52 protein-coding genes (2 of these 52 running past the window's edge) are annotated in these 57,671 nt (G+C 62.6%); 36 read left to right on the top strand and 16 right to left on the bottom strand.

Annotation, left to right across the window (positions count from 1 at the left end; all coding sequences use genetic code 11):
* The 10 genes in view from C5L10_RS01545 to C5L10_RS01590 are tightly spaced (at most 21 nt apart) and all read left to right on the top strand, a layout consistent with a single transcriptional unit that may run on beyond the window.
* On the top strand, window positions 1-556 hold the 3' portion of the coding sequence (locus C5L10_RS01545; RefSeq protein WP_105428221.1) for a type VI secretion system accessory protein TagJ. The gene continues 275 nt to the left of window position 1, outside the view; the window shows 556 of its 831 coding nt (coding positions 276-831); its start codon lies off the left edge, out of view; its stop codon occupies window positions 554-556.
* Window positions 549-1,058: a type VI secretion system baseplate subunit TssE gene (tssE, locus tag C5L10_RS01550; RefSeq protein WP_046610492.1), complete on the top strand. Its 510-nt coding sequence runs from the start codon at window positions 549-551 to the stop codon at window positions 1,056-1,058. The genes C5L10_RS01545 and tssE overlap by 8 nt, the downstream gene beginning before the upstream one ends.
* Window positions 1,051-2,829 carry a type VI secretion system baseplate subunit TssF gene (tssF, locus tag C5L10_RS01555; RefSeq protein ID WP_105428222.1) on the top strand — a complete coding sequence of 593 codons (1,779 nt, stop codon included), beginning with the start codon at window positions 1,051-1,053 and terminating at the stop codon, window positions 2,827-2,829. Before tssE ends, tssF begins: the two co-directional genes overlap by 8 nt.
* Window positions 2,830-2,850: 21 nt before the next feature.
* Window positions 2,851-3,915: a type VI secretion system baseplate subunit TssG gene (gene tssG, locus C5L10_RS01560; protein ID WP_105428223.1), complete on the top strand. Its 1,065-nt coding sequence runs from the start codon at window positions 2,851-2,853 to the stop codon at window positions 3,913-3,915.
* Window positions 3,905-5,101, top strand: coding sequence for a type VI secretion system-associated FHA domain protein (locus tag C5L10_RS01565; protein ID WP_105428224.1), 1,197 nt, complete (start codon window positions 3,905-3,907; stop codon window positions 5,099-5,101). The genes tssG and C5L10_RS01565 overlap by 11 nt, the downstream gene beginning before the upstream one ends.
* The gene (gene tssK / locus C5L10_RS01570) at window positions 5,091-6,431 is read left to right on the top strand and encodes a type VI secretion system baseplate subunit TssK (protein ID WP_105428225.1); all 1,341 of its coding nucleotides are present in this window, start codon (window positions 5,091-5,093) and stop codon (window positions 6,429-6,431) included. Before C5L10_RS01565 ends, tssK begins: the two co-directional genes overlap by 11 nt.
* Window positions 6,428-7,972, top strand: coding sequence for a type VI secretion system protein TssL, long form (gene tssL, locus C5L10_RS01575; protein WP_105428226.1), 1,545 nt, complete (start codon window positions 6,428-6,430; stop codon window positions 7,970-7,972). The genes tssK and tssL overlap by 4 nt, the downstream gene beginning before the upstream one ends.
* Window positions 7,969-11,466: a type VI secretion system membrane subunit TssM gene (gene tssM / locus C5L10_RS01580; protein ID WP_105428227.1), complete on the top strand. Its 3,498-nt coding sequence runs from the start codon at window positions 7,969-7,971 to the stop codon at window positions 11,464-11,466. The genes tssL and tssM overlap by 4 nt, the downstream gene beginning before the upstream one ends.
* Before the next feature lie 10 nt (window positions 11,467-11,476).
* Window positions 11,477-12,862, top strand: a complete 1,386-nt coding sequence (tagF, locus tag C5L10_RS01585; protein ID WP_105428228.1) for a type VI secretion system-associated protein TagF — start codon at window positions 11,477-11,479, stop codon at window positions 12,860-12,862.
* On the top strand, window positions 12,855-13,784 hold the full coding sequence (locus C5L10_RS01590; RefSeq protein ID WP_245447890.1) for a serine/threonine-protein kinase: 930 nt from the start codon (window positions 12,855-12,857) through the stop codon (window positions 13,782-13,784). The genes tagF and C5L10_RS01590 overlap by 8 nt, the downstream gene beginning before the upstream one ends.
* A 2-nt stretch (window positions 13,785-13,786) precedes the next feature.
* On the opposite strand, the gene C5L10_RS01595 is transcribed toward C5L10_RS01590, so the two are convergent.
* The 6 genes from C5L10_RS01595 to C5L10_RS01620 all read right to left on the bottom strand — a co-directional run bounded on the left by C5L10_RS01595 (window position 13,787) and on the right by C5L10_RS01620 (window position 18,754).
* A complete protein-coding gene (locus C5L10_RS01595) occupies window positions 13,787-14,923 on the bottom strand; it encodes a polysaccharide biosynthesis/export family protein (protein WP_105428230.1) in 1,137 nt (378 codons plus the stop codon).
* A gap of 283 nt (window positions 14,924-15,206) precedes the next feature.
* The gene (locus tag C5L10_RS01600; RefSeq protein ID WP_105428231.1) at window positions 15,207-16,133 is read right to left on the bottom strand and encodes a dihydrodipicolinate synthase family protein; all 927 of its coding nucleotides are present in this window, start codon (window positions 16,131-16,133) and stop codon (window positions 15,207-15,209) included.
* Window positions 16,134-16,143: 10 nt separating this feature from the next.
* Window positions 16,144-17,025, bottom strand: a complete 882-nt coding sequence (locus tag C5L10_RS01605) for an SMP-30/gluconolactonase/LRE family protein (RefSeq protein WP_105428232.1) — start codon at window positions 17,023-17,025, stop codon at window positions 16,144-16,146.
* A complete protein-coding gene (locus C5L10_RS01610; RefSeq protein WP_105428233.1) occupies window positions 17,022-17,852 on the bottom strand; it encodes an NAD(P)-dependent oxidoreductase in 831 nt (276 codons plus the stop codon). The genes C5L10_RS01605 and C5L10_RS01610 overlap by 4 nt, the downstream gene beginning before the upstream one ends.
* Window positions 17,853-17,897: 45 nt before the next feature.
* Window positions 17,898-18,617 carry a FadR/GntR family transcriptional regulator gene (locus C5L10_RS01615; RefSeq protein ID WP_046665536.1) on the bottom strand — a complete coding sequence of 240 codons (720 nt, stop codon included), beginning with the start codon at window positions 18,615-18,617 and terminating at the stop codon, window positions 17,898-17,900.
* Window positions 18,617-18,754 (bottom strand): hypothetical protein, encoded by a 138-nt coding sequence (locus C5L10_RS01620; RefSeq protein WP_245282715.1) that lies wholly within the window; start codon window positions 18,752-18,754, stop codon window positions 18,617-18,619. Before C5L10_RS01620 ends, C5L10_RS01615 begins: the two co-directional genes overlap by 1 nt.
* Before the next feature lie 194 nt (window positions 18,755-18,948).
* On the opposite strand from C5L10_RS01620, the gene C5L10_RS01625 reads away from it, so the two are divergent.
* From C5L10_RS01625 to C5L10_RS01655, 7 genes are all read left to right on the top strand, one after another.
* The gene (locus C5L10_RS01625; protein WP_105428360.1) at window positions 18,949-20,898 is read left to right on the top strand and encodes an ABC transporter substrate-binding protein; all 1,950 of its coding nucleotides are present in this window, start codon (window positions 18,949-18,951) and stop codon (window positions 20,896-20,898) included.
* 155 nt (window positions 20,899-21,053) lie between these two features.
* Window positions 21,054-22,040 (top strand): ABC transporter permease, encoded by a 987-nt coding sequence (locus tag C5L10_RS01630; protein ID WP_037085996.1) that lies wholly within the window; start codon window positions 21,054-21,056, stop codon window positions 22,038-22,040.
* 9 nt (window positions 22,041-22,049) lie between these two features.
* Entirely contained in the window at window positions 22,050-23,171 is a 1,122-nt protein-coding gene (locus C5L10_RS01635; RefSeq protein WP_105428234.1) for an ABC transporter permease, read from the top strand.
* 7 nt (window positions 23,172-23,178) lie between these two features.
* Window positions 23,179-24,939 (top strand): ABC transporter ATP-binding protein, encoded by a 1,761-nt coding sequence (locus tag C5L10_RS01640; protein ID WP_105428235.1) that lies wholly within the window; start codon window positions 23,179-23,181, stop codon window positions 24,937-24,939.
* On the top strand, window positions 24,936-26,168 hold the full coding sequence (locus C5L10_RS01645; protein ID WP_105428236.1) for a mandelate racemase/muconate lactonizing enzyme family protein: 1,233 nt from the start codon (window positions 24,936-24,938) through the stop codon (window positions 26,166-26,168). The genes C5L10_RS01640 and C5L10_RS01645 overlap by 4 nt, the downstream gene beginning before the upstream one ends.
* An 11-nt stretch (window positions 26,169-26,179) precedes the next feature.
* A complete protein-coding gene (locus tag C5L10_RS01650) occupies window positions 26,180-27,367 on the top strand; it encodes a galactarate dehydratase (RefSeq protein WP_105428237.1) in 1,188 nt (395 codons plus the stop codon).
* Window positions 27,354-28,232 (top strand): galactose mutarotase, encoded by an 879-nt coding sequence (locus C5L10_RS01655; protein ID WP_105428238.1) that lies wholly within the window; start codon window positions 27,354-27,356, stop codon window positions 28,230-28,232. Before C5L10_RS01650 ends, C5L10_RS01655 begins: the two co-directional genes overlap by 14 nt.
* A 69-nt stretch (window positions 28,233-28,301) precedes the next feature.
* Here the strand turns inward: C5L10_RS01655 and C5L10_RS01660 are convergent, their stop codons facing one another.
* Window positions 28,302-29,141 carry a GntR family transcriptional regulator gene (locus tag C5L10_RS01660; RefSeq protein WP_172716867.1) on the bottom strand — a complete coding sequence of 280 codons (840 nt, stop codon included), beginning with the start codon at window positions 29,139-29,141 and terminating at the stop codon, window positions 28,302-28,304.
* 140 nt (window positions 29,142-29,281) lie between these two features.
* On the opposite strand from C5L10_RS01660, the gene C5L10_RS01665 reads away from it, so the two are divergent.
* The 9 genes from C5L10_RS01665 (at window position 29,282) to C5L10_RS01705 (ending at window position 40,146) form a co-directional block, all read left to right on the top strand.
* Window positions 29,282-30,442, top strand: coding sequence for a C45 family peptidase (locus C5L10_RS01665; protein ID WP_105428240.1), 1,161 nt, complete (start codon window positions 29,282-29,284; stop codon window positions 30,440-30,442).
* A gap of 36 nt (window positions 30,443-30,478) precedes the next feature.
* Window positions 30,479-32,050 carry an ABC transporter substrate-binding protein gene (locus tag C5L10_RS01670; protein WP_105428241.1) on the top strand — a complete coding sequence of 524 codons (1,572 nt, stop codon included), beginning with the start codon at window positions 30,479-30,481 and terminating at the stop codon, window positions 32,048-32,050.
* Between the two features lie 3 nt (window positions 32,051-32,053).
* Window positions 32,054-33,007: an ABC transporter permease gene (locus C5L10_RS01675; protein ID WP_105428242.1), complete on the top strand. Its 954-nt coding sequence runs from the start codon at window positions 32,054-32,056 to the stop codon at window positions 33,005-33,007.
* Complete coding sequence (locus tag C5L10_RS01680; RefSeq protein WP_105428243.1) at window positions 33,004-33,819, top strand: ABC transporter permease; 816 nt, start codon at window positions 33,004-33,006, stop codon at window positions 33,817-33,819. Before C5L10_RS01675 ends, C5L10_RS01680 begins: the two co-directional genes overlap by 4 nt.
* Window positions 33,819-35,426 (top strand): ABC transporter ATP-binding protein, encoded by a 1,608-nt coding sequence (locus C5L10_RS01685; protein ID WP_105428244.1) that lies wholly within the window; start codon window positions 33,819-33,821, stop codon window positions 35,424-35,426. Before C5L10_RS01680 ends, C5L10_RS01685 begins: the two co-directional genes overlap by 1 nt.
* A gap of 51 nt (window positions 35,427-35,477) precedes the next feature.
* Complete coding sequence (gene rocD, locus C5L10_RS01690) at window positions 35,478-36,683, top strand: ornithine--oxo-acid transaminase (RefSeq protein WP_105428245.1); 1,206 nt, start codon at window positions 35,478-35,480, stop codon at window positions 36,681-36,683.
* Between the two features lie 18 nt (window positions 36,684-36,701).
* Window positions 36,702-38,141, top strand: coding sequence for a M20 family metallopeptidase (locus tag C5L10_RS01695; RefSeq protein WP_105428246.1), 1,440 nt, complete (start codon window positions 36,702-36,704; stop codon window positions 38,139-38,141).
* Between the two features lie 42 nt (window positions 38,142-38,183).
* Window positions 38,184-39,518 carry an aminotransferase class III-fold pyridoxal phosphate-dependent enzyme gene (locus C5L10_RS01700; protein ID WP_371411899.1) on the top strand — a complete coding sequence of 445 codons (1,335 nt, stop codon included), beginning with the start codon at window positions 38,184-38,186 and terminating at the stop codon, window positions 39,516-39,518.
* A 166-nt stretch (window positions 39,519-39,684) separates the two neighbouring features.
* Window positions 39,685-40,146 (top strand): hypothetical protein, encoded by a 462-nt coding sequence (locus C5L10_RS01705; RefSeq protein WP_371411900.1) that lies wholly within the window; start codon window positions 39,685-39,687, stop codon window positions 40,144-40,146.
* 120 nt (window positions 40,147-40,266) lie between these two features.
* Here C5L10_RS01705 and C5L10_RS01710 read toward each other — a convergent pair whose 3' ends face one another.
* Window positions 40,267-41,910 carry an alpha-amylase family protein gene (locus tag C5L10_RS01710; protein WP_105428247.1) on the bottom strand — a complete coding sequence of 548 codons (1,644 nt, stop codon included), beginning with the start codon at window positions 41,908-41,910 and terminating at the stop codon, window positions 40,267-40,269.
* 192 nt (window positions 41,911-42,102) lie between these two features.
* Between C5L10_RS01710 and C5L10_RS01715 the strand changes: the two genes are divergently transcribed.
* Entirely contained in the window at window positions 42,103-42,618 is a 516-nt protein-coding gene (locus C5L10_RS01715; RefSeq protein ID WP_105428248.1) for a ferritin-like domain-containing protein, read from the top strand.
* Window positions 42,619-42,709: 91 nt separating this feature from the next.
* A complete protein-coding gene (locus C5L10_RS01720) occupies window positions 42,710-43,615 on the top strand; it encodes an SIR2 family protein (protein ID WP_105428249.1) in 906 nt (301 codons plus the stop codon).
* A 23-nt stretch (window positions 43,616-43,638) separates the two neighbouring features.
* On the opposite strand, the gene C5L10_RS01725 is transcribed toward C5L10_RS01720, so the two are convergent.
* The 7 genes from C5L10_RS01725 to C5L10_RS01755 all read right to left on the bottom strand — a co-directional run bounded on the left by C5L10_RS01725 (window position 43,639) and on the right by C5L10_RS01755 (window position 50,280).
* On the bottom strand, window positions 43,639-44,634 hold the full coding sequence (locus C5L10_RS01725) for a Gfo/Idh/MocA family protein (protein WP_105428250.1): 996 nt from the start codon (window positions 44,632-44,634) through the stop codon (window positions 43,639-43,641).
* Entirely contained in the window at window positions 44,631-45,512 is an 882-nt protein-coding gene (locus C5L10_RS01730; protein ID WP_105428251.1) for a sugar phosphate isomerase/epimerase, read from the bottom strand. Before C5L10_RS01730 ends, C5L10_RS01725 begins: the two co-directional genes overlap by 4 nt.
* 68 nt (window positions 45,513-45,580) lie before the next feature.
* Window positions 45,581-46,411: a carbohydrate ABC transporter permease gene (locus tag C5L10_RS01735; RefSeq protein WP_105428252.1), complete on the bottom strand. Its 831-nt coding sequence runs from the start codon at window positions 46,409-46,411 to the stop codon at window positions 45,581-45,583.
* Complete coding sequence (locus tag C5L10_RS01740) at window positions 46,408-47,331, bottom strand: carbohydrate ABC transporter permease (protein WP_105428253.1); 924 nt, start codon at window positions 47,329-47,331, stop codon at window positions 46,408-46,410. The genes C5L10_RS01735 and C5L10_RS01740 overlap by 4 nt, the downstream gene beginning before the upstream one ends.
* A gap of 66 nt (window positions 47,332-47,397) precedes the next feature.
* On the bottom strand, window positions 47,398-48,597 hold the full coding sequence (locus C5L10_RS01745) for a sugar ABC transporter substrate-binding protein (RefSeq protein WP_105428254.1): 1,200 nt from the start codon (window positions 48,595-48,597) through the stop codon (window positions 47,398-47,400).
* A gap of 25 nt (window positions 48,598-48,622) precedes the next feature.
* Window positions 48,623-49,606 (bottom strand): alpha/beta hydrolase, encoded by a 984-nt coding sequence (locus C5L10_RS01750; RefSeq protein ID WP_245447891.1) that lies wholly within the window; start codon window positions 49,604-49,606, stop codon window positions 48,623-48,625.
* A complete protein-coding gene (locus C5L10_RS01755) occupies window positions 49,603-50,280 on the bottom strand; it encodes a GntR family transcriptional regulator (RefSeq protein WP_105428255.1) in 678 nt (225 codons plus the stop codon). The genes C5L10_RS01750 and C5L10_RS01755 overlap by 4 nt, the downstream gene beginning before the upstream one ends.
* 97 nt (window positions 50,281-50,377) lie before the next feature.
* Here C5L10_RS01755 and C5L10_RS01760 point away from each other — a divergent pair, with 97 nt between their 5' ends.
* From C5L10_RS01760 to C5L10_RS01770, 3 genes are all read left to right on the top strand, one after another.
* Window positions 50,378-51,451 (top strand): ABC transporter ATP-binding protein, encoded by a 1,074-nt coding sequence (locus C5L10_RS01760; RefSeq protein WP_105428256.1) that lies wholly within the window; start codon window positions 50,378-50,380, stop codon window positions 51,449-51,451.
* Window positions 51,452-51,632: 181 nt separating this feature from the next.
* Window positions 51,633-51,956: a hypothetical protein gene (locus C5L10_RS01765; RefSeq protein ID WP_105428363.1), complete on the top strand. Its 324-nt coding sequence runs from the start codon at window positions 51,633-51,635 to the stop codon at window positions 51,954-51,956.
* 181 nt (window positions 51,957-52,137) lie between these two features.
* A complete protein-coding gene (locus C5L10_RS01770; protein WP_105428257.1) occupies window positions 52,138-52,458 on the top strand; it encodes a hypothetical protein in 321 nt (106 codons plus the stop codon).
* 80 nt (window positions 52,459-52,538) lie between these two features.
* On the opposite strand, the gene C5L10_RS01775 is transcribed toward C5L10_RS01770, so the two are convergent.
* Window positions 52,539-52,832, bottom strand: a complete 294-nt coding sequence (locus C5L10_RS01775) for a DUF982 domain-containing protein (protein ID WP_105428258.1) — start codon at window positions 52,830-52,832, stop codon at window positions 52,539-52,541.
* Window positions 52,833-53,097: 265 nt separating this feature from the next.
* Between C5L10_RS01775 and C5L10_RS01780 the strand changes: the two genes are divergently transcribed.
* The 5 genes in view from C5L10_RS01780 to C5L10_RS01800 are tightly spaced (at most 25 nt apart) and all read left to right on the top strand, a layout consistent with a single transcriptional unit that may run on beyond the window.
* Complete coding sequence (locus C5L10_RS01780) at window positions 53,098-53,928, top strand: metallophosphoesterase (protein WP_105428259.1); 831 nt, start codon at window positions 53,098-53,100, stop codon at window positions 53,926-53,928.
* Entirely contained in the window at window positions 53,925-55,094 is a 1,170-nt protein-coding gene (locus C5L10_RS01785) for an ABC transporter ATP-binding protein (protein ID WP_105428260.1), read from the top strand. The genes C5L10_RS01780 and C5L10_RS01785 overlap by 4 nt, the downstream gene beginning before the upstream one ends.
* Window positions 55,087-56,019 (top strand): carbohydrate ABC transporter permease, encoded by a 933-nt coding sequence (locus tag C5L10_RS01790; RefSeq protein WP_105428261.1) that lies wholly within the window; start codon window positions 55,087-55,089, stop codon window positions 56,017-56,019. Before C5L10_RS01785 ends, C5L10_RS01790 begins: the two co-directional genes overlap by 8 nt.
* Complete coding sequence (locus tag C5L10_RS01795) at window positions 56,016-56,852, top strand: carbohydrate ABC transporter permease (RefSeq protein WP_105428262.1); 837 nt, start codon at window positions 56,016-56,018, stop codon at window positions 56,850-56,852. Before C5L10_RS01790 ends, C5L10_RS01795 begins: the two co-directional genes overlap by 4 nt.
* 25 nt (window positions 56,853-56,877) lie before the next feature.
* Window positions 56,878-57,671 carry the 5' portion of an ABC transporter substrate-binding protein gene (locus tag C5L10_RS01800; RefSeq protein ID WP_105428263.1) on the top strand. It continues 472 nt past the right edge of the window, so 794 of the gene's 1,266 nt are visible here — the first part of the coding sequence; it begins with the start codon at window positions 56,878-56,880; its stop codon lies off the right edge, out of view.

Here is a 57,671-nt window from a genome sequence, read left to right on the forward strand (position 1 = left end):
CGTGCCGGAATTCCCTGGGGGACCAAGCAATCTCGACAAGCTTGCGGTCCGCCTCGGCCTCGCTCACCGGATGCAGGATGCGACCGAGGCAAAGGACATGCTCGCTGCCCTGGAAGATCAGCGCGGCGAATTTCCGATGCTCTGGAACGGCAAAAGGGTTGCCGACTTCCGCGATCTCGATGACCGGAGCGCCCACGCGCTGGAAGTCATCATGACGGGCGGCTCCTATCTGTGGATCGACTATGCCAAGATCGCGACGGTGACGGTCGAACCGATTGCGAGGCCGCGCGACCTCGCCTTCCGGCGGGCGGAACTCTCGCTGATCGACGGCGCCGTGGCGCCCGTGCTGCTGCCTGCCATCTATCACGGCACGGCGTCCGATCCGGCGCTGATCCTCGGCCGCGAGACGGACTGGATCGAAGAACCGACGGGGATCACCACCGGCCGTGGCCAGCGCTGCTTCCTTGCCGGAGACGAACTCGTCTCCTTCCACGATACCGAAAACCTCGAAACCGTCGCGACGGCGGCCCGTCGCAAGCAGGTCGTCCATGGCTGACCCGCTCGAACGCTACCGACCGCGCGACCGCGTTCTTGCCCGCTCGATCCTCGACCGGCTGATCGACGAGGCACCGGATCGAGCCTTTGACGCTCCGGCAAGCCTGGTCGACCAGGTGCGCGACATGCGGGAATCGATCCGTCGCGACCTGGAAGCCTTGCTTAACACGCGCCGCTGCCCGACCGCGCCGCCGATCGTGCTCGGCGAACTTAAGGACGCGCTGGTGAGCTACGGGGTCGACGGCATGGTATCGGCCAACCTCGTGACGGACGAGGCCAAGCTCAAGCTCGCCCAGATGATCGAGCGCCGCATTTCACTTTTCGAAACCCGCCTATCCGATGTTCGCGTCACGATCCTGAAGAGCCGGACGATGACGGAGCGGGCGCTGCGCATGCGCATCCAGGCGAGCTTTCGCCTGCATGAAGGCATGCCGCCGATAAGCTTCGAATCCACGATCGATCCATCCACGCAGCGGTTCCTGGTGGAGGCGGCGAATGGCTGAAGGCTTCCTCAACCGCTACAATGACGAATTGCTGGCGCTGCGCCGGCGGGCGGCGCGGTTTGCGGATGCGTTTCCGAAAATTGCCGGCCGCCTGCGCATGACCGGCGACGTCGCGGACGATCCGCATGTGGAGCGGCTGATCCAGAGCTTTGCCTATTCCGCCGCCCGCGTCCGCCAAAAGATCGACGACGAATTCCCGGAGCTGACGGACGGACTGCTCGAAACGCTCTACCCGCATTATCTCGCACCGCTCCCCTCGATGAGCATCGTGCGCTTCAAGCCCAGCGCCACGCTTGCCTCGGTGCAGACCGTGCCGCGCCATACGGAAATCCTGGCCGAGCCGGTCGGCGGCGAGGCCTGCCGGTTCCGCACCACCCAGGATGTCGATGTGGCGCCGATCGAGATCGCCGGCGCGGCATTGTCGGGCCAGCCGATCAACGCGCCGCTGTCGCCCTATTCCGGCGTTGCCGGCTGCCTGCGGCTATCGGTCCGCACGCTCGACCCGCGCCAGCCCTTCGGAGCTCTCGGCGTCGGTACGCTGCGGCTGCATGTCCCCTCGCCCTGGCAGCAGGCCGTCGCGATCCACGAACTGCTCGCCAACCACACGCTCGGCATCGCGCTTGCAAAACACGCCGATGACCGCAACGCGATCTCCCTGCCGGCCCGAAACCTGAAGCCGGTCGGCTTCGAACCGGAGCAGGCCATGCTGCCCTATCCGGCGCCAAGCTTCATCGGCTATCGGCTGCTGACGGAATTTTTCGCCCTGCCGCAAAAATTCCTGTTCCTCGACCTCGACGGGCTCGACGCCTGGAAGGGCGAAGCGCTGGAGATCTTCATCTATCTGGATGAGACGGACGCGAAGCTCGAACGCACCGTCTCGGCTCGCGATTTCACCCTCAATGCCACGCCGGTCGTCAATCTCTTCCGCCAGACCTGCGAGCCGATTTCGGTCGATGGTACCCGCACCGAATACCGCCTGCTGCCGGACGCCCGCCGTCAGAGGACGCGCGAAATCTATGCGGTCGACCGCGTGCTCCTGACCGGCTCCCGCGGGCAGGAAGAATTCTGCCAGCCGTTCTTCGGCCGCTCGCAGCGGGCGGGCAACAGTCCCTCCTATTGGCAGGCCTATCGCCGCTTCGACGACGACGGGACGAGCGACATGGAGATCGCTTTCGTCGACCGCAATCGCCGCTTTGCCGGGCCGATGGATGCGGTGGCGAGCGTCGATACGCTCTGCCTCAACCGCGACCTGCCGGAACAGCTGCCCTTCGGCGGCGGCCACCCCTTCCTGCAGCTGGCTTCGGGCCATGAGGCGGTCGCCGGCGTCGAAGCGCTGATCCCGCCGACCCCCTCCGTCCGCATGAACGATCAGGACGGTCGCAACTGGCGGCTCGTGTCGCACCTGCTGCTCAATCATCTTTCCTTGTTCGACAAGGACGGCGCGGCGCTGAAGGATATCCTGTCGCTCTATGCCTTCCGCGACAGCCCGGAAACCAAACAGCTCGTCGATGCGCTGATCCGCATCAAGGCCGGCAATTCGACGGCGCGGCTTGGCAGCGGCGGCATGGTGCCCGGCACCGAGATTGCGCTGGAATTCGATCCCGCCGCCATCGACCGGCCATCCGCCTTTCTGTTCGGTGCGGTGCTCGACCGTTTCTTCAGCCTCTACACCTCGGTCAACAGCTTCACCCGGCTGACCGTGTCGATGAAGGGGCAATCAAAACCCATCGCCAGCTGGCCGGCACGCGCCGCCGAGCGGCCATTGCTCTGACGAAAGGATTGCGAACCGACCATGGACCTTGCTACCCGCAAGCCTGACGCACCATCCGGTGTCCTATCAGGTGCCCCAGCGAACGCTCTCGCCGATCTGCTCGAACGCGACCCGGGCCGCTTCGAACCGGTGACGGCATTCCGCGTGGCGCAAGCGGTGGTGGCCGAATATCCGGGGCTGGAACTGGATGTCTCATCCCATGTCGGCGTCTCTCCCGCGCCGCTCGCGGTCAACGGCTTCAAGCGGAGCGGCATGCGCGCTTCGGTCAAGAGCGCGCTTGCCGGCCTGATCGGCCCGCTCGGCTCCATGCCATCCGCTTATAACGAAATCGTCCTTCGCGAAGAGCGCAACAGGTCGAAGGCTCTTGCAAGCTTCTTCGATCTTTTCAGCGCCCGCATGACCGAGCTGTTCGTCGAGGCCTGCGAGAAATATCGCCTCGCACGGCGGCTGCGCTGGAGCGGCAACCGCAAGGACAATGCTTTCATCACGACGCTGCTTGCCCTGACCGGTTTCGGTACCAAAGGCCTGAGCGAACGAAGCCGAGTCGATGAGGATCTCGTCTTGCGCTTCTCGGGCTTTTTTGCCGCTCGCAATCGCAATGCGGCGAACCTGCGCGCGATGCTTGAGGAATTCAGCGGCCTGCCGATCGACATCAAGCTCTTTCGCGGCCGCTGGCTTACCATTCCGGAGGAGGAGCGCAGCCGTATGGACCAGCCGCACGGCGTCCAGCTCGGTATCAATGCCACCGCCGGCGCCGCCATCCGCGATTTCAGCGGCGGTTTCCGCATCGTCATCGGTCCGCTCGGGTATGCCGACTACCTGTCGCTCGCGCCCGGCGGTCGCAACGTCACCGAACTCTTCGCACTCACTCGGCTTTATGTCGGTTCCGCTCTCGACTTCGATATCCAGGTCATCCTCAGGAAGGAGGACGTCCCCTTCTGCCAGCTCGGCGGCGAAAGGGCCGGCGACCCGCCGCGCCTCGGCTGGAACAGCTGGGCGCGTGTCGCCCCGGCCGCGAAAGACAGCGGCGATGCGGTGATCGTCGAACGCCCGCGACACTTGGAAGGAGGCGGACATGCGGCTTGAACTGCGTCAGATCGACGGTGACGGTACGTCGCCGGCGGCAAGGAAATGGTTCTTCGAACGCGGCCGACGCACGCTCGGGCGAGCGCCGGACTGCGATTGGCGGCTGCCGGAGGACCAGCGCTCGGTTTCCAAATTCCATTGCACGATCGAACGGGACCGCGACGGTTTCCTGCTGCATGATCAGAGCGCCAACGGATCGAAAGTCGATGGCCATATCGTCCTTGAAGGAGAATCGGCAAGGCTCGCCGACCAGTCGATGGTCGAGGTGGGAAATCTGGCTTTCAAGGTCCGCATCTCCGGCGAGCGGGATGAAGATCTGGAGGATCCCGATGCCGGGCTCCTGCTCAGCGACGAACCTCTGACGATCTCCGCCATCCTGGCGGATATCGCACCCGGGGGCCGCGCTGCCGGAGGCATTCTCGGCGAGCGCGTCGCGGAGGACTGGTCGATACCGGTCGCGACCGAGAAGCAGGGTTCCGGCCCATCCCGCAACGTCGAAATCGGCTGGAACGGCCCGCCCGAAATCCGGTCCGCCACCAACTTCCTCCCGGACGACTGGAATGCGGACGAAGGGTCTGACTACGGGAGCCGCCTGGAACATGGATCGGCCACCCATGTGTCCGCACCGGCACTGCGTGTCCGCCCCGTGGAGACATTGGAAACCGTCAACGACAATACACCTCCGCCCGAGCCGTTGATCGATGATTTCCCGCGCCTCTCGATCGGCCGGACCGGCGAGCTTGCGGAAAGGCTGGGGCCGTTGCTCGGCCAGCTCGATGAAGCCTTGGAAAACGCCTTTGCCATCTTCGATATGGAGCCTCCGCAACCATCTTCGGAGCCGGATTTCTTTGGCCGCAGCCGCGAGGAGGCGCTCGTCATCCGCGCCGTTGCCCTGCTTGACCAGCAGACGAGGCTCAACGCGGCACTGGAAGGGCTCGTGCGGGAAGCCGGGCGTCAGATGGAACCGCGCGTCCTGGAAGCACGGATCGACGCCGGGTCTCGCGGCCTGCGCTTCGGTTCCCGCGGTCGGGACTATTGGCAGGCTTACAAGGCGCAATTCCAAAAGAACGGCAGGACGCAATCGATCCGCGAGGTCTTCCGCGACGCGATGATGCGGGCGGCGGACGGCGGGCAGCGCGAGGCCATGCCGAAAGGACGAAAGGGAAACAGCAGATATGAGGAATGAAAACCGGGTCGCCTGGAGCGAAGGCATGTTCCTGCGCGTGCAGCATTTCCAGCAGGCGGACCGCTGGACGGAAAGGCTGGTCCGCACCACCACGCGCGGGCTCGCCCCCTATCCCTGGGGCGTGTCCGAAATCGGCATCGACCGCAGCGCGTTGGCGATCGGCCAGTTCGCTCTTTCCAACCTGCGCGGCATGATGCCGGACGGCACACCTTTCGAGGCCCCGATCGATGCCGATCTGCCGCCGCCGCTCGACCTCGACGAGAACACCAAGAACGCCATCGTCTATCTTGCCCTTCCTGCCCGCCAGCCCGGCAAGGCCGATGTGGCGCTGAACGGCGGCGCAAAGCTGAACAGCGTCCGCCTCGTCGCCTCGCTTTACGAAGCACCCGATGCCAATGTCGAGACGGATTTCATGGCGCCGATCGATGTCGGCCGGCTCAGCATGCGCTATCTCAAAACCGGCGACGAACTCAGCGGATACGAGCTGGTCGGCCTCGCCCGGATTATCGAGGTGCGTTCCGACCGCGCCGTCATCCTCGACCCGGAATTCATCGCGCCGAGTCTCAACTGCGCGGCCGAGGCGCGCCTCACCGAGCTGATGACCGAACTGCTTGGCATCGTCCGCCACCGTGCGGAGGCGATCGCCGAAAGGATCGGCGATCCCACCATCCGCGGCACGGCGGAGGTCGGCGACTATTTCCTGCTGCAAATCCTCAATCGCGCCGACCCGATGCTGAAGCATATCCTTTCCAATGCGACGCGCATCCATCCGATCGAATTCTACCAGACCTGCATCCAGCTTGCCGGCGAACTCGCGACCTTCACCACCGAGCGGAAGCGGGCGACCGATTTTCCGCCCTACCGGCATGACGACCTGAAGGCGACCTTCGCAGCCGTCTTCGACGACCTGCGCGCATCGCTTTCCGCGGTTCTCGAACAGGCGGCCGTCGCAATCGAACTTGCCGAGCGCCGCCATGGCGTGCGCGTTGGCACGATCAACGATCGCTCGCTGCTCAAGGATGCCGGTTTCGTGCTGGCGGTCAGGGCAGAAATGTCGGCCGAGGATGTTCGCCGGAAACTGCCGGCCCAGATCAAGGTCGGCCCGGTGGAACGCATCGCCGATCTCGTCAACGTGGCACTGCCCGGTATTCCCGTCCGGCCGCTGCCGGTCCTGCCGCGCCAGTTGCCGTACCGGTCCGGCACGATCTACTTCGAACTCGACACCAAAAATCCGCTCTGGAAGCAACTCGACACCTCGGGCGCCATCGCCATGCATCTTGCCGGCGATTTCCCGGGCCTCGAAATGGAACTGTGGGCCCTTAGAGAATGAAGAACGAACCCGCATCCGCCTGGCAGAACCTGCCGACCATCGTCGAACTCACCGAGGACGGCGTCAAAAAAAAGCAATCCGCCCGAAAGATGGCAGAAATGCTGGACGACGTCCTCGAGTTCTCGGAAAGCCCCTCGGACAAGGACCTGCAGCAGGCACCTCCCCGCAAGGGAGGCTGGTCGGTCGAGACGCTGGTCAGGGATTTTCGTTTCGGAGGGGAGGAAGTGCCGACCCTGGTGCGTTCGGCGGCTCCGCTGCTCAACCTGGCCCATGCGCTGCGCCACGCCGAGGAGCAACCGGACATCGATCAGCTCCGCAAGATCGCGGTCGAGGCCATCGGGCGTTACGAACGCGATCTGGCCAGCGCTCGCATCAGTCCGGACCGGGCCCGCGCCGCCCACTATGTCGTCTGCGCCACCGTGGACGACGTGGTCCTGAGCAAGCCCTGGGGCGTGCGCGCCGGCTGGGCGCGCTCCGGCCTCGTCTCCACCTTCCATATGGACGTGACCGGCGGCGACCGGGTGTTCGACCTGCTCGACCATTTCCATCAAAGCCCCGGCGCCAACAAGGACCTGTTGCTTCTCATCTATCTCAGCCTGTCGCTTGCCTTCGAAGGCCGCACCCGTGTCTCGCCGCGCGGCAGCCTCGAACTCGGTCGCATCCGCGACAGCCTCTACAAAACGCTGCTTGGCCAGTATGGTGTCTTCGAGCGGGAGCTGTCGCCCCATTGGAAAGGTGTTTCGGCCCGCCACAAGCCGTTGCGCACCGCCGTGGCGCTCTGGACACTGCTCTCCATCCTCGCGCTCGCCTTCGCGCTCGGTTATCTCTTCTTCACCCTGTCGCTCAACAGCGCCTCCGACGGAACGTTCGAGCGCCTGGCCAGCCTGCCGCCGCGCGAGACGCCGAGCGTGCTGATCAAGGTGCCAACGCAGCCGCCCGGACCGGACCAGCCGGTCGTCGAGGTCAAGCCCGCGCCGGTCGAGCCCCCGCCGAAGCAGGCAGCGCCGCCGAGCCGCCTCGACAATCTCCTCGCCTTCCTCCAGCCGGAGGTGGAAAAGAAGCTGGTGACGCTGTCGGGTTCGAACGGCCGACTGCTGGTGCGGATCAACAATTCCGGTCTCTTCAATACCGGCAGCGCCGAAGTCAGCACGAAGTTCCACGATCTCATCCAGCGGATCGGCAGCGCCCTCGCCGCGGAAAAATTCCGTGCCGTCGTCGTCGGTTATACCGACAACGTACCGATCCGCACTGTCCAGTTCCCTTCGAACTGGCATCTGTCCGAAGCGCGCGCCAAGGCGGTCGGCGACATCCTGGCCTCCTATGCCGGGCCGGATGCGATCCTGACCGAAGGCCGCGCCGACAGCGATCCGATCGCCGACAACAGCAAGCCCGAAGGGCGCGAGACGAACCGCCGTACGGAAATCCTGGTCCTCACGGATTCCGCAGAAAGACTGAGCGACGCGGGCCTCAAGGTGCCGCCGGTTCAGGCTGAAAGGCCGAAGCCCGAAACCACGCCGGCGGTTGGAGGAGCGGCACGATGAACCCGTTAGGTTTCTTCTATACGCTGCGCTCCTATGTGGAGGCCTATGCGGGCCTTATCGGGCGTCGCTTCATCTCCGTCATCTGGGTGGCGGCAATCTGCGTCGTCATCTGGTTCTACGGTTATCTGGCCGCCTACGGGAATTTCAAGCCGCTGGCCAGCGTCAATTCCCGCCTGCTTCTGATCGGCGTGATCATTGCCGTCTGGCTCGGCTATCTCATCTTCACGGTCATCCGCGACCGTCGCCGCGACAAGCAGCTGGTCGAGGGCATCGAGCGCGATGCGCAGGCGGAGGCCGCCGCCAACCAACAGGCGGAGGTGGGTGAAGTCCACAGCCGCCTGAAGGAGGCATTGCAGCTTCTGCGCCGTATCACCCGCAAGCGTTTCGGCTATATCTACGAACTCCCCTGGTATGTGATCTTCGGCGCGCCCGGCTCCGGCAAGACCACCGCCCTCACCAATTCCGGCCTGAAATTCCCGCTGGGCGATGCCCTGGGCAGCAATTCCATCCAGGGCATCGGCGGCACCCGCAATTGCAATTGGTGGTTCACCGACGAAGCGATCCTGATTGACACCGCCGGTCGCTACACGACCCAGGACGACCTGGACGGCACCGCCAAGGCCGGCTGGGAGGGCTTCCTCGGGCTGCTGCGCAAATACCGGCGTTCACAGCCGATCAATGGCGCTCTGCTCACACTTTCGATCGGCGATCTGCTGACCCGCGACGCGGAAGCGCAGCGGGAGGAGATCAGGGCAATCCGCCAGCGGCTTTCGGAACTCGACGAACACCTGCAGGCCCGCGTTCCGGTCTATCTCGTGCTGACCAAGGCAGACCTCCTCACCGGTTTCGTGGAATTCTTCGACGGGTTCAACAAGACCGACCGCGAACAGGTCTGGGGCACGACATTCGGCCTGGAGGAGAGCTACACGGCCGCCAGATTGCCGGATCGTTTCCTCGAGGAGTTCGCCCTGCTGCAGGAACGCGTCGGCGCCATGCTGATCGAGCGCCTGCAGCAGGAGCCGAATCCGGAGCTGCGAGGCCGCATCTTCCGTTTCCCCGCGGAGCTCGCCGCGCTGAAGGAGCGGCTGCACGAGGTGATGACGGAGCTTTGCTCCGGCTCGAAACTGGTCGAACCGCCGATGCTGCGCGGCATCTATTTTGCCTCCGGCACGCAGGCCGAAGAGACGAGCCTGCCTTCGCCAACGCGGGCGCGCCGCAGCTATTTCCTGTCGCGTCTTTTCAAGGACGTCATTTTCGACGAGGCGTCCCTGGTTGCCCGCGACAAGCGGCTCTCCCGCCGACAGGTGTTTTTCCGCCGCACGGCCTATGCCGCCGCAGTTCTGGCGCTGGCCGTCGTGCTCACCAGCTGGACCGCTACCTATTTCCAGAATGCCGCAGCACTTGCCAGTGCCGAGCGGCGCATCGACGCCTATGAAGAGCTGGCCCGCGGGGTGCCCGTCCGTGACGTGACGGATAGCGATTTCCTTCGCGTGCTCCCGGCACTCGACAATCTCGCCGCCGTCACCAGCGAGTTTTCAAAAACCCGCTTGTGGCCGGTCAGCTTCGGCCTCGACCAGGAAAACAAGGTGGCCGGCCGACAGCGCGACGCTTACCAGCGCGCCTTGAACGCGCTGCTTCTGCCCCGCATGCTCGTTCAGCTGCAGAGGGAAATGACCGAGAGCAAGGAGCGGGCGACGACCTTCGACGCCGTCAAGCTCTACGGCATGCTTGGCGGGCTGGGCCCGATGGATGTGGATTTCGTTTCGCTGGAAGCGGAAGAAATGTTCACCAGGCTTTACCCCGGCGAAGGCAGATCGGCGGCGCGGCAGGCGCTGATTGCGCATGCCGGCGCCATGGCGGGTGGTTCGCTCCCACCGATCGAACTCGACAGCGCCCTGATCGCCAAGGCCCGCGAGGCAATCCGCTCCCAGAGCGTCCCGAGCCGGGCCTACGATATTCTCGCGAGCTACCGTCAGTCGCGCTCGCTGCCCGCCTGGACGCCCGCCGGTGCGCTGGGCCCGCTCGGCGAACAGGCATTCGAACGCCTATCCAAGTCAGCGATGGGGGAAGGCGTGCCCGGGCTCTTTTCCAGCACAGGCTACCGCCAGGTCGTTCTGCCGAAGATTACCGATGCCGCCCGCGCGGCGCTCGAGGAACATTGGGTGCGCGGTGAGGCCAACGCGGTCGGCTTGACCGTCGATACCGTCGCTCAGGCGGCATTGCAGCTCTACTTCGACAATTTCGAACAGCGCTGGTCAGGGCTGCTGGCGGACCTCAGGGTCAAGCCGTCGCAGACGATCGGCAATGCGGCCGAGACGACGCGCATTCTCGCTGGCGAGCCAAATCCGGTGGAGAGTATCGCCAAGTCCATCGCCGCGGCGACCGATCTTCGTCGACCCGGTGCCGAGGTCGCGTCTGCCGCGAATGACAGCCTGCCCGCCTCGACCACCGCGCTCGCGAGCGCCGCGAACGCGCCCGACCCGTTCGCATCGCTGCGCGCCGCGCTCGAACCGCCCCAATCCGATCCGTTGACCACCGGGCAGCTGCCGAGCGGTCAGGCGCAGGACGCACCCAAATCTCAGATCGCTCAGCTGAAACCGGTCCTGCAAAAGGTGCATGAGCAGCTATCGCGTGCCGCGACTTCCACCGCCGAAGTGGCAAAGGTCTTCGACGTCGACAGTCAGCTGACCAACGCCAACCAGGATCTCCTGCAGCAGGCGCGTCGCCTGCCGGCGCCGGTGGATACCTGGATGGTCGGGCTTGCCGCGGATGTAGGCTCGCTGGCGGTCAAGTCCGCCCGCACCCGCATCAGCAATGCATGGACCGCCGAGGGTGCCAATTTCTGCTCCAGCGTGATCACCGGCCGCTACCCCTTCGACCGGGAATCGCCGCGCGATGTCGCGATGAGCGATTTCGTCCGCCTGTTCGGTCCGAAAGGTCTGTTCAAGACCTTCTTCAACGACAGGCTCGCTGCTTTTGTCGATACCAGCTCCTCGCCCTGGGGCTGGAAAGGTACCTTCGGCTCCGCCAGCATTCCGAGCGAGGCGATCGCCCAGTTCGAAAATGCCGACAAGATCAACCGTGCCTTCTTTTCCGCAGACAGCGAGACACCGTCGGTCGCCATCAACATCAAGCCCGTCTCGCTGACCGATAGCGCCAATGCCGTCATGCTGGAGATCGAAGGAGAGCGCGTCGTCTATTTCCATGGACCGATCCAATCGAAATCCATCACCTGGCCCTCGACCGGACCGAGCAACGCTTCGCGTATCGCCTTCCAGCCCGGAGGCTGGCAGGAGGCAATGACCGAAAACGGCGACTGGTCGCCTTTCAGGCTCTTCGATGGTGCCAATATCGCCATGCAGGGCGACGACCTCTTCCGCGCCCGGTTCGAGCAGAACGGACGGACGGCGGAATTCGACGTGCAGTTTGGCTCCGTCCTGAACCCGTTCCGCCTGGAGGCCCTCAATGCCTTCTCCTGCCCCACGCAATTCTGATCGGCACGCCATGAACGAACGCGCGACGCTGGGCCAGACTTCGTCAGACGCCGACCGTATCGGCTTCTTCGGCAAGCTGCCGACCCATGGCGATTTCGTTTGGACCGGGCTGGGGCGAAAACTGCACGACGCGCTCGATGCATGGCTGCAAACCAGTCTCCAGGCCATCCAGGCGGAGTTCGGCAGCCAGTGGGAACGCCGCTTCAGGTCCATGCCGTCCTGGCGTTTCATCGTCGAGCAGGGCCTCTGGGTACCGGCCACCGTCGCCGGCGTCATCGTGCCGAGCCTCGACCGCGTCGGCCGCAGCTTTCCGCTTGTCGTTGCCGCCCAGCTTCACGGGTTTTCCGGAGATCCGCGCAGCCTTTGCCTCGATGATACGTGGTTCGTTGCAACCGAGGGACTGGCCGAGACGTCAGCTCGCCGCGATTTCGACATCGACACCTTCACGACGAGCCTGAAACAGCTAAGACCGCCAAGGCCCGGTCAGTTCGATGGCGGGGTGGAGCAAAGCAGCTTCACGCAGCCGGGAACGTTCTGGTGGCGAATGAATTGGGAAGACCGGCGAATGAAGGGGTTCCGCGTCAGCGGCGCTCCCGGCCCGTCGGATTTCCTGAGGCTGTTTGCCGAAGACGCCGCCAAGGAAGCAGAGCAACCCGGATCCGCCCCCCGCCAGCCACTGGCGACGGCTGAACCGAAGCCGGCGACGGCTGAAGCGCCCCGACATTTGAAGCTCCTCCACAGCTATGCCAGCCATCCCGGAACCCGCCTGTCTGTCAACGCCGACAGCATCTTCATCTCCTCAATACCGTCGATATTCGCGATCGTGGATGGGGTTGGCGATGGCAATAGCGCGGTCGAAGCCAGCAAGATCGCCGCCGGCATGCTGGGGGACGCGGCGTCCCAGGAGACGATCGAGGCGCTTGTCCAGGAAATCAAGGGAAAGCTCGGTCAGGCCCATGGCCTGCTGCAATCCGGCCACCTCACCTCGGAGCGATCCGCGCCCGCGGCGAGCATCGTCGTTCTGGCATCGCTGCATGAGAGTTTTGCGGTTCTGTGGGCAGGAGATGCCCGCTGCTATCTGCTGCGCGACGGCATGATGCGTTGCCTTACGCGCGACCACACCAAAATCGGTCTCAGGCGCTCGCTGGCGAGAGGGATCGGCCTGAAAGGCCAATTGGTACCCGATGTCGTCTCTGGCCGATTGCATCCGGGCGACCGGTTCCTGCTCTGCAGCAATCCCCTGCCCCAGGTCTTGTCCGAACGCAGCATTGCGAACATCATGCTCTCGACAGAACTCGGCAAGGTTTCCGCCGTGCTGGCACAGGAAGCCCTGATCGGAAATTGCCGTGAAAACTTCAGCGTCACGGTCGTTGACGTGAAGGCCGATCGTGGTTGATCATCCCGGGAACCCAGAATTTGAAGATGTCGCGCGCAAATTTGCAGCGCTCTGGCAGGCTCTCGCCGCCGCCGGAGGCAGTGTCCGCGACCCAGCGGGGCGCCACCTTCTGATCGATCAGGTCCGCGACGCCCTCGACAGGGGCGAAGACCGCCTCACCGGCCACGACGTCACGATCGTCGCCAATACTTTCGTGCTCGAAGCCGTGGTCCACGAGGGCACGTCGACACGGATCCATCGCGCCCGTCATCGCGACCGCGATAGCCTGCATGCCATCAAGACGCTCCGCCCCGACCAGGCAGACGACCCGGTCGCGCGAGGGCTCCTGCTGCGCGAGGCGAGGATCGGCGGCGCCATCCGCCATCCGAACGTGGCCGCCACCGAGACACTTCTGCGGCTTGCCGACGGCCGGCCGGCCCTGGTCCTCGAATGGATCGACCACAGCCTCGCCGATCTTGTCGGGGAGACGCCGCTCTCGGTCGACGACATCACGCACATCATCGCCGCCATCTTGAGGGGGCTCGACGCGATCCATGCGGCCGGCTTTGTCCATGGCGACCTGTCACTCTCCAATCTTCGCTATCGCGACGGTGATCTCTCCCGGCTGAAGATTGGCGATTTCGGCATCGCACTGGAAACGGGGCGTCGTCATCGGGATCTCGACATCGCCTTTGCCGGTCGCCCGCGATTCGCGCCCCCGGAACAATTGGCGGGACTGGCCCTTGACGGCCGTTCCGATCTCCATGCAGCCGGCCTCATCCTGTCGATGCTTCTCGATCATTGCCGGGAGCCCGGCGCGATGGTGGAGTGTTTGCGCCAGCTCGCTGCGGACCTGGCGCGTCCGGAACCGCAGGAGAGGCCCGAAAACGCGAAAGCCGCCCTGCATCTGCTGGGCGGCCTTGGCAAAGAAAACCCGGGTTAGGGTCAGTTGCTGCCGGGCAGCGGCGCGGCGGCCGTCGGCGCGCTCTTCTGATAGATCGTGAAGAGCTTGGCGAAATCCACCAGGCCCGAATTGCTGGCATAGAGAATGTCGCCGTCCGCCATCTTGAACCGCTGCATCAGCGACAGGTTGGCGACGTCCTTCATGTCCACGCGGTAGATGACCGGCTTGGTCGTCATCACGGCCGTGCCGGGGTTCTTGGCAGCGTTTGCCACCGCAACCTGGCTGTAGACCGGCTGGTTGCGCACCACATAGAAATTGCTTGCGTCGGCCCGGTCGTCGAGCAGCCCGCCCGCACGGCTGAACGCCTGCATCAGGGTTAGCTTGCCCGGCTCGAATTCGAACTCCCCGACGCTCTTGAAAGCCCCGAAAGCCGTAAACGACGGCGCATCCTTGCCGATATAGACCTGGTCTTCCGGCAAGAGGTAGATGTTCTGGCGATCCTCGTTGAGCACCCGTTCGAGCGGCGCGCTGGCCCTCTGCTTGCCGCGAATGACGGTCACGGTCGCGGCAGTCGGCGCCGAGGAGGCACCGCCTGCGAGAGCGATGGCGTCGAGAACACGCTCCTTGCGTGCGGTGAGCGGAAAACGGCCGGCCGCGCGGACATCGCCATTGACCGTGAAGCCGGTCGTGGGCTTTTCGACCACGGAGACCACCGCCTGCGGGTTGACTGCCGAACCCTTCAGGCCGGACGCGATCCGCGTCTGCAGCGCCTCCGGCGAGGATTCCAGCACACGCTGCTTTCCGACAAAGGGCAGGGTCACGGTGCCGGCGGAATCGACGGTGAAGCGCCCCAGATTCAGCGTCTTGCTCTGGGTCGAAGAGAACATGCCCTCCTCGCCGGTATCGAGGATGGTGACCTCGATGACGTCGCCGCGGCGCAGCCGGCTATCCGCAAAACCTGTTGAGCGCAGGACGCTCAGGCCTTGATCGGTCGCGGAATAGCCAAGCGGAGCAGGGTTGAACGGTTCCATCGGCGCATTCGCCAACCGCACGACGGGAATCTTCTGGCCGGTCTGGGGATCCGTCGCGTCGTAGAACCTGCCGGCTGTCGGGCCGTCCGACGGTGCGGCGCAGGCGCTGAGAAACGCAACAAAGACGCAAGTGGCAAGCTTCCGCATCCCGTATCCTTTTGGAAAAGCCTCGTTTCCTTGACAAGTATCAAGTCGATGCGTCACCGCAATACGAACCGGGCACAAAAAAGCCATTATGACAGCTTGGGGGCGAGTACCTGTGGTTGATGTGCAACTCTACCCCAGCTGGTCGACCTGTCCGACCCCGAACCAGCCTTGATAATCGCCCCCAATCGGCCTCGATTGGCGCGCTTGCAAGCGACGAACTTGCGAAGGGCGGCCCCTGATTCGGCCCGAAGTTTCGCGGGAGGTTCGGCCGAGGTCGCCGGCTTCAATAACCGGATGCTCGGCTCATCAGGGATGGCCATTTGCCGAGCGTTTCCGTCAATTTTACCCGGTCTTCCGGAGCGAGCCGCGGCAGGCCGGGAACCCGCACTTCGCCGACGGAAAGGCCAAGCTCTATCTCCACGGCTTCCTTGACGACCGTAACATTTGCGCCGTTGCGGTATTGCGTGCGCATCCGCTCGAAGGGCTCGATGATTTCGATCATCCGGCGGGCCACCTGATAGTCTCCGGCCTCAAGTGCGGCATGAATCGCCAGCGAAATTTGGGGCGCGACATTGACGAGACCGGAGGTGAACCCCCGGGCGCCGGCAGCGGTGAAGGCCGGCGCCCAGCTTTCCGCCAGGCCGCAGATGAACAGGGCGTTGCCGGCAGCGGATGCCGCGACGACCCGAGATAAAAGCAGGATGTCGGTCGTCGCGAACTTGATGCCGGCGATGTTCGGATGAGCCGCGAGCCGCAGCATGTCGTCCAAGCTGAAACCGTCCGCCCTGACATAAGCGACCATCGGCAGCAGGGAGGCATCGGCGAGATTGCGGAAATAGTCGATCTGGGCGGCGGGTGCCGCGAAAGGATCGACCGGCTGGTGCGACATGACGGCGGACGCACCGATCGTCTTCGCCGTCCTTGCCATGGCAATCGCTTCTCGCAACGAGCGGCCTACGGCAGCCGTCACCGGCGCCTTGCCATCGACGCCCGCCACTGCCGCTTCGGTGACGACCGTGATTTCCGCCGGCGTGAGCGCATAAAATTCACCGGTATTGCCGGCCGCGACGATATTGTGGATGCCGGCTTTCGCCACTCGCGCGTAAATCGCTCGGGTGACACTGATGTCGACCTCGCCATCCGCTCCGTAGGCGGTGATCGGTACGCCGGAAATGCCGGTCAGGATTTCGCGGAATGTCAGGATATCCATAAGCTTTTCCTCAGATTGCGAAGCGATGAACAGGCGTGCCGCGGACCCCCGGCTCGAAGGCGTAGATCGTGCCGTCTTCGAAAGTGCCGTTATTGTCGGTCGAGAGCGTGGTCACGTAGAGAGTAGCGAGATCGGGTCCGCCGAAGCACGGCATGCTCGGCCCCTTGGCAGGCATCAGATAGGCCTCGACAACTATTCCATCCGGCGAGATGCGGTTGAGCCGTCCCCCCTGCTGGCCGGCGATCCAATAAAATCCATCGGCATCCACGGCGGCACCGTCCGGCCGTCCTTCCTCCGGGGTGAAGTCATGCAGGCGGCGAGGAGGACCTGTGACGCCGTGCGCCGGATCGAAATCGAAGATCTGCGCGTAGAGCCCACTGCTGTCGGAATGGTACATCGTCCCCCCATCCGGGCTCCAGGCGATACCGTTGGAGGTCATCAGGTCGCCATCGATCACCGTGTCGACCGACCCGTCCGGCTTCACCCGGTAAAGGCGGCCGTTGCCCGTCTGCGGTATCGCCTCGTCGCGAGTACCGACCCAGAAGCAGCCGTCCGGCCCGGCCTTTCCGTCGTTAAGCCGACTGTCCGGCCGCCCGCCGTCGGGGTCGCAGAGCAGTTTCATCGAGCCCGTTTGGGGGTTCAGCAGGTATACGCCGCTTTCCAGCGCCACCGCGACCTCGCCATTTTCACAAAGAGCCAGGCAGCCGATCTTCGCCGGCATCTCGAACCGATCGACGGCGCCGACGGCCCGCAGGCAGATTGCCGCGGGTGCGAGGATGTCGACGAACCAGAGATCGCCGGTGCGCTCGTCCCAGGTGGGGGATTCTCCGACCTTAAGGGGAAAGTCGATGACGCGGCGAACGTTCGGTGTGATGATCTTTGTTTCGCTCATCGTGCAGCCTCCGTGAATACGATCAGTCCGTTCTCGTCCCGGAGCCGGATTGTTCCGTCGTGTTGCGGATCGCAGAAACCTCCGCCCTGGAAGAATGCGGCAACCGGGCTTTCATCCACCGGCTCGAGCCGTAGATGATCGCGCGACAAATCCTGTGGGCGGTAGCCGAGCCGCTCTGCAAGTTCATCCTTCCACCAGCCGGCATCGTTGCGCGACATGCCGTAGACGACCGCGGCAGCGATGTCGGGATGGGTGAGGCCGATCTTCACAAGCTGGAACAGGTCGCGCGGGCTGATCCAGATCGCCGCCGCCCGTTCGCTGTTCGGATAGGGACCGGCATTGCCGATGCGGATAGACAGCGTGCGGATACCCGCCTTGTCGTAATAAAACCCGGCGACCATCTCGCCCCAGCATTTCGACAGGCCGTAGCGCGTGTCGGGCCGCGGCACGTCGAGAGGCGTGATCGTTCGGGAACGGGGATAGAAGCCGGTCGCGTGGTTGCTGGATGCGAAAACGACGCGGTTCGTGCCGTTGGCGCGGGCGGCATCGTACAGATTGTAGGTGCCGAGAATATTAGTCTGCAGCATGTCGCCGATATCGGCCTCGCGGGGGAGCCCGCCGAGGTGAATGACGCCGTCCATGCCCTCGAGTGCGGCACGCATTGCGTCTGCATCCGCGAGATCGCCCTCGAAGAAGCTTTCGTTCGACGCGAGTTCTCTCGCCGGCCTGATGTCGATCAGCCTGATGTGCTCCGCCTCGGGGCGCAGAAATCCCCTAAGCTGCGTGGCGATATTGCCCGCACCACCCGTTATCGCAATCCGTTTCACCACCCCTCCTCGCGATGCCTCGCATCGCCTGAAATCGAAGGTCTCCTAGCCTCCCACGCCCTGGAACATGCGGGCGCGCGCATTCAGTATATGGTTCTTCATCGCGTCATGGGCCGCCGTTTCCCGCCGTGCCAGGATCGCCTCCACGATCGCCTGATGCTCGTCCTGCACGTGCCGCACATGCAGTGGCGTCCGCTTGAGGCTGAGGCTGCGGGTCACCGACATGCCGATCGAAAAATGCGGTCTGAACCAATCCCGGACGGTGACGTGGAACTGGTTACCGGTCGCCGCGGCGATGGCGTCGTGCAGGTACTGGTCCTCTTCCGCACCGAGCTCGCCGATTTCCAGACAGTGTTCGAGGGCCGCAAGCGCCGAAAGGATACGGATCCTGTCGTTGGCCTGCCAGTTGCGGGCTGCCAATTCTGCCGCTTCCGCCTCAAGTCCGGCGCGGAACTCGAAGAACCGTTGCACGTCCGCAAGCGATCCGACAGGAACCTGCCTCAGCACCGACGAGTCCGGCCGCTGCCGCACATAGGAGCCGGATCCCTTGCGAGACACGATCAACTCATCCCTGCGAAGCCGCTCCAAGGCTTCGCGCACCACCGGCCGCGATGCCCCGAACATGACTGCAAGGTTCGGCTCGGACGGAAGGCGCTCGTTGATGGGAAAACGGCCGTCGGCGATCATGCCTACGATCTTCTCGTAGATGATGTCGCTGAAACGAGGCTCCGCCTTCGCGGCCGCTATCACGCCCGATTGGTTCATCAACGTCCCTTTTCACGTCTCCATTCGCGAAACGCCTGCTCGGCTTCGGCTTCCGGCGGATAAAGCCCGAAGATGCCCTCGCCCGCCCTCACGCGTTCTTCGACGAAATCCTCGCGCGAGTCTTCGCTGAAAGTCATGCGTCTCCTCCCTGTCGACGGGGCTCTTTTAAACCAGCAGTATGTAACCTGTAAAAATCTGTCAATACTTGTAATCATCTGAAAACCTGCTTATGGTCGTTTTAGCCGATGGGATGGAGGTCCTCGGCGGTCATGACGGTAGGGAACCTGTCATCGATCGCCTTTCAGGTCGGCGGTTCATTTGGGAGGAATTGATGCGCGACGACGAAAATATGTCTTCCGGCGTTACCCGCCGGACGTTCCTCGCAGGCGTTGGCGGGGCCGTTGCCCTGTCGGTTGCGGGCGGCAGCGCCAGCGCGGCTGCGACCAAGGAGGCGCCGCAGCTTGCGGCCCTCGTCAAGGACGGCAAGCTTCCGCCGCTTGCCGAACGTCTTCCGAAGAACCCTATGGTCGTGAAGCCCTGGGAAAAAATAGGCACTTACGGCGGCACGCTGCGGCGCGGCCTTCGCGGCTCGTCTGACCATAACGGCATCCTGCGCATGGTCGGCAACCAGGGCCTGGTGCGCTGGAACATGGACTTCACCGAAGCTCTGCCGAATCTCGCGGAGAGGTGGGAAGTCAATGCGGATGCCTCGCAGTTCACCTTCTACCTCTTGAAGGGTGTGAAGTGGTCGGACGGCCATCCGTTCACGGCCGACGACGTGGTTTTCGCCATCGAGGACGTCGTCAAGAACAAGGAACTCTACAGCTCGACGCCGGCGCAGATTTCGGTGGCCGGCAAGCCGGTCGTGGTCGAAAAGATCGACGACTACACCGTCAAGTTCACCTTCGCGGCAGCCAACGCGCTTTATCTGGAAAACCTTGCGACCCCGCTTGGCCAGCATCCGACGCTGTTTGCCAAGCACTACTGCAGCAAGTTCCTGCCGAAATACAACCCGAACCTCGACGCGGACGTGAAGGCGGCCGGTTCATCGAGCTGGCCGGACCTTTTCCGTGCCAAGTGCGGCGACATCGAAATTCCGCAGCGCTGGGGCAATGCCGAGAAGCCGGTACTCGATCCCTGGATGATCAAGGAGGCCTATTCCGGCGGCGCGACCCGGGTGCTGATGGTTCGCAATCCCTACTTCTGGCAGGTCGATACCGAGGGCAACCAGCTGCCCTATGTCGACGAGCTGAATTTCGGCATCTCTCAGGACGTCGAGTCGCTGATGCTCAATGTCATCTCCGGCAAGATCGACATTCAGGAGCGCCATATCAACTCGCTCGCGAACAAGCCGACGCTGTCGCAGAACATGAAGAAGGGCGATTACCGCCTGCTGTCGCTCGTACCGTCGGCGGCGCAGCAGTGCTCGCTCTACCTCAACATGACCCACAAGGATCCGGTGCTGCGGAAGATTTTTGCAGACAAGTCGTTCCGCCAGGCGCTGTCGATGGGCATCAACCGCCAGGAAATCATCGACATTGTCTATTTCGGGCAGAGCGAGGGTTACCAGACCGGCCCGCGCCCCGGCCACCCGTGGTATCACGAGAAGCTGGCACGGCAGTTCACCGAATTTGCGACGGACAAGGCCAATGCCATGCTCGACAAGGCTGGCCTCGACAAGAAGAATGCGAACGGCATCCGTCTTCGGCCTGACGGCCAGCCGCTCTTCTTCGCGGTCGACGTCATCCCGACGCTCTATCCCGACCTCGTCGACGTGCTGGAACTGGTGAAGGCGCATTGGGTGAAGATCGGTATCAGCATGAAGGTCAACACCATCGAACGCGCTCTCTATTATACGAGAGGCGACGACAACGCCCATGATGCGCAGGTCTGGCCGGGTCCCGGCGGTCTCGACCCGATGCTCGATCCGCGCGACTTCTTCGCCTTCCATCCGCAGGGATCGCGTTACGCCATTCCGTGGACACTCTGGTACACGTCCAACGGCGCCAAGGGCGAAGAGCCCCCGGAAAGCCAGAAGAAACGCTTCAAGCTCTATGACGAGGCTCGTTCCACGGCCGATGTCAACAAGCGCGGCGCGATCATGAAGCAGGTCTTCGATATCGCTGCTGAAGAATTCGAAGTCATGGGGATCTGCCTCGCTGTGGGTGGCTTCGGCGTGATCCGCAACAACCTGCGCAACGTTCCGGAAAAACAGCCCGACAGCTGGTCCTGGCCGAACCCCGGCCCTGCCCTGCCGCAGCAGTTCACATTCACGAGCTGAGCGGGCACGAACTGATGAGCATGAGCTGATTTACTCCAACTGTGCCGCCGCCCGACCGGCGGCGGCACCCTTCCGGTCCCACTGCATCACCTGCCCGAACGATGGCCAAAGGCTTTCGTATTGGCATGCCGTGCAATCCGAATTGCGAGCTTTGCATGCTGAAATTTATCATCAAACGTCTGCTATGGATGATCCCGTCGCTGTTTGCGGTGAGCTTCCTCGCCTTCGTTCTCATCCAGCTTCCGCCAGGCGACTTCGTCACCACCTATATCGCGACGCTTGCCTCCTCCAACGAAGTGGTCGATCAGAACACCGCAGCCGCACTGCGCGAGCGGTTCGGCCTCGACCAGTCCATGCTGGTGCAATATCTGAAATGGATCTGGGGAATTCTTTCCCGCGGTGATTTCGGCATCTCGTTCGAATGGCAGCAACCGGTCTCCGGCCTTATCTGGGAGCGCATGGCGCTGACCCTGGTACTCGCGCTCGCAAGCCTGATCGCCACCTGGGCGATCGCGCTGCCGATCGGCGTCTATTCGGCGGTCAAGAAATATTCGATCGGTGACTATGCATTCACGGCCTTCACGTTCTTCGGCCTGTCGATCCCGTCTTTCCTGTTGGCGCTGGTGCTGATGTATATCGCCGCCGTCGAGTTCGGCGCGGATGTGGGCGGCCTTTTCTCACCGGAATACGAGACGGCGCCCTGGAGCATTGCCAAGACGCTCGACCTTCTGTCGCGTCTGTGGCTGCCGGTGGCGATCCTCGCGGTGTCCTCGACTGCGAGCCTGATCCGCGTCATGCGCGCCAACATGCTGGACGAGCTGCCCAAACCTTATGTCACGACTGCCCGTGCCAAGGGGCTCTCGGAGTTCCGGCTGCTGATCAAATACCCGCTGCGCATCGCACTCAACCCGTTCATCTCGACGATCGCCTGGCTTTTGCCCAACCTGATCTCCGGCTCGGTCGTCGTGGCGATCGTGCTCAACCTGCCGACAGCGGCGCCCCTGCTTCTCCAGGCGCTGATGGCCCAGGACATGTATCTCGCGGGCGCCTTCGTGCTCCTGATCTGCGCTCTCACGCTGATCGGCTCGCTGATCAGCGACATCCTGCTTGCGCTGGTCGATCCGCGCATCCGGCTCGAATAGGAGGCCCGAATGGTCGATGCAACCATCCTTAACGATCGCCCCGATCGCGTCGCCGTCGCGGCGCAATGGCAGCTGATCTGGTGGGCCTTCAAGCGGCACAAGCTCGCAATGGCCGCCCTTTTCGTCACCGTCGCGATGTACATTGTCGCGATCTTCCCGGGCTTTTTCGCGATCAACGACCCGATCCTGCAGAACGCCCGCTCGACCTTTCATCCGCCGCAGAGCATTCATTTCCTCGACACGACCAACGGGTTCAGTTTTGGTCCGTATTATTACGGGATGAAGCTGACGCGCGATCCGAACACGCTTGCCGCCATCTTCGTCGAGGATACCAATACGAAGATCCCGATCCAGTTCTTCGGGCGTGGCTACACCTACTCGGTGCTTGGCCTGTTCGAGACCGACATCCACCTCATCGCCACCACCGACAACACCAAGCCGCTCTATCTGTTCGGCGCCGACCGTCTCGGACGCGACGTCTACAGCCGCACGGTGCAGGGTGCACAGATCTCGCTGTCGATCGGCCTGGTCGGTGTTTTCCTGTCGCTGCTGCTCGGCATCGTGCTCGGCGGCATTTCCGGATATTATGGCGGCCGGATCGACTTCGTCATGCAGCGCGTCATCGACTTCGTGCTGTCGCTGCCGACCATTCCGATCTGGCTGGCGCTCGCTGCAGCCCTGCCGCAGGGGTGGCCGGCGGCGCTGCAGTACATGATGATCACCATCATCCTGTCGTTTACCGGCTGGGCCCAGCTTGCCCGTGTCGTGCGCGGCCGCTTCCTGTCGCTTCGGACCGAGGAATTCGTCGCCGCTGCCCGTCTCGACGGCGTCTCGGAGGGCCGCATCATCTTCCGCCACATGCTGCCGAGCTTCTCGAGCCATATCATCGCCTCGATGACCTTGGCCGTGCCGGCGATGATCCTGGCGGAAACATCGCTCTCTTTCCTCGGCCTCGGCCTGCAGCCGCCGACAGTTTCCTGGGGCGTTCTTTTGCGCGAGGCGCAGAACATCCGCTCCATCGCCACCGCACCATGGCTGTTCATGCCGGGGCTCGCGGTCGTCATCGCCGTCATGGCACTCAACCTTTTCGGCGACGGTCTGCGTGATGCGGCCGACCCGTACAACAAGTGAGGCGCGGATGACCGACATCCTATCCATCACGCCCCGTTCTTCATTGGCTGCGGGCAAGACGCTGCTCGAGGTAAAGAACCTGGTGACGGAGTTTCCGCTTCGCACCGGCATCTTCAAGGCGGTCAACGACATCTCCTTTTCGATCGAGCCCGGCAAGACCCTGTGCGTGGTCGGCGAAAGCGGCTCCGGCAAATCCGTCACCGCCCGCTCGATCCTGCAGATCATCGACTCGCCCGGCCGCATCGCCTCCGGTTCGATCATCCTCAACCGCCAGGACGGCACTTCGGTCGACCTGGCGAGGCTTGATCCGCGCAGCAAGGCGATCCGCGCCGTCCGCGGCCGCGACATCGCGATGATCTTCCAGGAGCCGATGTCGTCGCTTTCGCCGGTGCACACCGTCGGCGACCAGATTACCGAAGTGCTGCGGCTGCATTTGAACATGAGCAAGGCGCAGGCCCGCAAGGAAGCCGCCGAACTGCTCCGGCAGGTGGAAATCCCAAATCCGGAACAGGCGCTCGACCGCTACGCCTTCCAATATTCCGGCGGCATGCGCCAGCGCGCCATGATCGCCATGGCGCTTGCATGCAAGCCGCAACTGCTGATCGCCGACGAGCCGACCACCGCGCTCGACGTGACGACCCAGGCGGAAATCCTCGACTTGATCAAGCGCCTGCAGCAGACGACCGGAATGGCGGTGCTGTTCATCACCCACGACATGGGCGTGGTGGCACAGATTGCCGACGACGTGCTGGTCATGCATCACGGCGTCATCAAGGAATACGGGCCGGTCGACCAGATTTTCCATACGCCGAAGGATCCCTATACGAAGATGCTTATCGGCTCCGTGCTCAAGCTGGAGCAGAAGGCGGAAATCCGCCTCGCGCGCCCGCCGCTCGACACGACCGCCGAACCGATCCTCGACATCCGCAACCTCTCCATGCATTTCGGGGAGATGAAGGCCCTGAACGACGTCTCGATCGCTCTCCTGCCCGGCGAGACGCTCGGCATCGTGGGCGAAAGCGGTTCCGGCAAGACGACCCTGGGCCGCTCGATCATGCGGCTCTACGATCCGGCATCCGGCGAAATGCACTACCGGCGCGCCGATGGCAGGGTGGTCGATCTTGCCAAGCTTGAGGGGCGCGAACTGAAAGCCGCCCGTCGAGAGCTGCGCATGGTCTTCCAGGACCCGTTCGGCTCGCTCAACCCGCGCATGACGGTCGCGCAGGTGATCGGCGAGCCGCTGCTGGTCAACGGCCTGTCGAAGGGCAAGGAACTCGACGAGCGGGTCTGCCACCTGATGGATCAGGTGGGTCTCGATCCCGCAGGGCGGGAACGTTACCCGCACGCCTTTTCCGGCGGCCAGCGCCAGCGCATCGGCATCGCGCGGGCGATCACGCTCAATCCGCGCATCATCGTGGCGGACGAGGCGACGTCGGCGCTCGACGTCTCGGTACGCTTCCAGGTGCTGGATCTCCTGATGCGGCTGCAGGACGAGCTCAAGCTCGCCTACATCTTCATCAGCCACGATATCGGCGTCATTCGCTACATGTGCGACCGGGTCGGGGTCATGTATCGCGGCCGGCTTGTCGAAGTCGGCGAAGCGGAAAAGGTCTGCAACAACCCTGATCACCCCTATACGCAGGCATTGATTTCGGCCATTCCCCGGCCGGATCCCCGCGATCGCGATCGCTCGAAGCGGTTCCGGTACATCGAGCCCAGCCCCCACATCGATCCCAGCAACGTCAAGAATAGAAGTTCTGCGCGATGAAAATCACGGGAATTCGCACCTTCCTCATGCATGTGGGCCAGCCGCACCGTTCGAAATGGGCGTCCGACGACGCATCTCCTTCTTCCGGTCCGGGATCGTCTGAACGAGGTTATTTCGGCGGCACCCGCAACTGGCTGTTCCTGAAGATCGATACCGACGAGGGGATTACCGGCATCGGCGAATGCTCCGGCTGGCCGCGCGTCATCGAGACCGCGATCAAGGATCTCGCGCCGCTCCTGATCGGCGAGGATCCGACGCATATCGAAAAGCTGTGGCAGAAGATGATGATCGCCATGATGGGCCACGGCATGCTCGGCACGGTCGGCGGCGGTGCCATGACCGGCATCGACATGGCGCTCTGGGACATCAAGGGCAAGGCGCTCGGCGTGCCGGTCTGGAACCTGCTCGGCGGCAAGGTTCGCGACCATATTCCGATCTATTCGCATGCCAATACCGTGGAACAGGCGCTTGCCGTGAAGAGCCGCGGCATCAAGGCAATCAAATGCGGCGGCGTTTCCGATCCAGTCCGAAAGGTCGCCGCGTTGCGCGAGGCGGTCGGCGACGAGATGGATATCGCCATCGACCTTCACGGCGCGCCATGGATGACGCCCGCCGATGCCTGCCGGCTGGTGCGCAAGCTCGAGCCTTATGAGCTGATGTGGGTGGAAGACCCGATCGCGCCGGAGAACGTAGATGGCTACCGCCGCATCCGCGATGCAGCGCATGTGCCGCTTGCCGCCGGCGAACGGAGCGCCACGATTTTCGGTGAGCGCGAGCTGATCGAGAAGGAACTGGTCGACATCATCCAGCCGGATACCGGACGTGCCGGCGGCATTACCCAGATGAAGAAGATTGCCGCCATGGCAGAGGCGCACCACATCCAGTTCGCGCCGCATTCCGGCTCGCTCGGGCCGGTCGCCGAATATGCCGCTCTGCATTTGATGGCCGCGATCCCGAATGCGTTGATCCTGGAACGCCTCGACGATGACTGGGAGGGACGCAAGAGCGTGATCGTGCCGCATCCGGTCCAGGAAAACGGCTTGATCGTGGTGCCGGACGCGCCGGGACTGGGCTGCGATATCGACGAGGAATTCGTTGCCCGCTACCCGAGCCAGGGCAATCTCTCCGTACAGGTTCAGCCGGATAGCGGCGCCTATGCGCCGGGCACCTGGGGCGAACATCTCTATGTGCAGACGCGTGTGTCGCGTCGGCAGTATTTCGGCAAGTAAGGACACAGAAGATGAAGATCGACCGGATGCGGGTTTTCATGACCCGCGACAAGGACCGCCCGCGTGTCATCGTCGCGCTCGATACCGACGACGGCCTGACCGGCTGGGGCGAATGCTACAACCACGGGCCGGACAAGGCGCTGCCGCCGCTTCTCGACTATCTTTACGGCTTTGTTGCCGGCCAGGACCCGACGCGGGTGGACTACCTCGTCAATCTGATGATCCAGCAGAGCCGGTTTCCTCCCGGCGCCATGGGGCTTGCGGCGATCGCCGGCCTCGACCATTGCCTCTGGGACCTGACCGCGAAAGCTGCGGGCCTGCCCGTCTACAAGCTGCTCGGCGGCGAGGTGCGCGACAAGATCAAGGTCTATGCCGGCGTCTACACCGCGCCGGACGCACCGGCGGCGCGCGACGAATTCGATCGGCTGAACGAAGGCTGGGGGTTCACCGCGTTCAAGCTCAGCCCCTGGCGGATCGATATGCACACCAACCGCTGGGGCAATGTGGTGAAGGCGTCCGCGGACTACTTCCGCCAACTCCGCGAGACGGTCCGTGACGATTACGAGATCGCCTTCGACGCGCATGCCAAGATCTACGAGCCCGCCGCCGCCCGGCAGCTCGGCAACGCACTCGCACCTTACGACCCGCTGTTCTACGAAGAACCGCTCCGGCCGGAAAACATCGAGGCATGGGGCGAACTCAAGCAGGGGCTCGAATGCACGCTGGCAACCGGCGAAAGCCTCTACAGCCGCTACGAATTCCTGCGTCTGCTGCAGGTGAAGGGTGCGGATTTGATCCAGCCGGACATCTGCGTCGTCGGCGGGCTGTCGGAAATGCGCCGCATCGCGACGCTTGCCGAGGCCTTTTATGTCGGCGTGGCCCCGCACAACCCGATGGGACCTCTGGCAACCGCGGTCAACGTGCATTTCTCGGCCGCCCAGCAGAATTTCAAGATCCTCGAATATCGCCTGCCGACGGGCCAGGCCTATGTCTATGGCGGGACCGAAGTCGAGACGCGGGAAGCGTCGGCGCGTTACGTCGCCGATCCCTACCTGCCGAAGGACGGTTATCTCGAGCTTCGCCCGGACCGTCCCGGCTGGGGTGTGGAGATGGACGAAAAGGCGATGCAGGAGGACGGCTACGTCCACTGGCAGCGGCGCGTGCCGAAGCGACCGGACGGGTCCTATGCCTTCGCCTGAAATGACAGGAAAGCATTGGCCAAGCATTCGTAGCGGGCCGCTTGAGGCCCGTTTCCTGCCCGAAAACGGCGGCCGGATGACCCATCTCGTGCATGACCAGCTGGGCGATATCCTGGTACCGACCGCCGGTCCGGAATTCGAGCCGCTGAACTGGCCGAAGGCTGGCGCTTATCCGCTGTTTCCCTATCACAACAAGCTCCTTGGTGCGGCTTTCATGCATGACGGCAAACGTCATGCAGTTCTGCCGCACCCGGCACTTCGGAACGATGCCCAGCACGGCCCGGCCCATCGCCGCACCTGGCAGGTGGCCTCGCTCGGCGCCGATCGGATCGAACTAGTGCTGCACTACCGCGCCGATCCCGACTGGCCCTTTGACTTCAGCGCTGTACAGCGCTTCGTGCTCGGCGACGACCGGCTCGATATCGAGCTTACAATGACCAATACCGGCCAGGCCTCCATGCCCGGCGGATTGGGCTGGCATCCCTATTTTGCGGCTGATCTCGGCAGGCCGGCATCCTGCGATGCCGGCAGGATTTGGCCGCCAGGTGACAGGGGCGTTCCAGACGGAATCCGATCTGAAGCGCGCAGCGCGAAACTACTGCCGAACGAGGCCCACACCCTTTTTCTTTCGGACTGGCAGCGGGCCGCGGTTGTCACCAACGGAGGCATCGAGGCCACCTTGACGGCCGCGCCGGAACTGAAACACCTCGTCGCTCATCGCACCGCAGATTATGTCTGCCTCGAACCCGTATCGCACGTTGCCGGCGCCTTCGGTTTTCCTCTTGCCAGTGATTCCGGCCTTTTCGTGCTGCGAGCGGGGGAACAGCGCTCGGCAAGCCTTGCCTTTTCTCTCAGGGTCCTTTGAGCACGCGGCGCGAGTTTGGGCCACCGGAGCGGCGCGATAGCCTCTCGAGAGGTTTTTATCTTACAAAACTCAAGTTCTCGCTTTAGAGGTTCCCCGGGCACCGGTCAGATGCTTGCGCATGAGAGCCGCCGCGACTTCACTATCGCCCGCCTCGAGTCGCTCGAGTATTTCCAGATGCTCTCGACAGGTAACGGCTACGCGATCAGCGCCATGCTGCCAGTTGTAGTTGGATAGACGGCGAAGCTGGTTCTGGCGGTTCATGGCCTCCTCAATATAGCGGTTTCCAGACGCTGCGCTGATGCCGAGGTGGAATTCCGCGTTCATTTCGAACAGCGTGACGCTCGATGCGTCGGTCCAGGCCGCACTCAGCATTGCCTGGTGCCGTGATCGCATCGAGCTGATCCAGTCGGCGGAAAGCGAAAAATCCGGCGACAGGATGGCTGCGCATTCGATGAGCAGCCGAAAATCATAGCTTTCTTGCCGAGCACGCACGTCGCGAACCGGATCGAAAAACTGCCACCCATAGCCTTTTCGGCGCTGAATCACGCCAAGGCCCTCCAGCTTGATCAGCGCCTGACGAACAGGCGTCCGCTCCTGCCCGGTCAACCGCATCAGTTCCAGCTCCGCGAACTGCTCCGGCAATTTGCCGTCGCGCCGCAGCTTGGCGATCGCGACGAGAAGTTCTTCATCGGCGGGCGGCGCCTCCGGTGTCTCTACCCGGGGAGGAATTGCCGAAAGCGTCATCCCCTTGTTTTGCTCGTGCTGCACGAAGCCGCGGGATTCCATTAATTCGAGCGCCATCCGAACCGGCGTGCGGGACACGCGCAGCCGGTCCGCCAACTGGTTCTGGCGCAGTCTCGCCCCTGGCTGGAGGTTGTCCTCATGGATGACGTCGACGATGCGACGCATCAGGTCCTGCTGAAGAGGCGTGGACGCGTCTGACATTTCCGCTTGCCTTTCCCTTTGTTTTGGTTTTTGTTGTATGAAATACTTTTTAGGCGAAGGCAAGCGTTCGGCCTGCCGCCATACAGCATCTGGAACACGTCATCATGACCTTGCCTCTTCCCTGCCCGCTCATCGAGATTTCTGGTACGCCATTCGAGCGCGGCCAACAATATGGCGAACAGGCGGCGGAGCGCATCCTCAAGGGCATCGGCCACTACAAGGACCAGCTGCATTCCTCCGGTCTGAAAGACAACGACCTGGCGGCGATGATTGACCGTTTCGCCAGCGCGATCGAGGACTATGGCCCCCAGTATATCGAGGAGATGCGCGGCATCGCCAAGGCTGTGGACACCGATCTGGCTGCAATCCTGCTGCTCAACGCACGCACCGAAATCCTCAAGCTTGCGCGCCGCCGGGAAAAGGGCCAGGCGGACTTCATCCAGTCGGATGGCTGCACCGGCGTTTTCGTCATGCCCTCCGCCACGCGTGACAACGTCTTCATCCACGCCCAGAATTGGGACTGGAAGGCTGAATGCGCCGAAACGGCGATCGTGCTCAAGATCAAGCGCAGCGACGGGCCGGATATCATCACCTTCACCGAAGCTGGCGGCCTTGCGCGTACGGGCTTCAACTCCGCCGGCATCTCGATCAGCGGCAACTACCTTGAAACCGACCGGGACTACCGGGAACTCGGCGTGCCGCTCGCCATCATCCGCCGCAAGGTTCTGGAACAGGACCATCTGGCGATGTCGATGCAGGCGGTTTACGGAACCCGCAAGTCGGCGTCGAACAACATGATGATCGGCCACGCCCACGGCGTCGCAATCGATTTCGAATGTGCGCCCGACGAAACTTTTCTGGTTCATCCGGAAAACGGCGTGCTGGTGCATGCCAACCATTTCCAAAGCCAGGTTGCGCTGTCAAAGCTGCTCGACAAGGGCGTCGTCAACATGCCGGACTCGCTCTACCGCGACCTGCGCGTCCGCCAGCTGCTCGAACCGCATGTCGGCAAGGTCACGGTGGACACCGTCAAGACCGCGCTTTCCGATACGTTCGAAAGCCCCTGGTCGGTCTGCCGCCCGCCGCGCAAATCGCTGTCCAACAATCAGTCCGCGACGGTCGCCATGATCGTCATGGTGCCGGGTGAAGGCCGCATGGAGGTCGCATTGCTGCCGGCGCTCGGAGCGCATTTCTGGAACTACAGCCTCGATATGAGGATCAGGCCTGTCGAAGAGCCCCGCAAGGCTCAAACGACGGCGGCCTAACGAAAATCAATAAGGGAACAAATACGGGAGCCTCCAATGAAAATTCAAAGTCTGTTGAAGACGACGGCAGCGATCGCACTGCTGGCCCCGACCGCCGCGGGCACGGCCATGGCGCAGGACAAGACGATGCGGGTGCGCATCAATGCAGACATCCGCTCGACCGATCCCGGCGTCAATCGCGATGCCAATAGCGACGCGATCGTCCTGCACATGGTCGAAGGCCTCGTCGGGTACAAGGACGACGCCTCGATCGCGCCGCTGCTGGCAAAGTCGGTCGATGTCTCACCCGACGGCAAGACCTATACGTTCAAGCTGCGTGACGGACTGAAGTTCAGCAATGGCGAGCCGCTGACCTCCGCCGATGTCCTGTCCTCCTGGCAGCGCTACGTTGAGCCCAAGACCGCCTGGCGGTGCCTCAAGGACGTGACAGGGTCGGGTGTCGCCAATGTCACCAACGTTGCGGCGCCGGATGCGGCGACCGTCGTCTTCACGCTGGAGAAGCCGACCGCCCTGTTTCTCGCCACCATTGCCCGCACCGATTGCGGCGGCACCGGCATTTACCATAAGAGCTCGCTCGATGCGCAGGGCAAGTGGGTGAAGCCTGTCGGTACCGGCCCCTTCATGCTGCAGGAATGGCGCAGCGGCCAGTATGTGCAGCTCGCCGCCAATCCCAACTACGTCTCGCCCGGCGGCGAGCGTACCGGCTATGTCGGCGACAAGCAGCCGAAGATCGCGGCAACGCGCTTCATGGTCATTCCGGACGATGCTGCGGCCAAGGCCGCGCTCTATTCCGGAGACATCGACGTGCTGAGCGACGTCAACAACGCCGATGTCGAGGAACTCTCCGGCAGCGACAAGCTGAAGGTGGACAAGGTCGCCAGCATGGGCCTGACCAGTCTCCTTTTCCAGACCCGCGATCCGCTGCTGAAGGACGTCCGCATCCGCAAGGCGCTACTGCTTTCCCTCGATATCGCGCAGATCTCGGAAGCCTTGACCAACGGCCAGTCGCCGGCGAACCTCTCGGTCATTCCGGTCCCGAGCCCCTATTCCGGAAAGCTGCAGAAGGAACTCCCGGCGCGCAATCTCGACGAGGCGAAGAAGCTGCTGGCGGACGCCGGATACAAGGGCCAGCCGATCAAGTGGCTGGCGACCAAGTTTTATCCGTCACTCTTCGATGCCGCGGTTCTCGTCCAGGCGATGGCGCAGGAAGCCGGCATCAATATCGAGATCGAGACACTCGACTGGGCGACGCTGCTCGACCGCTACACGGCCGGCAACTACTCCGCCATGTCGTTCACCTATTCCGCACGCCTCGATCCCTCGCTCTCCTACGACATGGTCAGCGGCAGCAAGGACAAGAGCCCGAACAAGGTGTGGGACAATCCGGAAGGCCTGAAGCTGATCGCCGAGACCACGACGATCGGCGATGCCAAGGAGCGGCAGGCGCTGTTCGACAAGCTGGAAGGCATGATCCGCGCCGACGTCCCGTTGATCCCGCTCTATTCGGGCACCCGCATCGGCGCGGTGCGCGCCAATGTGGAAGGATACAAGACGTGGCCGGTCGGTTATCCGCGCATGTGGGGCGTTTCCTTCGCACAAGGCAAATAGCTCATGCACGCCCTTTCGAAATATATCGCGAAGCGTCTGTTATGGACGCTTCCGACACTCCTTATCGTGGCCGTGATGGTGTTCTTCCTGGTACGGATGATCCCCGGCGACCCGGCCCAGTTGATCCTCGGCGATAGCGCCAGCCCGGACGAGCTTGCCAGCCTGCGCGCCAATCTCGGCCTCGATCGGCCGGTGGCGGTGCAGTTCCTGTATTGGCTCGGCAATGTCCTACGGGGCGATCTCGGCCATTCCATTTCCAACGGCGCGCCGGTCCTGCCCATGATGCTCGACCGCTTCCAGGTCAGCGCCACCATCGTACTGGTCGCCGTAGCGCTCGCGACGCTGATCGCGGTTCCGGCCGGCCTTGTGGCGGCATGGCGGCAGAACGAGCATGTGGATGTCGCCATCGTCGCCGCCTCGACGCTGCTGATGTCGGTTCCCAGCTTCTGGCTCGGCCTCGTCCTTCTGCTGGTCTTTGGATTGAAGCTCGGATGGCTGCCGGTCGTCGGTTACGTGCCGTTCACCGAAAAGCCTTGGACCGCCATCACCTACGTCATCCTGCCGGTCGTGACATTGATGCTGATCGAGGTCGGCGTGCTCACCCGCATGATGCGTGCCAGCGCCATCGAAATCCTGCGGCTGGAATATGTCATGCACGCCCGCGCCAAGGGTCTTTCGGAACGCAAGGTCCTGCTTCGCCATGTGCTGCCCAATGCCTTCGCCCCGACCTGGACGATGATCGGGCTGGTGCTCGGCGGGCTCCTCGGCGGCATCGCGGTCCTGGAAACCGTCTTCACCTTGCCCGGCCTCGGGCGCCTTCTCGTCGATGCGATCTTCGCTCGCGACTATCCGGTGGTACAGGGATGTCTGTTGTTCACGGCCTTGATCTACGTGATCGTCAATCTGATCGTCGATCTGTGTTATCCACTGTTCGATCCGCGGGTCACCGCCTCATGATCAGGCAGCCCGCAAACCTCATCATCGGCTCAGCCCTTTTGATTTTCATCGGCGGCATTGCCCTCCTCGCTCTGTTCTGGACGCCCTACGAGCCCGCGGCGATCAAGCTCATCGCCAAGCTGAAACCGCCGTCCGCGCAATTCTGGCTCGGCACCGACGAATTTGGCCGCGATGTCGTCTCCCGCCTGATGACCGGGGCGGTGCAGAGCATGACGGTCGCCATCCTGACGGTCGCTTTCGCGATCACGGTCGGCACGATCACCGGCCTGATCGCAGGCTACACGCGAGGGTTGGTCGACCGGATCCTGATGGTCTTCAGCGACGCGCTCCTCGCCTTCCCCGGCACTCTGTTGGCGCTCGGCCTGATGGTGATTTCCGGTCCCAACAAATACGGCATCATCCTGGCGCTTGGCATTGCCTATTCCCCCTCCGTGCTGCGTGTTGTCCGGGCGAGCGTATTGTCGGCCAGAGAACGGGAATATGTCGAGGCGTCGCGCGTCATCGGCAATTCCGAATTCGCCACCATGTTTCGCCATGTCCTGCCCAATTGCACCGCGCCGATCGTGGTGCTCGCTACCTCGATGTTCGGCTGGGTTGTGCTGGCGGAAAGCGGCCTGAGCTTCCTCGGCCTCGGCGTGCCTCCGCCGGCGCCGACCTGGGGCAACATGCTGTCTGCGGCGCGTACCTATATCGAAAAGGCCCCCTGGCTCGGGCTCGCCCCCGGCATCTGCATCTCGATGACGCTTCTCGGCATCAATTTGCTCGGAGATGCGCTGCGGGACCGCTTCGACCCGAGAATGGAGCAACGGTGATGAACGCAGAGACTTCCCGGCCACTGCTCGACGTTCGCGATCTCCGTGTTACGACCTCAAACGGCCACCCGATCCTCCATGACGTGTCGTTCGATGTCGAGACGGGCAGCATCGTCGCGCTGGTCGGCGAAAGCGGCAGCGGCAAGACGGTCGCCGCACGCGCAGCCATGCGGCTGCTCCCCAAGGCAATCACGCCGGTCTCGGGAAAGATCCTGTTCGAAGGCAGTGACGTCCTGAAGATGACAGGCAGCGAGATCCGCAAAGTTCGCGGCGCCGAGATCGGCATGGTCTTTCAGGAGCCGATGGTATCGCTCAATCCGGCGATGACGATCGGCGCACAGCTGGTCGAGGGGCTGCGGCTGCATGAGAAGCTGAGCGTCGAGGCGGCGCGCGCGCGTGCGTCCGAAATGCTGGAACGAGTGAAAATTCAAAACCCCCAAGCCTGCCTTGCCGCATTCCCGCATCAGTTCTCGGGCGGCATGCGCCAGCGCATCATGCTCGCCTCTGTCATGCTGCTCCGGCCGAAGCTGCTGATCGCCGACGAACCGACAACGGCGCTCGATACGCTCACCCAGCGCGAGGTCATGGAGGTCATGGTCGATCTGACGCGCACCTTCGGCACCTCGGTTCTGCTGATCACCCACAATCTCGGTCTCGTCGCCCAATACGCGAAGAAGGTCTTTGTTCTGGAGCGCGGCCGACTGATCGAGTCGGGTCCGGTCGAGGAGGTTCTGCATCGGCCGAAGGAGCAATATACCCGCACGCTGATCGACGCCCTGCCGAAACGTGACTATGGCCGCGCGCCACCCGCCGAAGCGGAGCCGCTCATCGAGGCCCGCGGTGTCGAGGTGACCTTCTCGGGCGCTGGCAATATGTTCAGCACGGCGGAAAAGAAGCTTGCCGTGAGGGGTGTTTCGCTTGGCGTGCGCCCGGGCGAAGTGGTCGCCGTCGTGGGCGGCTCCGGTTCCGGCAAGACCACGCTCGGGCGGGCAATGCTGGGCCTGCTGCCATTGTCCGGCGGAGACATCCTGTTTCGCGGGCGCCCGATGGCATCCGCCGACCGGGGCGCTGCCCGTGATTATCGCCTGCAGTGCCAACTCGTCTTCCAGGATCCCTATTCGTCCCTCGACCCGCGGCAGAAGATTGCGGAGATCGTCGGCGAGCCGCTGGTCCATGGCCCGAAACTCAGCGGCCCCGAAAAGGCCGAGCGGGTAAGTGCCATTCTCAACGAGGTCGGCCTTGCCGGACTTGGCGATCGTTATCCGCATGCCTTGTCCGGAGGGCAGAGACAGCGCGTGGCGATCGCGCGTGCGGTCATCCGCAATCCCGCTTTCGTCGTCGCCGACGAGCCCGTCTCGGCGCTCGACATGACGATCCAGAAGCAGGTTCTCGATCTCTTCCGCAAACTGCAGGAAAACCACGGCTTCGCCTGCCTTTTCATTTCGCACGATCTTGGCGCCGTCTCCCGCGTCGCCGACCGGATCGTCGTCATGCAGCAGGGCTTGATCGTCGAGGAGGGCAGCGCCGGCCAGATCCTGGATCACCCGCAACACCCCTATACGCAGGCTCTGCTCAAGGCGACGCCGACCCTCGGCGTCGCGGCGTAACGAGACCAAAATTCGACGAGTATCGCCTCTTTGGGGCAGGAGAAATCCACCATGTTGACGGAAGAATTCATCGCGATCGAAGGCCGGATCGGCGCAAACAACTACAAGCCGCTCGACGTGGTCCTGGCGCGAGGCGCCGGCGTCTATGTCTGGGATACGGAGGGAACCCGCTATCTGGACTGCCTCTCCGCCTATTCCGCCGTCAACCAGGGACATTGCCACCCCAAGATCCTGGCCGCGATGGTGGAGCAGGCGGGCAAGCTGACGCTGACCTCCCGGGCATTCCGCAACGACCAGCTCGCACTGTTCTACGAGGAGCTCGCGGCGCTGACGAAATCGCACAGGGTGCTTCCGATGAACAGTGGCGCGGAAGCCGTCGAAACCGCCGTCAAATCCGTGCGCAAGTGGGGTTACGAGGTCAAGAACATCCCCGAGGAACAGGCGGAAATCATCGTCTGCTCCAACAATTTCCACGGCCGGACGCTCGGCATCATCAGCTTCAGCACCGACGAAACGGCACGCAAGAATTTCGGTCCCTTCCTGCACGGCTTCCGCGTTGTGCCATTCGGCGATGTCGAGGCATTCGAGAGGGCGATCAACGAAAACACGGTCGCCTTCCTGGCCGAGCCGATCCAGGGCGAGGCGGGCGTGTTGATCCCGCCGGCCGGCTATTTTGCAAAGGTCCGCGAACTCTGCACGGCAAACAATGTCATGCTGATCCTGGACGAAATCCAGACCGGTCTCGGACGCACCGGCAAGCTGCTTGCGGAAGAACATGAGGCGATCGAGGCCGACGTGACCCTGGTCGGCAAGGCATTGTCGGGCGGCTTCTATCCTGTCTCCGCCGTGCTTTCCAACAATGAGGTGCTGGGCACGCTAAAACCCGGACAGCACGGCTCAACCTTCGGCGGTAACCCGCTCGCCTGTGCCGTCGCACGGGCGGCACTGAGGGCGCTGACCGAAGAGGGCATGATCGAGAATGCCGCCGAGCAGGGCGATTATTTCCTTCGCGGGCTGAAGGACATTCGCAGCGACTTCATTCGGAACGTGCGCGGACGCGGACTGATGCTCGCCGTGGAACTGCATCCGCAGGCCGGCGGTGCACGCCGTTACTGCGAACTGCTCCGCAAGTCGGGCATCCTCGCCAAGGAGACGCATGATCACACCATTCGTCTCGCGCCTCCGCTGGTGATCGAGCGCAGGCAGATAGACTGGGCGCTGGAACGGCTGACGCCGGTTCTGAGCGGCATGCACTGATCAGGAAACGAGGACGCGATGCAGAATTCCCAATCCATCTGGACAATCGTCGACGAAAAAAGCGCCGCTTTTTTTGATCTCAGCGACCGCGTCTGGGGCACGCCGGAGATCAATTACGAGGAGTTCCGTTCCTCAGCCGAACATTTGCGGCTTCTCGAGGCCGAGGGCTTCAGGATCGAGCGCAACATTGCCGGCATTCCGACCGCCGTCATGGGAGAGGCCGGCGAGGCTGGTCCAGTCATCGCCATTCTCGGGGAGTATGACGCGCTCCCGGGCCTCAGCCAGGAGGCAGGCGTCGCCGAACAGCGGCCGGTCGTTGCCGGCGGCCACGGCCACGGCTGCGGTCACAACCTTCTCGGGGCCGGCTCGATGCTGGCCGCCGCCGCGGTGAAGGACTATCTCGCTGCCCACGGATTGAAGGGCCGCGTCCGCTATTACGGCTGCCCGGCGGAGGAAGGCGGGTCTTCGAAAGGTTTCATGGTGAGCGCCGGCGTCTTCGATGATGTCGACATTGCCATTTCGTGGCACCCCGCCGCCTTCAGCGGCGTCAACAATCCGATCTCGCTTGCCTGCAGCGAGATGAATTTTCATTTCTCCGGGCGCGCCTCGCATGCCGCGGCGACGCCCCATCTCGGGCGCAGCGCGCTCGATGCGGTCGAACTGATGAACGTCGGCGTGAACTTCCTGCGCGAACACATGCCGACGACGGCCCGTATTCATTACGCGATTACCGATGCGGGCGGTTCGGCCCCAAATGTGGTCCAGGCCAATGCGACGGTTCGTTACCTCGTGCGGGCGAGAACGCTTCCCGAGCTTCTTTCGCTCGTCGCCCGGGTCAAGCGCGTAGCCGAAGGCGCCGCCTGGATGACCGAAACGACCATGAAGCAGGAAATCATATCCGGCGATGCCAACCTGATGGGCAACGAGCCGCTGGAGGAATGTATGCATGCGCAGCTCGAGCGCCTGGGTCCTGCCATATTCGACGAAGGCGACAAGGCGACCGCCCGAAAATTCCAGGCGACCTTGACATCGGAGGAGATCGCCTCGTCATACGCCCGCTTCCACCTCAAACCGAAGAAGGATGAACCGCTCTGCGATCTCATCGTTCCGCTCTATTCAGGCGATGGATCGATGGTCGGATCGACCGATGTCGGCAGCGTGAGCTGGGTGGTGCCGACCGTACAGATGCGCGGAGCGGCATACGCGATCGGCACGCCCGGCCATTCGTGGCAGCTCGTTGCCCAGGGCAAGTTGCCCGCCGCCCACAAGGGCATGGCGCATGCTGCAAAGGTCATGGCGGGCACGGCCATCGAACTCATCTGCAATCCGGCACTGGTCGAGGCGGCCAAGGCCGATCTTCGGGGCCGGCTGGAGGGCAATCCCTTCGTCAATCCCATCCCGGACGACGTCGTGCCGCCGATATCGCCCTCCGTCGACAGGCTGGATGCGGCAAAGTGACGACGCAGATCCTCAAGAAGACCGACTTCATCTGATCGAAGAATGAAAGCAATGCACATGCAGCAGCTCAACGCCAATTCGCTCGAATCCTACTGGATGCCGTTCACGGTCAACCGGGACTTCAAGAAGAAGCCGCAGATCATCACCGGCGCGTCGGGCATGTATTACCACACGAGCGACGGCCACCGGCTTCTGGACGGGATTGCCGGCCTCTGGTGCGTGAACGCGGGGCATGGGCATCCAAAGATCGTCGAGGCCGTCCAGAAACAGGCCGCACAGCTTGATTTCGCATCCTCGTTCGGGCTCGGCCATCCTCTCGCCTTCGAATATGCCAGCCGACTGACAGCCGTCGCACCCGAAGGACTGGATCACGTCTTCTTCACCAATTCCGGGTCGGAGGCCACCGATACGGCGCTCAAGCTTGCCCTCGCCTATCACCATGCCCGCGGGGAAGGACAGCGGCAGCGCATCATCGGTCGCCAGCGCGGTTATCACGGCGTCGGTTTCGGAGGGCTTTCAGCGGCAGGCATGGGACCGCACAAGAAGCAGTTCGGCATGCTTTTGCCGGGTGCGGCCCATATGCCCCATACGCATGATCCCGCCCGCAATGCCTTCAGCCGCGGCCAGCCGGGCCACGGCGCGGAGATCGCCGAGGCGCTCGAACAGATGCTGCAGACCTTCGATCCATCGACGGTCGCGGCGGTGATCGTCGAGCCGATTGCTGCCTCGACGGGCGTGCTGATCCCGCCCGTTGGCTACCTGGAACGGCTGAGGGAAATCTGTACGCGCCACGGCATTCTGCTGATCTTCGATGAAGTGGTCACCGGTTTCGGGCGCCTCGGCCGTCCGTTCGCGGCCGACCGTTTCGGCGTCACTCCCGACCTCATCGCCATTGCCAAGGGCATGACCAACGGTGCGGTCCCGATGGGCGGCGTCATCAGTTCCAACGACATCTACGAGACGCTGATGACAGGCGCCCCGCAAGGTGCCGTGGAGTTCTCGCATGGATATACCTATTCAGGTCATCCGCTGGCTTGCGCGGCGGCCCTGGCGGCGCTGAACGTCTATCTCAACGAAGGCGTGTTCGAGCGCGCTGCAGCGATCGAGCCGGTCTGGCAGGAAAAGGCCCATTCGCTCAAGGGCCTGCCGGCCGTGGTGGATATCCGCAATCTCGGGCTGCTTGCCGGCATCGAACTCGGCGAAGATGTCGCCGGCGGCAAGGTCACGGCGAAAAAGGTCTACGAATTCTGCTTCGAGCGGGGCGTCATGATACGGCCGGTGGCGAACACCATCGTTCTTTCTCCTCCCCTTGTGATTTCGGAGACGGAAATCGATATGCTGTTTTCGGCCATCGCCGCCGGTTTGAAGACGTTGTAGCGCGGGCGGCGGGTGGCATTGCTGACCGGCATGCGTGCCAAAATCGAGATCGACGGCCTGAGCTATAATCTGATTGACCTGCCGGCCGAGGCAGGCGACGATCTCTCGCCCATGCCGTATATCCATCGGATATTGCTGGAGAACGCTCTAAGGACGGCCGGAGACGATGCATCGCGGGCCAGGTTTCATGGTCCATGCCGGATCGGGAGAACCCCAGTCGTTGTGGGATGCGGCGCAGCGTTACAAGGCTGAAGGCAGGTCCGTCGTCATTGTCGCCGGCGCGCGATACGGAATGGGTTCGTCCCGCGATTGGGCGGCCAAGGGTGCGGCGCTCCTCGGCGTGCGGGCGGTTCTGGCCTCCAGTTTCGAGCGCACTCACCGCTGGAACCTGATCGGCATGGGCATCCTCCCGCTGCGCCTGCCGCATGATCAGGCGCCGGAGACACTCGAACTGCGCCTCGGCGATGTCCCGACCGTACAGGCTGAACCGGCCATGGTTTCTCCGCGTTGCGACGTGCCGGCTTCGCTCAGGCGAGCTGACGGCTTCTCGGGAACATTCGATACATCGGTTGCGATCGAACACATGCCGAGGTCGAACTGCTGCGCGCCGGTGACATGCTTCCGCTGATCCTCAGGCGTCATCTTGCCAGGTCGCTATCCGGTCCTGCATTCGCCCACAATGGTCTCACGGCCCGACCAGCGTCCGGTACACGCTAGCATTCGCCGACATGAAAATCGGGATGGCAAGCTATGAGCCATTGCCCTTCGAGATTAGCCAGCGATAGGCATAGGGCTCGAGTTCCAGACGCGGCTTCTTCACCACTTCGAATTCGACATCATCGATCAGGTCGCGAAAGCGCTTGGGCTGCATGCCGCCGAAATGGATCTCGGTCTCGATCCGCCGGGCCGCCAGATTGTGCACCAACAACAGCAGATCGCCTGCATCTTCGAAACCGTGAACCAGGACGGCAGGGTCCGTTGCGCTGAGCCTCACCGCCCGGCCTCTCGTGAAGATCGGCTGGTTACGGCGAAGGTTGATAAACCGTCTCACTTTGTTCAGCAGCGAGCCCGGATCTTTCTCCTGATCGGCGACATTCACCTTCTTATAGGAAAACTTCCCCTCGGTTTTGACTGGCTGATACAGCTTTCCGGCATTTGCAGTCGAGAAGCCGCCGTTCTTCTCGGCCGACCACTGCATCGGCACCCGCACGGCGTCACGCCCGGGCCGGGAGAGATCCTCGCCGATGCCGATCTCGTCTCCATAGACGACGAGCGGCGGGCCCTTGAGCGAAAAGACGATACTGAAAGCCATTTCGATCCGCCGTTGGTCTCCATTGAGCATCGGAGCGACGCGGCGACGAATGCCACGATCAAAAACCTGCATCTCCTTTTTCGGAGCAAAAACCTCGAACACCGCTTGCTTCAGATCCGCCGGGACCCGAGAGAAATCGAGCTCATCGAGGTTGCGCAGGAAATTGACCCAGCCACAGCCGGCCGGCGGCTCGGGAAGAAGGCTCAACCCCTGATTGATCGCCGCTGCGTCTTCCTTGGCAAAGCCCGCGAAGAGATAGCAGGCGAGCATGAAGTTGAGCAGGAGCTGGAGTTGATCACCCTCCCCGAAAAACGCGTCGGACGCTTCCGGCGGAAGATTGACTTCCCCGACAAGCACTCCGCCAGGCCGGCGGCTTCGCAGATAGGCGCCAATCTGCCTCAGAATGCCGTGCGGGTCGCGGGGATTGGCGTGTTCAAGGCCCTTGTTGGCAATGATGAGTGGAGCGGCGTCCAGCCTGAAGCCGCTCACACCGAAAGCGATCCAATAATCGACGATTCTTAGTATCTCTTCGCGGACCTGAGGATTTGCAGCGTTCAATTCCGGCTGAAAGTCATAAAAATGGTGGAAATAGTAGGCACGGGCGACCTCGTCGTAAGTCCACAGGCTGTCTACCTCGCCAGGAAAGATCGATTTGGCGCCGACGGCGACCGGTGGGGGATCGGCGCTCCACACGTAATAATCGCGATAGCGCGTCTCGTCGTCCCGCCGCGCCGCCTGAAACCAGGGATGCTGGTCCGATGTATGATTGACGACCAGGTCGATGATGACGCGAATGCCATGCTCTCCGGCGCCGTGAAGAAAGGCGAGAAAGTCGTCCAAGGTCCCGACCTTCGGATTGACGGTGTAGAAATCGCTAACGTCGTAACCGTTATCGCGATCGGGGCTGCGAAAAAAAGGCAGCAGCCAGATGCAGGTGATGCCGAGTTCGGAGAGGTAGGTCAGTTTCTCGGTGAGCCCTATGAAGTCGCCGATGCCGTCGCCGTTTCCGTCGGCGAACTTTTCAACGTCGATGCTGTAGATCACCGCCTCTTCATACCAGGTGCTGCTCCTGTTCGGCACTCCTGCTGACCTCCGGGTACCTCTCGTCAAGAGTGACTAAACGGTCCGAGGATTGCCAAGTTCCCAGGCTGCCATCTGCCGTCCCGCAAAAAAGCCGCAGAGCGGATACCCGCCTATTCTATCGTTCGCCGTGCTGGAACCATCGCCCCTCGTCCCAGTTAGCGTGTCCCACACAACCAAAGAGGAAATGCGATGGCAGATACATCGGAAACCCGTACCATCTTCGTGACCGGCCTCAAGAACGCGCACGCCATGGAAAACCAGGCGCTGTCGATCATGAAGCCGCAGGTCTCGCGGATCGAAAACTATCCGGAGGTGGCGGCGCGGCTCGAGCAGCATATCCGTGAAACGGAGGGTCAGATCGCCAGGATCGAGGAGGTTCTCACGAGCTTGGCGGAAGAGCATTCGAGCTTGAAGGACATGGCATTGTCCCTCACCGGCAGCATGGCGGCGATGGGACACAGCGTTGCCGGCGACGAGATCATCAAGAACTCGCTCGCCAATTTCGCTTTCGAGAATTACGAGATCGCCGCCTACAAGTCGCTCATCACCATCGCCGAACATGGCGGCTTTCCGGGACTGGCGCCGGCGCTAAAAAGCAATCTCGAGGAAGAGATCGCCATGGCAAAATGGCTGGACGACAATCTGAAGAGCGTGACGATGAAGTTCGCTTCACTCAAGGAAGCGGGCGAACGTGCAAAGATCTGACCAACTCCGTTCCGATATCGGTCGATCCTGCGGCCCAGCCCGCAGGATCGACCGGGCGGCACGACTGCCGGTATTGATGAAGTAACGGAACATGCCTGACGACGGCAAATCGGGACCGGCGTGTTCCCTCCGGACAACGCAGTCCTGCGAACAACTCCGCTCACTGGCGCAGAGGATCGCCGAGCGTCGGGCCATCCTGTTTGTGGGAGCCGGCGTGTCGATGAATGTCGGCTTGCCGTCCTGGAGGAAGCTTACCGAGCACATGGTCGATGAATTAAGTCTCGACCGCTCGCTGATCACGCGCCCGGACCTCAGCTACCAGACGATCGCGGAATATTATCGGCTGTCGCAGGGCAGCATCGTCTCCCTCAGCCGATGGCTCGACCGCGAATGGAACGTTTGCCGCGACCGTATTGCCGCATCGGCAATCCACGAAATGATCGTGTCGCTGGAGTTTCCGATCATCTATACGACCAACTACGATCGTAACCTCGAGACGGCATTCGAACTGCATGGCCGGCCTTACATCAAGGTGACGAATGCCCACGACGTGGCACGGGCCTCGGGTGAGGTCACCCAGATCATCAAGTTTCACGGTGACTTTGATGAGCCCGAAAGTCTCGTACTTGCGGAGTCGGACCACTTTGACAGGCTCTCGTTCGACTCACCTCTCGATGTGAAGTTTCGATCGGACGCTCTAGGCCTGACGGTGTTGTTCATCGGCTACAGCATGTCCGACATGAACATCCGTCTGCTTCTCTATCGGCTCTGGCGTACATGGTCGAATTCGGGTTTCGAAAAGGAGCGACCGCCCTCATTCATCTTCATGCCATGCCCCAACCCGGTCCAGGAGGCCGTTCTCGGCCATTGGGGAATCAGCATGTTGAGCGGCGATGACGACGATCCAGGGATGGCGCTCCAAGGTTTCTTGGAGCTGCTCCTGCACGAGGTGAACATTGCCAGGCGCCGCCGAAAAGACCACGTCAAACCTGAGTAAGACCGTCCAAGGGCGGATCCTCCTCAAAGCGCGAGCTCGCGTCGAACCGTTTCCAGGCGCTCCATGGCAATCACGCCATCGGCGATCGTCGGCGCGGGAGTCGTTGCGCCCCCGAGCGCGGGAACCACATCGGCCAGCAGCGAATGGTAACCCTTCGGATCCTCGTTGGCTGCGGCGGTGAAATTCGGTTTCCACGTCAGCGTGTCGCACTCCTCCTTCAGCGTCGCGCCCAGGTCGTCGATCTTGAATGGCGGATTGCGATGCCAGCGGATTTCGATCACGTCCTCCACCTCGATACGCTGGTGGTCGCCCATCAGTTCGATCCGCTCGACCGGCGTGCCGCGCGACTGGATCGTACCCATGGCGATATTGCCGATCGCTCCGCATTCGAACTCAAAGGCGACATGGAAGAGCAGCCGGCCCGGAGCTTTCTCCACCTTGCGGGTCGAGATCGAACGAACCGGCGACACCAGAAAGGACGCCAGGTCCATGTAATGCACGCAGTGATGCAGAAAAAAGCCGGTATAGTCGACATTGCCGGCGAAATAGCCCGGTGCCGTCATGTAATAGCCGGTCAGGCCGAGCACCTCCCCAAAGCGGCCGGACTTGACGATATTCGCCGCCATGCGGTTGCCGATCGAATAGCGCTTCATGAAGCCGAGCAGCAGCGGCTTCTTCACCTTTTCCGAAGCAGCTAGAAGTTCCCGCGCCCCGGCGGCGGAACCCGATGGCGGCTTTTCCATAAAGACAGGCAAGCCCCGTTCGAGCGCCGCCTTGCCGAAGGCGAGATGCTGATCCGGGCCGACGGCCATCCCGACCGCATCGATGCCGCGTGTCGAAAGCAGGGTCTGCGCGTCCGTCGTCAGGTTGGTAACGCCGAATTGCCGGCCGGCGTCCTTGAGGCGTTTGCCATCGATATCGCACAGCGCAACGATTTCGACGTCGTGGCGCACGAGTTGGGGAAGCAGCATCTGGGTTGCGTGAACGCCGCAACCGATCCAACCGATTTTCAAAGTCATCGACGATATTCCGTGAGCAGGAGATGGGATTTCATGAACGCGCTAGAGGCCGCCAGCCGATCGCTCTCATCCTCGTGCGGCGGGCGCCATTGGGCGAACGGCACGCCGAAGCGGTCGTCGTTGCGGCGGAACGGTTCGAGCGAAACCGGCCCCTTGTAGCCGATCTCGTGCAGCGCCCGGCAGACATCGACCCAGTCGGTGGAACCCGTGCCCGGGAAGCCGCGGTGGTTTTCATTGGCCTGGAAATGCACCAGCCGGTCACCGGCAAGCCGGATGGCCTCGGCGATCGAGCTTTCCTCCATATGCATGTGGAAGGTGTCGAGCATCAGCTTGACGGCTGGATGATCGACGGCATCCAGCAGTTCCATCGCCTGCCGGGTGGTGCAAAGAACGTCGCTTTCGAAGCGGTTGAGCGGCTCGACGGTCAGCAAAACACCCATTTTGGCAGCGTGGTCTCCGGCTTCCTTCAGGCCTTTGACGCAACGCTCCTTGCGGGCCAGCCGTTCGGCCTCGTCGACCGGCTGCGGGGCACGACCGGCGAACACGAGAGGATTGCCCGTCAGCGGCCCGCCGACGATCTTCGAACCGAGGCCTGCCGCGCAATCGGCCGTATATTTCAGGTATTCGACACCGGCGCGATGGGCTTCGGCATCGGCCGACGCGAGATTGCGCTGCAGGTTGACGCGGGCGGCGAGCACGACGCCGAGACCAGCATCGTCGAGCGCTTTCTTCGTTTCCCTGATGTCGAGTTCGCCGGCTTCCGGGACCAGAAGCTCCACGAAGTCAAAGCCGTGCCGACGCATCTTTGCAAACAGCGGAAAATGCTCGGCCGTGAAGGGCCTGGCATACTGCATGGAAATCAACCCGATGGGGTTCATTGTTACGTCCTCTTTTACATTCCGTTTCGTCGGCTGCGCCGACCATTCCCTGCCCTCATCCCTTGCCCTCATCCCTTGACTGCGCCCTGGGTCAGCCCGCCGATCAGGCGCCGCTGCACGAGAAGGAAAAGGACGGTCGCGGGCATTGCGCCGACCACTGCGCCTGCTGCCAGCAGTCCCCATTCGATCTGGTATTCGCCGATCAGCGTCTGGATCGCGACCGTGACCGGGCGCACGTTCCGCCCGCCAAGCGTCAACGCGTAGAGATATTCGTTCCAGGCGGTGATGAAGATGTAGATGCCGGTCGAGATGATGCCCGGCATGGTCAGCGGCAGGACTATCTTGCGCAGCGCCGTCAGGCGCGAGCATCCGTCGGTCATGGCCGCTTCGTCGAGGCTCTTCGGAATGGCGCCGATATAGCTCGTCAGCATCCACACCGCGAACGGGATCGCCACAGTCGCATTGGCAAGGATCAGGCCGAAATGGGTGTCGAGGATGTTGAAGCGGCGCATCAGCACGAAGAGCGGCAGGATGAGCAGCACGATCGGGAACATGTTGATCAGAAGGAACTGCAGCATCAGCAGCTTGCGGCCCGGAAAACGGAAGCGCGAAAAGGCATAGGCCGCCGTGACCGAGACGATCAGCCCGACGACAACCGTGCCGGCGGCGATGATCAGGCTGTCCAGCATGTTCTTGAGGAAGGATGTCTGCTCGATGAGCCGCACGTAGTTGTCGAGGCTCCAGCCAAGCGGCGAAAGCGACACGCCCGTGGCATTCAACACTGCGGTCGGCGTCAGCGATGTCAGGATCATCCAGGCGAAGGGCGCCATGGCGAAGAGGACGATCAGCAGGACCGGAAGGTCGGTGGTGATGATCCGGCGAAGTGCACTTTGTTTCATCGTTCCACCTCGCGCATCGTACGGGAGAGATAGAGAACCACGAAGGCGCCGAGCAGGATCGTGAAGGTGACGGCGATCGCGGTGCCGTAGCCGAAATCGAGGTTCTGGCGCGCCTTGATGAAGGCATAAAGCGGCAGGGTGTGTGTGGCATAGCCGGGGCCGCCGCCGGTCATGACGAAGATGACGTCCATGGAATTGGCGACCCAGATCACCCGTAGCAAACCGGCGGTCGCGAGCACCGGCGCGATGCCCGGCAGCGTGATATGGACGAACTGCCGCCAGGTGGAAGCGCCATCGATCGACGCCGCTTCATATTGGCTGCGCGGAATACCCTGAAGGCCAGCAAGGATCATCACCGCGAAGAAGGGAAAGCCCTGCCAGGTCAGGGTGGCGATGATCGCATAGATCGCCACGTTGGGATCGGCGAGCCACGGAACGGCAGACTGGACGATCGACAGGTAGATGAGGATGTCGTTGAGCACGCCCGTATTCGGATCATAGATCCAGCGCCACATCAGCGCGATCACAACGCTCGGGAGCGCCCAGGGAATGATGATCAGCGCCCGTGCCAACCCACGCCAGGGAAACTCGCGGTTGAGGAGCAGGGCCGCGACAAGCCCGAGCCCCATCTGCAATGGCACGGTCAATCCGATCCAGATGATGGTGTTCCACAACGCCGTCCAGAAGACCGGATCGTTGAACAGCTTGACGTAGTTGCCGAAGCCCACGAACTTGCTGGCATTGGGGCGAAACAGGATCAAGTCGTAGAAGCTCGTGAAGACGGCCTGCACCATCGGCATGAAGACGATGACGACGGTCACCACGACAGCCGGTGCAAGCAGCCAGTACGGCAGAAGCCGTTCCGAATGCCAGCGCAACAGCGTGCGGCGCTCCACGGTAGAATGGTTCGATCGGGACATGCGAATCCAGCCTCGAGGCGGGGAAAGAGGTCCCGACACAGGACGTGCCGGGACCGGAGACGACTTTTACTGGGCAAACAGCGTCTGCAACTGTTCCATCATCTGCTTGGGCGTGATCTGGCCGGTCAAAGCCCGCTGCATGTTGGTCTGCCAGGCAGAGTTGACAAATTCCGAAACCGCCGAGGTCTGCGGCAGCACCCTGGCAAACGGCAAGGATTGGACGGTCGCTTCGACGAAACGGCGCTCGTGGAGCTTCCATTCGGCAGAGCCGCTTTTCGTGACCGTCAGCTGGCCTGTCGCGCCGTTGAAGGCGACGTTGTTCTGGCCCTCGGCCAGGAAGGAAATCCACTTCCAGGCAGCGTCCTTGACCGAGGACGAGGAGAAGATCGCAAGCGACTCATCGCCGTAAGACGTCCATTGACCATTGCCGCATTTCGGAACCGGCACGGCGGAAACCTTGTCGCCGAGAGCCGCAACGAGATCCTTGGACGAACCGATATGGTGGATGGTCATGGCTGTCTTGCCGGATTTGAACGCGGCGACGATTTCCTGGAAACCATCATTCGGCGCGGACGGCGGAATGACCTTGTCCTTCTGGAAGAGATCCACCAGCCATTGGTTTGCGGCAATCGCCTCGGGCTTGGTCAAGCCACCCGGCTTCAGTTCGGCGCCCTGGGACAGCACGAAAGCGCCCCATTGGTCCCAGCCGCCCTTGCCGCCGCGCAAGCCGAAGCCGTAGGTCTGCGGCGCGTTGGTCAGCCTGATCGCCGCATTGCGGAAATCTTCACAGGTCTTGGGCGGCTGCAGACCGGCCGCCTGGAAGAGATCGGTCCGGTAATAGAGATAAAGGACCACGTACTGGATAGGCAGGTAATATTGGTTTCCGTCCGGACCCTTGTTCAGGTCGACCAGGTTGTCCAGCAGGTCGGCCTTGCCCTTCCACGCGTCGAGCTGCTTGCCGATCGGCTCCAGCGCTCCCATTTCCGCAAGCCGGGGCTGGGCGAAGAGCTTCACCATCGCCGCATCCGGTGCATTGCCGCCGACCAGCGCGGTGTAGAGATTGTCGTAGTAGCTGTTCCACGGCACGTTCTCGGCTTCGATCTTGATGCCGGGATTGGCTGTCTCGAACTTCTGGACCAGGTCCGACATCGGGTTCGCCGGGTTGTCGAAATGGTACCAGAAGCGGACGGTTTCCGCCTTCGCCTGACCGAACGCGGCCGAAGCCGCAAGAGCGGCGCCAAGCGCGAGTGTCTTCAGAAATTTCATAGTCTCCTCCTCTTGATCGTTCACGTCATCGACGTCGTGTCAGTCGCCTTGCTGCACTGCCTGCGGCCGCCAACGCCTCCCGCGCGGCCGAAAGTTCACTCGTGTTCTGCAGGAAACCGTGGATGACGCCCGGCACGACGTGCAGCTCGTCGTCCCGGCCGAGAGCCTTGAGACGCTGGCTCAGGCTCACGGTGTCGGAAAGCAGCGGGTCCACCCCCGCCGCCATCAGATAAAGTGGCGGCAGCGCCACCAAGGCCGCATCGGACGCCGCAAGGGGGCAGGCAAGCGGATCGTCCTCGACTGAGCGCTCACCGGCATAGAACGACCAGTATCGCTGCATCTTTCCGCGCGTGAGTGCCGGGCCTTCGGCGAAACGGACGTAAGATGCCGTTTCGAACGAACGCGCATAAGTGCCGTAAAAGAGCAGCGCGGCATCCGGCAGCCGTCGGCCCTCGGCCTGTTCATGCAGTATCGCTGCAAGAGCAATGTTGGCTCCCGCCGAGTCGCCGGAGATGATCACGGGACCAGGGCGGACGCCTTCGCCGGCCGTCACCTTGAAAAGACCTCGCAGCGTCGCAACGACATCCATGAGCCCGGCCGGATACGGCGCTTCCGGGGCCAGCCGGTAATCGGGCATCACGACCGGCATGCCGCTTTCCAGCGCCAGAACCCGCGCGCAACGCTCATGGGTTTCCGGCGAGCAGAAGGCAAAGCCGCCGCCATGCACGAACAGGATGGCGCCATCCGCGGCATCCGGCGGCACGAACACCTTGAGGCGACAGCGGGCCGACCCGAGGTGCGCATCTTCCGCTACCCAGACCTCCCCGACGTTTGCCATGGCTGGCAGATTGACATTCCATCGCACATTGGCGGCAAGCGTCTGTGCACGACCTTCAGCCGGCGGAAGGGTCGTTGGATCCGACAGAGGTCCGAGCTCCGCAGCCACCCGCTGCGTCAGCGCCAGCATTTCGTCCGAAAGCGTGTCCGACAGTTGAGAGAGGTCGTTCACTGTGTCGCCTCCGGGAAAACCTCAGGCCCGAGATCGACAATGGTCGCGATATGATGACGCATGGCCGCCGTCGCCCGCCCTGCATCACCGCTTTCGACCGCGTCGATGATGCTGCGATGCCGCAATGCAGTCGCCTCGAGATCCCGCGCCATCGGGCTGCGGGAAATCTTGAACCGGTGATTATGCACGAGGCAGCGATGAAGAATCGGATCGAGCGCCGGCAGGTTTGCATCTTCGAAAATGCGCCGATGGAAATCGCGGTCGAAGGCCGCAAGCTCCAACTCGTCACCTGCCGCGGCCGCAAGCAGCATCTTGTCGAGGAGGCTATCGAGTTCCTTGACCAGCGTGCGGCTGCGAGCGCGCATGACGCGCGCCATGCCGTTGCCCTCTATCTGCTGACGCAACCGGAACATCTCGATTGCTTCGTCTTCCGTGCATTCGGAAACCTGCGTCCCACGATGCCCCCGGCGACGGACCAGCCCTTCCTCCTGAAGCTGCAGGAGCGCCTCGCGAACGGTGCCCTGGCTGCACTGGAAGTGGGCCGCCAGCTCCAATTCCGTAAGGCCAGTCCCTGGCGCAAGCGTTCCGAGCATGATGTCGCGCTTCAACGCATTGAAGGCGGCGCCCGCCTTGGGCGATCTGATCGATGTCGATCTAGCGGAAAAATAGGCCATCTCACTCATCCAGCCGATTGCGCATTTCAGAAACTATGATTATCGATATTGATATCGATAACTGGCGTCAAGCTTGAAAAATATTCGGGAGGACCTCGTGTCTGGCATTGCGTTGAAGAAGATCCGGAAGTCGTATGGCGCCCTGCAGGTCATCCACGACATCAATATTGAGATCCGAAGCGGCGAGTTCCTGGTTCTCGTCGGCCCTTCCGGATGCGGGAAATCGACGCTTCTGCGCATGATCGCCGGGCTGGAGGAGATTTCCGGTGGCGAACTGGATATCGAAGGCCGCACGGTCAACCTGCTTCCGCCGGCCGAGCGCAACATCGCCATGGTCTTTCAGGACTACGCTCTTTACCCGCATATGAGCGTGCGGGAAAACATGTCGTTCGGCCTCAAGATGCGCGGCGGCGACGACCGGGAAATCGAAAGCCGCGTCGGTCAGGCTGCCGATGTCCTCAAGATCAGGGATTATCTCGATCGCCGGCCGGCACAATTGTCGGGCGGCCAACGCCAGCGCGTCGCCATGGGCCGTGCGATTGTCCGCGAGCCGGCGGCGTTCCTGTTCGACGAACCGCTTTCCAACCTCGACGCTGCGCTGCGCGTCGAAATGCGCCTGGAAATCGCAAAACTGCACAACCGCATGAAGGCGACCACGGTTTATGTCACGCACGATCAGGTGGAGGCCATGACCCTGGCCGACCGCATCGTGGTGATGAACAGCGGCGTGGTGGAGCAGATTGGCAAGCCGCTCGATCTCTATCACAACCCGTCGAGCCTGTTCGTCGCCCGCTTCATCGGCAGCCCGACCATGAACACGCTGCCGGCGAAGATCGCCTCCGATAGCGAAAGCGTGAAACTTCTGGGAAAGACTGCGACCGGCAGCATTCCAGGCGCAGGGGCACTTGCCGGCCGGGACGTCACGCTCGGAATTCGGCCCGAAGAACTGATCTCTTGCTCCCCCGAACAGGCCTGGTTCAGCGGCGAACTGATGGTGGCCGAACGGCTCGGCAGCCAGACCTACGGCTATGTCGAATTGGGCCATTCGAAAATGCTGACCGTCGAGTTCCCCCGAGACCGCGACATCACGGTCGGCGAAACGATCCATGTGAAGGGCAATACCGACAGGGTGCACCTGTTCGACACCGGGACAGGCAAAAGGCTGAACTGAACCTGGAGCCGTTCAAGCAAAGTCGTGGCGGCGTTTCGAGCGCTTTGGATAAGATGCAGTGCCTTGCAGGCAAACTTGTTGGCGGGTGAATTTGTCCCAGATTGAACGACTGTATTACCCGGTTCGGGTGGCCCTGTGGCGGATTTCCGCCCTTCGTGGTCAGAGCGCCCCGGCGTGGCCCATGACGGTGGAGGTCTCGCATCACATCGATGCATCCGAACCTGACAGCGACGGGTTCTACGACTACCACTACGAGTACGATGTCTATGAGTTTTCAGACGGAGTTTTGACACTCCTGGCGCGCTCATACAGCGACGAACCTGAAACGGCCGCCCTGATGGGATGGTACAGGGGCAAAGCAAGGAACTGGCTGAAAAAACAGGATCTGCATCATCCGCTTGTCCTCGAATCCGCCGCCTATCTTCGTGCGTCCGGTAAATCCAGACTCGACTGGCTGGACCGAAAAAGCCGCGGCTACGTGCCGTTGAATAATCCGGGCGCATAGGTTCTTCGATCCAGCACCAGCGCTTGCCCCACAGTTCCGATAGCGGAAGCGACGTGTGGTGCGCCTGACCAACTGCCGAAACTCTCACGATTCCAGCCTGTGCCGAAGGGTTTCAGTGACGGGAACTTTCCATGCGACCCGCGGTTAGGAGGCCGCAACGAAAACTGAGAGGAAACACTGCATGATCGTAAAACTTCTCACTGCGAGCACTCTCGTGCTCGGTCTTGCGGCTTCTGCATTCGCACAGGGTGCCGGCGGTGGTTCCGGCACCGGCGGTTCGGGTTCGACCGGCTCTTCGGGCGCCGGTACCGGGGCCGGGACGGCGAGCGATACGACCGCGCCCGGAACGTCGGCAACGGGTAACGCTAACACGCAGGGCGCCGGCACGGCCGGAAGCACCAACGCCAATTGCGGCAAGAGCCCCACGACTGCCGGAGCCGGCGGCACCAACGCTTCCACCTCCAACCCGAACAGCCCAACCAACCAGGCAAATTCCTGCTGACATGATCGAGCAGACTTCGTCCAAGCCCCGTGGCCGTACCGGCTGCGGGGCTTTTTACGTTCCTGCTGATCCAACGTGCCTCATGAGCCGAGATTGCGGTCGGTGGTGCGCCCTGTAAACAGAGGTACCTCCTCGATATTCGCCAGCACACGCTCCTTCAACAGGAATCGGCGCACATTCTCTCGGATTGCCGGCAAGGGGAAGATGCCTTGAGCAGCCATCCGACAAGCCTTCGACAACACCTCGTATGTGTCGCCCCTTTTGTTGATCGGCCACTCGTCGAGAAAGTCGAAGACGTCTTCCAGGCTGGCAAGCTCCTGAACATAGCGAGATGTTTTTACAAACAGCGGTTTGTCAAACAACGTATTAGCCATCGCGACCTCCTTTCCTTTTCGCCGTGGACCGCAGATTGATGTAGGAAATGAGGCCGTGGGTTCAAGACACCGAGACTGTTCGCCCGATCGCATTTTTGAACGCGATGAAGCGATCCGCGAGGTGAAACCCAGCCTGTTTTACAGTCCTGTGACAGAAATGAAAGAAAGCTGGAAAACTCTGTAACCGGCCTGACACGATAGCGCTCTAAGGAACCGTAAACGCCTTCCCACCTGCGGAAGGCACTTGCGAGACCGGAGAGCTGCCGTGAAGATCATCCAGATTACCGACACCCATTTCAGCCCGGAGAAGTCGCATTTCAACGGCAATTGGGCGCCGCTGCTGACCTGGATCGAGGATACCCGCGCCGATCTCATCATCCATACCGGGGATCTGACCATCGATGGCGCCGACAAGCCCGGCGATATCACCTTCTGTATGGACCTGATGCGACAGACTTCGATCCCAATGCTGATCCTGCCGGGCAATCACGATGTCGGCCACCTGCCGGGTTCCGAGCAGCCGGTCAATGCCGAGCGCCTCAACCGCTGGCGGGACCTCGTCGGAGAGGACCGTTGGTTCGAAGACACCAACGGCTGGCGTTTCGTCGGCCTCAATTCGCTCCTGCTCGGTCATGAGGACGACGAGGAGGAAGCCCAGTTCGAATGGCTGCGCGAAACCCTCGAGGAGCGTCGCGGCCGCCGCATCGCGCTGTTTGCCCACAAGCCGCTGTTCGTCGACGAACCGCATGAGGGCGACACGGGCTACTGGAGCGTCCGCCCGGCGCAACGCAAGCGTCTCTACGACCTGATAGCCGCCCATGACGTGGCGCTTTTCGCGAGCGGCCACCTGCACTGGGCCTGGCAGGGCCGTTTCGAGAACACCGCCCTCACCTGGGCTCCGTCTGCTGCCTTCATCCTCGACAAGCTGGTGCGCGAAATGCCGGGCGAGCGGCTGGTGGGCGCGGTCGTGCATGAATTCGGCGACGACGTTCAAACCGATATCGTCGCCGTGCCCGGCATGACGGCCTATGTCCTCGACGACGTCATCGAGGAAGTCTACCCGACCAGTGCCAACCAAACGGAGAGCGTCGAATGACCGCCCTTTCGCTTCGCGGCATCGAAAAATCCTTTTCCGGCAATCCTATCCTCAAGGGCGTCAGCTTTGACGCCGGTCCGGGCGAGTTCATCGCCCTCGTCGGCCCTTCCGGCTGCGGCAAGAGCACGCTCCTGCGCATCCTTGCCGGCCTCGAAAGCGCTGACGCCGGCGAAATCATGCTTGGCGATCGCGACCTGTCGCCGGTGCCGGCGGCAGACCGCAACATTGCCATGGTCTTCCAGTCCTACGCGCTTTATCCGCACCTGACGGCGGCGCAGAATATCGCCGTGCCGCTGGTCATGCGCAAACTGACACGCGCGCAGCGCCTGCCGCTGATCGGCCCGCTGATGCCCGGCCAGCGCAAGGCGGTGGCGGCGATCAAGCGCGACGTGCGCGAGATGGCGGTGTCGCTGAAGATCGATCACCTGCTCGATCGCAAACCGGGCCAGATGTCCGGCGGTCAGCGCCAGCGCGTCGCGCTCGGCCGCGCCATGGTGCGCCGCCCCTCCGTCTTCCTGATGGACGAACCGCTTTCCAACCTGGATGCCAACCTGCGCGTCCACGCCCGTGGCGAGATCGTCGAACTGCATCGCCGCGCCGGCGTGCCGACACTCTATGTCACCCATGACCAGGCGGAAGCGCTGTCCATGGCCGACCGCGTTGCGGTGATGATCGGCGGTTCGCTGCTGCAGCTCGCCTCGCCGCAGGTGATCTACGACGATCCGGCGCATATCGAGGTGGCTCGTTTCATCGGCCAGCCGCGCGTCAACCTTTTTCCGTCGCAGGTCGGGGCCGATGGCACCATAGCGTTCGGCGACATCCGGGTCGGATTGCCCCGCGAGACGGTCGCAGCCGGCGCGCTGGTGACGATCGGCATCCGCCCGGAATTCGTCCGCGTCCACCGCACTGGCCAGCAGGGCCTGCCGGCACGCATCGACCGCATCGAATTCCTGGGCTCCGAGATCATCCTCTATTGCCGCCTGGATGCGATCGGCGAACCCGTGGTCGCCAAGCTTTCCCCCGCCGAAGGCGTCGGTCTTGCAGCCGGCATGCCGGTGCGACTCGAAATCTCGGCCGGCCACCTCTTCGTCTTTGCCGAGAACGGCCGCCGCTTGCCCTCGACACCGGTCGATGCTCCCGTCAGGTTGGAGACGGCTCATGGCTGAGGCGGTCGATGCTGCATTCCCCGTCGTCAGAAAACCTGCCCGCTCGGCTGCGGAGCGGCAGGAGGCACGCGCTGCACTCGTGCTTTCGCTGCCGGCTATGGTTCTCCTGTTCGTCTTCATCCTGCTGCCGGTCGCGGTGGTGATCCTGTTCGGATTTACCGACTACGAGCTCGGTTACGCGGGGTTCCGGTTCGTCGGCTTCGACAACTACACCGAGCTCTTCACCGACCGGACCTTCCGACGCTCGCTGTGGAACACTACGGTCTATACCGCGATCGTCGCACCGATCTCGATCTTCATGGCGCTCGGCCTTGCGATGCTGATCGAAAGCGAGAATATCGGCCGGTCCTTCTTTCGAACCGCTTATTTCCTGCCGGTCGCCTCCCTGCTCGTCGCGATGGCGACGGTCTGGCAATATCTGTTCCACCCGACGATCGGCCCGATCAACGCGCTTCTGGCGCTCGGCGGCCTGCCGCGCCCCAACTGGCTCGGCGCCTCGACATCCGTCCTCTACAGCCTGTCGATCATCGGCATCTGGCAATCGGTCGGCTTCAATCTCGTCCTGTTCCTGGCCGGCCTCACCGCAATCCCCCGCGAGCTCTATCACGCCGCGCATGTCGATGGCGCCCGCTCCACCTTCGACCGGTTCCGGCTGGTCACCTGGCCGATGCTTGGACCAACAACGCTGTTCGTCACGACGATCAGCATCATCAATGCCGTCAAGGTCTTCGAGACGGTCAAGACGCTGACCGAGGGCGGGCCGAACAAGGCTTCCGAAGTGCTGCTTTTCACCATCTACCAGGAAGGGTTCGTCTACCTGAAGGTCGGCTACGCCTCGGCGATGACCGTCGTCTTCCTGATCATCCTGATGGTGCTGATGTTCCTGCAATACCGCGTCCAGGACAAGCAGGTGCATTACTCATGAACGCTTCTGCCTTCACCCTCGGGCGAGCCGTCCGCCTGTCGATCCTGATCTTCGGCGCGGTGATATTTCTCGCCCCTTACGTCTTCATGATTTCGACCGCCGGCAAGGCGCAGAGCGACATCTTCTCCTCGTCGCTGTCGCTCATCCCGCAGCACTGGTCCTATGTCGAAAACTTCGCCAAGGCGCTGACACGCGTCTCGATGACGCGGCTACTTTTCAACGGCGTCGCCGTCTGCGCGCTGATCTTCGTTTTCCAGGTGGTGATCGCCATCCCCTGCGCCTACGCGATGGCGAAGCTGAAGTTCCGCGCGGCAAGGCTGATGATGGTGCTGGTCATGCTCGGCCTGCTGGTGCCGATCCATGCCACCGCCCTGCCGCTCTATGTCGCCTTCGACCGCATGGCCGTCCTCAACAGCTATTTCGCGCTGGTTGCCCCCTTCACCATCTCCGTCTTCGGCATCTTCCTCTTCCTGCAGTTCTTCCGCGCAATACCGGACGACCTGATACATGCCGCCCGGCTCGACGGGATGTCGGAGCTTGGCATTATCGGCCGCGTGATCGTGCCTAATGCCTGGCCGGCGATCACCGCGTTCGCGATCTTCTCGGTCGTCGCCCACTGGAACGACCTCTACTGGCCGTTGATCGTGGTTTCCAACCAGGCCTATGCGACACCGCCGCTCGGTCTCCTCTATTTCCGCGCCGCCGAGGCCGGCGACGACTACGGCGCCCTGATGGCCGCCACGCTGATCATCACCACTCCCCTCGTTGCTGCTTTCCTTCTGGCACAGAAGCGCTTCGTCGAGGGCATCACAATGACCGGTCTCAAAGGCTGACCGGCATCAACCAGGAGACTATGCGATGAAGCATCTCACCAACATCCTCGCCGCCGCGGCGATTGCCATGACGGTGTCGCTTCCGGCCCATGCCGAAACGACATTGACCGTGCATTATCCGATGCCGGGTTTCTTCAAGGACGTGATGGACACGATCTCGAAGAAGTTCATGGAAGAAAATCCGGACATCAAGATCCAGTTCGCCAATCCGTCGGCGACCTATGAAGAGGGCATCCAGCTGATCATGCGCCAGGCCGGCACGGCGGAAATGCCGGACCTGACCTTTATCGGCCTCAACCGCCTGCGCATGGTTCAGGAGCGCGACCTGCCCGTCGATCTCGCCCCGTTCATCGCCAAAGAAGGCGATATGGGCAAGCTCGGCTTTTCCGACAACATCCTGAAGCTCGCCCAGGTCAAGGGCAAGCAGGTGGGCCTTGCCTTCGCGACGTCGAACCCGATCATGTACTACAATGCCGACCTCGTGAAGGCTGCCGGCGGTAACCCGGACATGCCCCCGAAGACCTGGGACGAAGTCATCGCGCTCGGCGCCAAGATCAAGGCGCTCGGCAACGGCGTCGAAGGCATCGACTTCCGCTGGCAGGGCGACGACTGGATGTTCTCGGCGCTTCTGTTCGGCGCCGGCGGCCAGATGCTGGGCGCTGACGAAAAGTCCGTCGCTTTCGCCGGGTCGGAAGGCCTGAAGGCTGTCGAGACGCTCGACCGCATGGTCAAGCAGGGCGGCCTGCCGGTCTTCACGGCCCAGGCCGGTGAACAGGCATTCTTTGCCGGCAAGGTCGGCATCGAGTTCAAGACGACCGG

The organism is Neorhizobium sp. T6_25, from assembly GCF_002968555.1.
Lineage (GTDB): Bacteria > Pseudomonadota > Alphaproteobacteria > Rhizobiales > Rhizobiaceae > Neorhizobium.

Bases quoted from the DNA above. Each gene is read 5' to 3' on its own strand.
- tssE (WP_046610492.1), top strand. From the start codon at position 549: ATGGCTGACCCGCTCGAACGCTACCGACCGCGCGACCGCGTTCTTGCC.
- tssF (WP_105428222.1), top strand. From the start codon at position 1,051: ATGGCTGAAGGCTTCCTCAACCGCTACAATGACGAATTGCTGGCGCTG.
- tssG (WP_105428223.1), top strand. From the start codon at position 2,851: ATGGACCTTGCTACCCGCAAGCCTGACGCACCATCCGGTGTCCTATCA.
- C5L10_RS01565 (WP_105428224.1), top strand. From the start codon at position 3,905: ATGCGGCTTGAACTGCGTCAGATCGACGGTGACGGTACGTCGCCGGCG.
- tssK (WP_105428225.1), top strand. From the start codon at position 5,091: ATGAGGAATGAAAACCGGGTCGCCTGGAGCGAAGGCATGTTCCTGCGC.
- tssL (WP_105428226.1), top strand. From the start codon at position 6,428: ATGAAGAACGAACCCGCATCCGCCTGGCAGAACCTGCCGACCATCGTC.
- tssM (WP_105428227.1), top strand. From the start codon at position 7,969: ATGAACCCGTTAGGTTTCTTCTATACGCTGCGCTCCTATGTGGAGGCC.
- tagF (WP_105428228.1), top strand. From the start codon at position 11,477: ATGAACGAACGCGCGACGCTGGGCCAGACTTCGTCAGACGCCGACCGT.
- C5L10_RS01595 (WP_105428230.1), bottom strand. From the start codon at position 14,923: ATGCGGAAGCTTGCCACTTGCGTCTTTGTTGCGTTTCTCAGCGCCTGC.
- C5L10_RS01600 (WP_105428231.1), bottom strand. From the start codon at position 16,133: ATGGATATCCTGACATTCCGCGAAATCCTGACCGGCATTTCCGGCGTA.
- C5L10_RS01605 (WP_105428232.1), bottom strand. From the start codon at position 17,025: ATGAGCGAAACAAAGATCATCACACCGAACGTTCGCCGCGTCATCGAC.
- C5L10_RS01615 (WP_046665536.1), bottom strand. From the start codon at position 18,617: ATGAACCAATCGGGCGTGATAGCGGCCGCGAAGGCGGAGCCTCGTTTC.
- C5L10_RS01620 (WP_245282715.1), bottom strand. From the start codon at position 18,754: ATGACTTTCAGCGAAGACTCGCGCGAGGATTTCGTCGAAGAACGCGTG.
- C5L10_RS01625 (WP_105428360.1), top strand. From the start codon at position 18,949: ATGCGCGACGACGAAAATATGTCTTCCGGCGTTACCCGCCGGACGTTC.
- C5L10_RS01630 (WP_037085996.1), top strand. From the start codon at position 21,054: ATGCTGAAATTTATCATCAAACGTCTGCTATGGATGATCCCGTCGCTG.
- C5L10_RS01635 (WP_105428234.1), top strand. From the start codon at position 22,050: ATGGTCGATGCAACCATCCTTAACGATCGCCCCGATCGCGTCGCCGTC.
- C5L10_RS01640 (WP_105428235.1), top strand. From the start codon at position 23,179: ATGACCGACATCCTATCCATCACGCCCCGTTCTTCATTGGCTGCGGGC.
- C5L10_RS01645 (WP_105428236.1), top strand. From the start codon at position 24,936: ATGAAAATCACGGGAATTCGCACCTTCCTCATGCATGTGGGCCAGCCG.
- C5L10_RS01650 (WP_105428237.1), top strand. From the start codon at position 26,180: ATGAAGATCGACCGGATGCGGGTTTTCATGACCCGCGACAAGGACCGC.
- C5L10_RS01655 (WP_105428238.1), top strand. From the start codon at position 27,354: ATGCCTTCGCCTGAAATGACAGGAAAGCATTGGCCAAGCATTCGTAGC.
- C5L10_RS01660 (WP_172716867.1), bottom strand. From the start codon at position 29,141: ATGCGTCGCATCGTCGACGTCATCCATGAGGACAACCTCCAGCCAGGG.
- C5L10_RS01665 (WP_105428240.1), top strand. From the start codon at position 29,282: ATGACCTTGCCTCTTCCCTGCCCGCTCATCGAGATTTCTGGTACGCCA.
- C5L10_RS01670 (WP_105428241.1), top strand. From the start codon at position 30,479: ATGAAAATTCAAAGTCTGTTGAAGACGACGGCAGCGATCGCACTGCTG.
- C5L10_RS01675 (WP_105428242.1), top strand. From the start codon at position 32,054: ATGCACGCCCTTTCGAAATATATCGCGAAGCGTCTGTTATGGACGCTT.
- C5L10_RS01680 (WP_105428243.1), top strand. From the start codon at position 33,004: ATGATCAGGCAGCCCGCAAACCTCATCATCGGCTCAGCCCTTTTGATT.
- C5L10_RS01685 (WP_105428244.1), top strand. From the start codon at position 33,819: ATGAACGCAGAGACTTCCCGGCCACTGCTCGACGTTCGCGATCTCCGT.
- rocD (WP_105428245.1), top strand. From the start codon at position 35,478: ATGTTGACGGAAGAATTCATCGCGATCGAAGGCCGGATCGGCGCAAAC.
- C5L10_RS01695 (WP_105428246.1), top strand. From the start codon at position 36,702: ATGCAGAATTCCCAATCCATCTGGACAATCGTCGACGAAAAAAGCGCC.
- C5L10_RS01700 (WP_371411899.1), top strand. From the start codon at position 38,184: ATGAAAGCAATGCACATGCAGCAGCTCAACGCCAATTCGCTCGAATCC.
- C5L10_RS01705 (WP_371411900.1), top strand. From the start codon at position 39,685: ATGCATCGCGGGCCAGGTTTCATGGTCCATGCCGGATCGGGAGAACCC.
- C5L10_RS01715 (WP_105428248.1), top strand. From the start codon at position 42,103: ATGGCAGATACATCGGAAACCCGTACCATCTTCGTGACCGGCCTCAAG.
- C5L10_RS01720 (WP_105428249.1), top strand. From the start codon at position 42,710: ATGCCTGACGACGGCAAATCGGGACCGGCGTGTTCCCTCCGGACAACG.
- C5L10_RS01725 (WP_105428250.1), bottom strand. From the start codon at position 44,634: ATGACTTTGAAAATCGGTTGGATCGGTTGCGGCGTTCACGCAACCCAG.
- C5L10_RS01730 (WP_105428251.1), bottom strand. From the start codon at position 45,512: ATGAACCCCATCGGGTTGATTTCCATGCAGTATGCCAGGCCCTTCACG.
- C5L10_RS01735 (WP_105428252.1), bottom strand. From the start codon at position 46,411: ATGAAACAAAGTGCACTTCGCCGGATCATCACCACCGACCTTCCGGTC.
- C5L10_RS01740 (WP_105428253.1), bottom strand. From the start codon at position 47,331: ATGTCCCGATCGAACCATTCTACCGTGGAGCGCCGCACGCTGTTGCGC.
- C5L10_RS01745 (WP_105428254.1), bottom strand. From the start codon at position 48,597: ATGAAATTTCTGAAGACACTCGCGCTTGGCGCCGCTCTTGCGGCTTCG.
- C5L10_RS01755 (WP_105428255.1), bottom strand. From the start codon at position 50,280: ATGGCCTATTTTTCCGCTAGATCGACATCGATCAGATCGCCCAAGGCG.
- C5L10_RS01765 (WP_105428363.1), top strand. From the start codon at position 51,633: ATGACGGTGGAGGTCTCGCATCACATCGATGCATCCGAACCTGACAGC.
- C5L10_RS01770 (WP_105428257.1), top strand. From the start codon at position 52,138: ATGATCGTAAAACTTCTCACTGCGAGCACTCTCGTGCTCGGTCTTGCG.
- C5L10_RS01775 (WP_105428258.1), bottom strand. From the start codon at position 52,832: ATGGCTAATACGTTGTTTGACAAACCGCTGTTTGTAAAAACATCTCGC.
- C5L10_RS01785 (WP_105428260.1), top strand. From the start codon at position 53,925: ATGACCGCCCTTTCGCTTCGCGGCATCGAAAAATCCTTTTCCGGCAAT.
- C5L10_RS01790 (WP_105428261.1), top strand. From the start codon at position 55,087: ATGGCTGAGGCGGTCGATGCTGCATTCCCCGTCGTCAGAAAACCTGCC.
- C5L10_RS01795 (WP_105428262.1), top strand. From the start codon at position 56,016: ATGAACGCTTCTGCCTTCACCCTCGGGCGAGCCGTCCGCCTGTCGATC.